The 57,671-nt window shown below is 70.5% G+C and carries 46 protein-coding genes, 3 tRNA genes and 1 pseudogene (1 of these 50 running past the window's edge); 23 read left to right on the top strand and 27 right to left on the bottom strand.

The genetic code is table 11. From position 1 onward, the window contains the following. Positions 1–1,231, bottom strand: partial view of a flavin-containing monooxygenase gene (locus AAD496_RS11400; protein ID WP_349828873.1) — the 5' portion only. The gene continues 371 nt to the left of window position 1, outside the view; the window shows 1,231 of its 1,602 coding nt (coding positions 1–1,231); its start codon is at positions 1,229–1,231; the stop codon falls past the left edge of the window. Continuing rightward, a complete protein-coding gene (locus AAD496_RS11395; RefSeq protein ID WP_349828872.1) occupies positions 1,228–1,977 on the bottom strand; it encodes an alpha/beta hydrolase in 750 nt (249 codons plus the stop codon). The genes AAD496_RS11400 and AAD496_RS11395 overlap by 4 nt, the downstream gene beginning before the upstream one ends. Positions 1,978–2,868: 891 nt before the next feature. Here AAD496_RS11395 and AAD496_RS11390 point away from each other — a divergent pair. Beyond that, complete coding sequence (locus tag AAD496_RS11390) at positions 2,869–3,336, top strand: MarR family winged helix-turn-helix transcriptional regulator (protein WP_349828871.1); 468 nt, start codon at positions 2,869–2,871, stop codon at positions 3,334–3,336. Positions 3,337–3,485: 149 nt separating this feature from the next. On the opposite strand, the gene AAD496_RS11385 is transcribed toward AAD496_RS11390, so the two are convergent. Continuing rightward, on the bottom strand, positions 3,486–4,790 hold the full coding sequence (locus AAD496_RS11385) for an MFS transporter (RefSeq protein ID WP_349828870.1): 1,305 nt from the start codon (positions 4,788–4,790) through the stop codon (positions 3,486–3,488). Positions 4,791–5,005: 215 nt separating this feature from the next. Here AAD496_RS11385 and sfnG point away from each other — a divergent pair, with 215 nt between their 5' ends. Next, positions 5,006–6,199, top strand: a complete 1,194-nt coding sequence (gene sfnG, locus AAD496_RS11380) for a dimethylsulfone monooxygenase SfnG (protein WP_349828869.1) — start codon at positions 5,006–5,008, stop codon at positions 6,197–6,199. 101 nt (positions 6,200–6,300) lie between these two features. Here the strand turns inward: sfnG and panC are convergent, their stop codons facing one another. The 3 genes from panC to AAD496_RS11365 form a co-directional block, all read right to left on the bottom strand. Next, a complete protein-coding gene (panC, locus tag AAD496_RS11375; RefSeq protein ID WP_349828868.1) occupies positions 6,301–7,182 on the bottom strand; it encodes a pantoate--beta-alanine ligase in 882 nt (293 codons plus the stop codon). A gap of 5 nt (positions 7,183–7,187) precedes the next feature. Continuing rightward, a complete protein-coding gene (locus AAD496_RS11370; RefSeq protein ID WP_349828866.1) occupies positions 7,188–7,661 on the bottom strand; it encodes an acyl-CoA thioesterase in 474 nt (157 codons plus the stop codon). A gap of 171 nt (positions 7,662–7,832) precedes the next feature. Next, entirely contained in the window at positions 7,833–9,488 is a 1,656-nt protein-coding gene (locus tag AAD496_RS11365; RefSeq protein WP_349828864.1) for a thiamine pyrophosphate-dependent enzyme, read from the bottom strand. A 258-nt stretch (positions 9,489–9,746) separates the two neighbouring features. On the opposite strand from AAD496_RS11365, the gene AAD496_RS11360 reads away from it, so the two are divergent. Then, positions 9,747–11,798 (top strand): penicillin-binding transpeptidase domain-containing protein, encoded by a 2,052-nt coding sequence (locus tag AAD496_RS11360; protein WP_349828862.1) that lies wholly within the window; start codon positions 9,747–9,749, stop codon positions 11,796–11,798. Between the two features lie 57 nt (positions 11,799–11,855). Next, on the top strand, positions 11,856–12,185 hold the full coding sequence (locus AAD496_RS11355) for a GNAT family N-acetyltransferase (protein ID WP_349828861.1): 330 nt from the start codon (positions 11,856–11,858) through the stop codon (positions 12,183–12,185). A gap of 94 nt (positions 12,186–12,279) precedes the next feature. Here AAD496_RS11355 and AAD496_RS11350 read toward each other — a convergent pair whose 3' ends face one another. Both AAD496_RS11350 and AAD496_RS11345 read right to left on the bottom strand, forming a co-directional pair. Next, positions 12,280–13,632 carry an NlpC/P60 family protein gene (locus tag AAD496_RS11350; protein WP_349828860.1) on the bottom strand — a complete coding sequence of 451 codons (1,353 nt, stop codon included), beginning with the start codon at positions 13,630–13,632 and terminating at the stop codon, positions 12,280–12,282. A 394-nt stretch (positions 13,633–14,026) separates the two neighbouring features. Further along, positions 14,027–14,099 (bottom strand) — tRNA-Asn (locus AAD496_RS11345). A 251-nt stretch (positions 14,100–14,350) separates the two neighbouring features. Between AAD496_RS11345 and AAD496_RS11340 the strand changes: the two genes are divergently transcribed. Both AAD496_RS11340 and AAD496_RS11335 read left to right on the top strand, forming a co-directional pair. Then, entirely contained in the window at positions 14,351–15,310 is a 960-nt protein-coding gene (locus AAD496_RS11340) for a DMT family transporter (protein WP_349828859.1), read from the top strand. Next, complete coding sequence (locus AAD496_RS11335; RefSeq protein ID WP_349828858.1) at positions 15,289–16,554, top strand: glycosyltransferase; 1,266 nt, start codon at positions 15,289–15,291, stop codon at positions 16,552–16,554. Before AAD496_RS11340 ends, AAD496_RS11335 begins: the two co-directional genes overlap by 22 nt. Position 16,555: 1 nt before the next feature. Here AAD496_RS11335 and gluQRS read toward each other — a convergent pair whose 3' ends face one another. Further along, complete coding sequence (gluQRS, locus tag AAD496_RS11330) at positions 16,556–17,548, bottom strand: tRNA glutamyl-Q(34) synthetase GluQRS (protein WP_349828856.1); 993 nt, start codon at positions 17,546–17,548, stop codon at positions 16,556–16,558. A gap of 88 nt (positions 17,549–17,636) precedes the next feature. Between gluQRS and AAD496_RS11325 the strand changes: the two genes are divergently transcribed. The 3 genes from AAD496_RS11325 to AAD496_RS11315 all read left to right on the top strand — a co-directional run bounded on the left by AAD496_RS11325 (position 17,637) and on the right by AAD496_RS11315 (position 24,127). Next, entirely contained in the window at positions 17,637–19,211 is a 1,575-nt protein-coding gene (locus AAD496_RS11325; RefSeq protein ID WP_349828854.1) for an MFS transporter, read from the top strand. Between the two features lie 197 nt (positions 19,212–19,408). Continuing rightward, positions 19,409–22,777, top strand: coding sequence for a beta-phosphoglucomutase family hydrolase (locus AAD496_RS11320; RefSeq protein WP_349828853.1), 3,369 nt, complete (start codon positions 19,409–19,411; stop codon positions 22,775–22,777). Positions 22,778–22,816: 39 nt separating this feature from the next. Then, on the top strand, positions 22,817–24,127 hold the full coding sequence (locus AAD496_RS11315) for an EAL domain-containing protein (RefSeq protein ID WP_349828851.1): 1,311 nt from the start codon (positions 22,817–22,819) through the stop codon (positions 24,125–24,127). A 232-nt stretch (positions 24,128–24,359) separates the two neighbouring features. Here the strand turns inward: AAD496_RS11315 and AAD496_RS11310 are convergent, their stop codons facing one another. Continuing rightward, positions 24,360–24,998: a 3-oxoacid CoA-transferase subunit B gene (locus AAD496_RS11310; RefSeq protein WP_349828849.1), complete on the bottom strand. Its 639-nt coding sequence runs from the start codon at positions 24,996–24,998 to the stop codon at positions 24,360–24,362. Then, positions 24,995–25,753: a 3-oxoacid CoA-transferase subunit A gene (locus tag AAD496_RS11305; protein WP_349828848.1), complete on the bottom strand. Its 759-nt coding sequence runs from the start codon at positions 25,751–25,753 to the stop codon at positions 24,995–24,997. Before AAD496_RS11305 ends, AAD496_RS11310 begins: the two co-directional genes overlap by 4 nt. Before the next feature lie 373 nt (positions 25,754–26,126). Between AAD496_RS11305 and AAD496_RS11300 the strand changes: the two genes are divergently transcribed. After that, positions 26,127–27,368: a DUF7507 domain-containing protein gene (locus AAD496_RS11300; RefSeq protein WP_349828847.1), complete on the top strand. Its 1,242-nt coding sequence runs from the start codon at positions 26,127–26,129 to the stop codon at positions 27,366–27,368. Between the two features lie 145 nt (positions 27,369–27,513). After that, positions 27,514–27,630, top strand: a pseudogene (locus AAD496_RS11295) (SipW-dependent-type signal peptide-containing protein); the annotation flags it as partial. Between the two features lie 137 nt (positions 27,631–27,767). Here AAD496_RS11295 and AAD496_RS11290 read toward each other — a convergent pair. The 12 genes from AAD496_RS11290 to aceE all read right to left on the bottom strand — a co-directional run bounded on the left by AAD496_RS11290 (position 27,768) and on the right by aceE (position 44,219). Then, positions 27,768–28,733, bottom strand: coding sequence for a hypothetical protein (locus AAD496_RS11290; protein WP_349828927.1), 966 nt, complete (start codon positions 28,731–28,733; stop codon positions 27,768–27,770). A gap of 530 nt (positions 28,734–29,263) precedes the next feature. Beyond that, positions 29,264–29,337 (bottom strand) — tRNA-Ile (locus AAD496_RS11285). An 81-nt stretch (positions 29,338–29,418) separates the two neighbouring features. After that, positions 29,419–32,898 (bottom strand): ATP-binding protein, encoded by a 3,480-nt coding sequence (locus AAD496_RS11280; protein ID WP_349828845.1) that lies wholly within the window; start codon positions 32,896–32,898, stop codon positions 29,419–29,421. Next, a complete protein-coding gene (locus AAD496_RS11275) occupies positions 32,895–33,710 on the bottom strand; it encodes a DUF4194 domain-containing protein (RefSeq protein WP_349828844.1) in 816 nt (271 codons plus the stop codon). The genes AAD496_RS11280 and AAD496_RS11275 overlap by 4 nt, the downstream gene beginning before the upstream one ends. Beyond that, on the bottom strand, positions 33,707–35,170 hold the full coding sequence (locus tag AAD496_RS11270; protein WP_349828842.1) for a DUF3375 family protein: 1,464 nt from the start codon (positions 35,168–35,170) through the stop codon (positions 33,707–33,709). The genes AAD496_RS11275 and AAD496_RS11270 overlap by 4 nt, the downstream gene beginning before the upstream one ends. 160 nt (positions 35,171–35,330) lie before the next feature. Next, complete coding sequence (locus AAD496_RS11265; protein ID WP_349828926.1) at positions 35,331–35,822, bottom strand: DUF3145 domain-containing protein; 492 nt, start codon at positions 35,820–35,822, stop codon at positions 35,331–35,333. Between the two features lie 256 nt (positions 35,823–36,078). Further along, positions 36,079–37,320 (bottom strand): beta-ketoacyl-[acyl-carrier-protein] synthase family protein, encoded by a 1,242-nt coding sequence (locus AAD496_RS11260; RefSeq protein WP_349828841.1) that lies wholly within the window; start codon positions 37,318–37,320, stop codon positions 36,079–36,081. A gap of 166 nt (positions 37,321–37,486) precedes the next feature. After that, positions 37,487–37,738 carry an acyl carrier protein gene (locus AAD496_RS11255; protein ID WP_349828840.1) on the bottom strand — a complete coding sequence of 84 codons (252 nt, stop codon included), beginning with the start codon at positions 37,736–37,738 and terminating at the stop codon, positions 37,487–37,489. A gap of 189 nt (positions 37,739–37,927) precedes the next feature. After that, on the bottom strand, positions 37,928–38,929 hold the full coding sequence (locus tag AAD496_RS11250) for a beta-ketoacyl-ACP synthase III (protein WP_349828839.1): 1,002 nt from the start codon (positions 38,927–38,929) through the stop codon (positions 37,928–37,930). Between the two features lie 13 nt (positions 38,930–38,942). Beyond that, on the bottom strand, positions 38,943–39,866 hold the full coding sequence (locus AAD496_RS11245) for an ACP S-malonyltransferase (RefSeq protein WP_349828837.1): 924 nt from the start codon (positions 39,864–39,866) through the stop codon (positions 38,943–38,945). A gap of 142 nt (positions 39,867–40,008) precedes the next feature. Then, positions 40,009–41,283 carry a PucR family transcriptional regulator gene (locus AAD496_RS11240; RefSeq protein ID WP_349828835.1) on the bottom strand — a complete coding sequence of 425 codons (1,275 nt, stop codon included), beginning with the start codon at positions 41,281–41,283 and terminating at the stop codon, positions 40,009–40,011. A 173-nt stretch (positions 41,284–41,456) separates the two neighbouring features. Continuing rightward, positions 41,457–44,219 carry a pyruvate dehydrogenase (acetyl-transferring), homodimeric type gene (gene aceE / locus AAD496_RS11235; protein WP_349828833.1) on the bottom strand — a complete coding sequence of 921 codons (2,763 nt, stop codon included), beginning with the start codon at positions 44,217–44,219 and terminating at the stop codon, positions 41,457–41,459. A 314-nt stretch (positions 44,220–44,533) separates the two neighbouring features. Here aceE and AAD496_RS11230 point away from each other — a divergent pair, with 314 nt between their 5' ends. The 7 genes from AAD496_RS11230 (at position 44,534) to AAD496_RS11200 (ending at position 49,533) form a co-directional block, all read left to right on the top strand. Further along, complete coding sequence (locus AAD496_RS11230) at positions 44,534–44,956, top strand: DUF3052 domain-containing protein (protein ID WP_349828831.1); 423 nt, start codon at positions 44,534–44,536, stop codon at positions 44,954–44,956. Beyond that, the gene (locus AAD496_RS11225; protein ID WP_349828830.1) at positions 44,956–45,474 is read left to right on the top strand and encodes a redoxin domain-containing protein; all 519 of its coding nucleotides are present in this window, start codon (positions 44,956–44,958) and stop codon (positions 45,472–45,474) included. The genes AAD496_RS11230 and AAD496_RS11225 overlap by 1 nt, the downstream gene beginning before the upstream one ends. Positions 45,475–45,501: 27 nt before the next feature. Next, complete coding sequence (locus tag AAD496_RS11220) at positions 45,502–45,909, top strand: HIT family protein (RefSeq protein WP_349828828.1); 408 nt, start codon at positions 45,502–45,504, stop codon at positions 45,907–45,909. Positions 45,910–46,088: 179 nt separating this feature from the next. Continuing rightward, the gene (locus AAD496_RS11215) at positions 46,089–46,754 is read left to right on the top strand and encodes a SipW-dependent-type signal peptide-containing protein (RefSeq protein ID WP_349828827.1); all 666 of its coding nucleotides are present in this window, start codon (positions 46,089–46,091) and stop codon (positions 46,752–46,754) included. Then, on the top strand, positions 46,738–47,364 hold the full coding sequence (locus tag AAD496_RS11210; RefSeq protein WP_349828825.1) for a SipW-dependent-type signal peptide-containing protein: 627 nt from the start codon (positions 46,738–46,740) through the stop codon (positions 47,362–47,364). Before AAD496_RS11215 ends, AAD496_RS11210 begins: the two co-directional genes overlap by 17 nt. Positions 47,365–47,401: 37 nt before the next feature. After that, positions 47,402–48,949, top strand: a complete 1,548-nt coding sequence (locus AAD496_RS11205; protein WP_349828824.1) for a signal peptidase I — start codon at positions 47,402–47,404, stop codon at positions 48,947–48,949. Further along, complete coding sequence (locus AAD496_RS11200) at positions 48,946–49,533, top strand: hypothetical protein (RefSeq protein WP_349828823.1); 588 nt, start codon at positions 48,946–48,948, stop codon at positions 49,531–49,533. Before AAD496_RS11205 ends, AAD496_RS11200 begins: the two co-directional genes overlap by 4 nt. Before the next feature lie 181 nt (positions 49,534–49,714). Here the strand turns inward: AAD496_RS11200 and AAD496_RS11195 are convergent. Continuing rightward, positions 49,715–49,791 (bottom strand) — tRNA-Pro (locus AAD496_RS11195). Positions 49,792–50,012: 221 nt separating this feature from the next. On the opposite strand from AAD496_RS11195, the gene AAD496_RS11190 reads away from it, so the two are divergent. From AAD496_RS11190 to AAD496_RS11175, 4 genes are all read left to right on the top strand, one after another. After that, a complete protein-coding gene (locus AAD496_RS11190; RefSeq protein ID WP_349828822.1) occupies positions 50,013–50,567 on the top strand; it encodes a TetR family transcriptional regulator in 555 nt (184 codons plus the stop codon). A gap of 230 nt (positions 50,568–50,797) precedes the next feature. Further along, positions 50,798–52,507, top strand: coding sequence for a carbon starvation CstA family protein (locus AAD496_RS11185; protein WP_349828821.1), 1,710 nt, complete (start codon positions 50,798–50,800; stop codon positions 52,505–52,507). A gap of 8 nt (positions 52,508–52,515) precedes the next feature. Beyond that, a complete protein-coding gene (locus AAD496_RS14890; protein WP_433913761.1) occupies positions 52,516–52,896 on the top strand; it encodes a cory-CC-star protein in 381 nt (126 codons plus the stop codon). Then, positions 52,896–53,960, top strand: coding sequence for an ArsA family ATPase (locus tag AAD496_RS11175; protein WP_349828820.1), 1,065 nt, complete (start codon positions 52,896–52,898; stop codon positions 53,958–53,960). The genes AAD496_RS14890 and AAD496_RS11175 overlap by 1 nt, the downstream gene beginning before the upstream one ends. A gap of 75 nt (positions 53,961–54,035) precedes the next feature. Here the strand turns inward: AAD496_RS11175 and AAD496_RS11170 are convergent, their stop codons facing one another. The 3 genes from AAD496_RS11170 to AAD496_RS11160 form a co-directional block, all read right to left on the bottom strand. Beyond that, positions 54,036–55,205 (bottom strand): GNAT family N-acetyltransferase, encoded by a 1,170-nt coding sequence (locus AAD496_RS11170; protein ID WP_349828818.1) that lies wholly within the window; start codon positions 55,203–55,205, stop codon positions 54,036–54,038. Positions 55,206–55,369: 164 nt separating this feature from the next. Next, positions 55,370–55,612 carry a hypothetical protein gene (locus tag AAD496_RS11165; RefSeq protein WP_349828816.1) on the bottom strand — a complete coding sequence of 81 codons (243 nt, stop codon included), beginning with the start codon at positions 55,610–55,612 and terminating at the stop codon, positions 55,370–55,372. Between the two features lie 86 nt (positions 55,613–55,698). Further along, positions 55,699–56,730 (bottom strand): GlxA family transcriptional regulator, encoded by a 1,032-nt coding sequence (locus tag AAD496_RS11160; RefSeq protein ID WP_349828815.1) that lies wholly within the window; start codon positions 56,728–56,730, stop codon positions 55,699–55,701. Between the two features lie 99 nt (positions 56,731–56,829). On the opposite strand from AAD496_RS11160, the gene AAD496_RS11155 reads away from it, so the two are divergent. Next, positions 56,830–57,531 carry an isochorismatase family protein gene (locus AAD496_RS11155; protein ID WP_349828814.1) on the top strand — a complete coding sequence of 234 codons (702 nt, stop codon included), beginning with the start codon at positions 56,830–56,832 and terminating at the stop codon, positions 57,529–57,531. Positions 57,532–57,671 lie beyond the last annotated feature (140 nt).

Here is a 57,671-nt window from a genome sequence, read left to right as displayed (position 1 = left end):
TCGTCTCCGGACCGTCGGCCCAGTCCTCGGCGAGCGTCCGGCCGGCCTCACCCCGGATGTCGATCCGCGCGAGCGTCCCCGTGAAGGCGTCGTACCCGGTGGCGTGGACGATCGTGTCGACCTCCAGGAGAGACCCGTCCGACAGACGCAGCCCCGCGGGCTCCACCCGTTCGATCGGGTTCGCCTTGATGTCGACGAGGTCCACGTGGTCGGAGTTGAAGATCTCGTAGTACCCGTTGTCGATGCAGCACCGGCGCGTGCCGATCGGGTACCCGCTGGGCACCAGTTTCTCCGCGGTCTCCGGATCGTCCACCCGTTCCCGGATCTTGTCGGCCCAGAACTCGTGGATCGTCGCGTTGGCCGCCTCGTCGACCAGTCCGTCCTCGAAGATCGCGAAGAACGCGAAGGGCGTCCCCGCCCGGTAGGCCTTCTCGTAGAGTTCCCGGCGTGCCTCGACGTCGACCTCGAAGGTGAGCTTGCCCGTCCTCTCGTGGCCGATCCCGGAGCTGGAGTTCCGCTCCTCCTCCCGGATCCGCGCGTAGTCCGCCTTCCACTCGGCCACCTCCTCGGGCGAGAGCCGCCGGTTGTGCGCCGGCATCGTGTAGCTGGCCGTACGCTGACACACCGACAGGTGCCCGACGCGGTCGGCGATCGCGGTCGCGGTCTGGATGCCGCTCGACCCCGTCCCGATGAGCGCCACGCGGTCACCGGAGAGATCCGGTTCCTCGGAGGGCCAGTCCGTCGTCGTGAGCGAGCGGCCGTTGAAGTCAGCGGCCCCGGGCAGGTCGATCGGCTTGGGTGTCGAGAGCGTGCCGATGGCGAGCACCACCCACCGGGCCACATGCGCCGAGCCGTCGGAGAACCGGGCCGTCCACGTGTCCGACTCCTCGTCGAACTCGAGTGCCGTGACGGCGGTCCCGAACCGGATGAGGGGCCGCAGGTCGTAGCGCTCGGCCACGTGCCGGGCGTACTCGTGGATCTCCGCCCCCGTCGCATAGCGGTTCGTCCACTCCCACTCGTCCTGCAGATCGGGGTCCCAGGCGTAGGAGTAGTGCATCGACTCTATGTCGCAGTGCAGACCGGGGTACCGGCTCCAGTACCACGTGCCACCCACGTCCTCACCGCGCTCGACACCGGCGACCGTGAAGCCACGGTCCCGCAGCCGCGCGAGCAGCGACATCCCGGCGAACCCGGCACCGACGACCAGGACGTGCGAATCGAGCGCGGTCATGCCTCACCGCCCTCCGCTCCCGAGGCGCCCTGCCCGGGTGCACCGTCCGTGGCCACGGCCGCCGCGTCGAGCCGGGCCCGGGCCCAGGTGCCGACCTCGGCGATCGCTTCGCGCCCTTCCGAGAGGGCGAAGGAGAAGGCGGGCCAGTCGTGGATCATGCCCGGCCAGGCGTGGAGGGTGACGTCGACGGCCGCCTCGGCCGCGTTCGCCGCGACGCGGGTCGAGTCGGAGAGCAGGATCTCGGCCTCGCCCACCTCGATGAGCAGGGGAGGCAGACCGGTGAGGTCGGCGAACACCGGGGAGATCCGGGGGCCGTTCGGCGGGGTGTCGCCGGCGTAGTGGGCGGCGGCCACGCGCAGCCCCTCCTCGGTGAGGGTCGGGTCGTCCTCGGCCTTCGTCCTCATGGAGGCACCGGTGAAGGTGAGGTCGGTCCAGGGGGAGAGCAGGACGGCCCCGGCCGGCATCGGCAGGCCCTCGTGGAGGAGAGTGAGCAGCAGGGCGAGGGTGAGGCCGCCGCCGGCGGAGTCACCACCGACGAGGATGGACTCCGGTGCGTGCTCGGCGAGCAGACCGCGGTAGGCCGCGACGGCGTCGTCGATGCCGGCGGGATAGGGCGCCTCGGGAGCGAGACGGTAGTCGACGGAGAAGCAGGCGGTCCCGGCGGACCGGGCGAGGCCCGCGGCCAACTGGGCGTAAGCGGTCGGGGACCCGAGGGTGTAGCCACCACCGTGGAGGTAGAGGAGCACGCCTCCGGTCGTGCCGCCTGCGGGGGAGTCCGACCACAGGCCCGGGACGCCACCGATCCGGGTGGGGGAGGAGGTGAGGTCCGGGTCCTGGGGAAGGCCCCGAACATCGTGTCGAACTTGACCCGCTCGCTGACCGGGTCGGCGCCGAAGTCGAGGGGGTCGGGGTTCTCGGCGAACATGGCTCGCAGGGCAGCGAGTTCGTCCTTCGTCATGTCAACACGTCCTTGTGTGATCGGATGCGGACGGCCCACCCGTCGTGCAGAGGGTCTGAACGGCCGTTCGGTCGCTTCACGTGTGGGTCACACCAGGCCGGGTGCGGCGTGATCACCAGTCAGGGCTGACGGTTCGTATCGGATGTCCGGGCCGGCTGCGCACGGGAGGTGCGGACGGCCGGGCGTGAGATGTGGGTCACGATCATCGGGTGTTTCCTGGGGTGACGATGGAAAGTGTTTTCGCCCCGAGGTTCCCGGAACCCGTGTGACGTCACCCCGGTGCGTTCCCGCCGCCCTCCCTGTGTGGCAGGGTTCCCTGTGTTCGGACCGTCGGCGCCGGGCGCGTGGCCCGTGTGCGGCATGTTCACGCGGCCGGAGGCCATGGGGCTCTCCGATCCGCCCTGTGATGCGGATCGTCCCCGCCTCGTCCGTTCCGGGGTGCACGTCGTGCGCTCGCGGTGCGAGGGTCGGTGATGTGGGTGGGGGCGGGGTGACCGCGCCACTGTCGAGTCCCGGGCGCGGGTTCGGCCGGATGGGTACTCTGTCGGGCGGTCGGCGCTGTGACCCGTCCGTTCCGTCGACTGTCGCGCGGCGCACGGGGTCCCCGATGAAGCGCAGGGTGACGACCTGTCACCCGCAGGTGGGCTTTCTCCCGGACACCATGTGCTTGACTGTGCGCATGAACGAGGACAACACGGTCTACGTCGACATCTCCCGGTCGTTCGACCTGCTGGTCGAGGAGTGGACGAAGAACTTCACGGACCGCCTGCGCGCCAGCATCGGCCCCGACCTGGGCGCCACCGACATACGCGTGCTCACCCGCCTGAGCCCCGACGACCCGTTGGGGCCCAGTGAGCTCTCCGCGCGGATCGGCGTGGGTCTCCCGGCGATCAGCAAGTCCCTGTCCCGACTGCGGGGCAAGGGCCTGGTCGTCACCGAGCGGGATCCCGCCGACGGTCGGGCACTCCTGGTCCTCCTCACCGAGGACGGGTCGGCCCAGGCGGACGCGCTACACCGGATCGGCAGCGGCATGACCCGGGGTGTCGTCCGCGACTGGTCGGACGAGGACGTCCGCACCCTCAGTGGACTCCTGGAGCGGTACCTCGATGACACCCGGCGGTTCATCGCCGAGACCTCCGAGGAGTAGATCCCGGCGACCTCCGGCGGTACGTCCCGTCCCGCCGGTTCCGACGGCGCGGGAGTGCCGTCACGGCAAGGCCGAGGAGCGAAGACGTACGTGGGGTTGGTACTTCGAGCGACGAGAACGCAGCCGTGGCGGTGCTCCCGTGCCGCCGGTCAGTCGGTGCTCTCGTCGTGGCGGGGGAGTACCCCGAGGGCGACGAGAGGCACAGCGGCGACACACGCGAAGGCCGCCGCGTACCCCGCGAGGGAGACGAGCGCACCGACCGCCGGCCCCACTCCCGCGGACACGAGGAACTGGCCGGTGTTCTGCATCCCGAGCGCGCGGCCCGACCAGCGGGGTCCCGCGGACTCCGCGATGGCGGTGAACTCCAGGCCGTTGTCCGCCGTGGAGGCCGTGACGGCTGCGACGAGCACGATCCCGGTGAGGACGACCGCCCCCAGCCACCCGGCCACGGCCAGGCACCCGAACACGATCGTCGTGGTGAGCGCCACCGCGCGGATCACCCGGACCCGGGATCCGGCCGCGTCACTCACCCCGCCGATGACGACCCTCCCCACGGCACCGCCCATCTGGGCCACGGCGACCATGACCCCGGCCGGCCCTGTCTCCCATCCCTGCCCGGACACGAGGAAGACGAACGCGAAGGTCGCCATCGTGTACTGAGGGATCACCAGCAGCGCGGACACGACATGGATCCGCACGAGGAACGACGACCGCCGGTAGGGGTTGGTCCCCACCCTGGAGGTTCCCACTGCGCCCGAGGTGCCCTCCTCGTCGGGTGCCCCCGTGCGGGGCGCCTCGGCGGCGGACGGTGAGACGCGGTTCGTTGCCGGGGTGGGTGGAGGGAGCACCGCGCGGGTGTCGGCGGGTTCCTCGGGAGGCCGGTCGCGGATGGCCAGCGCACACACGAGACCCAGCACCACGAGGACGGCGCCGATGAGGACGAAGGGGCCGGTGACGCCGGTGCGTTCGGCCAGGGGTGGGACGACGACGGCGGCCACGGCGAGTCCCAGGGGTACGGACATCTGTCGGATGCCCATGGCCAGACCGCGCCGTGCCTTGGGGAACCAGGCGACGACCAGGCGTCCGCTCGCGGAGTTCGTCCCACCGGCCGCGGCCCCGCAGGCGACGAGGACGACCGCGAACCCCGCGTGGGACCCGGCGAGCAGCACCGCGAAGGCACCGAGTGCGCAGGCGGTGACACAGGCGGAGATCGCCCAACGCTCACCGAACCGGTCGGCGACGGCACCCCAGGCCACGAGTGTGAGACACATACCGATGCTCGGCGCCGAGGCGAGTGCGCCGGCGGCGACCAGCGGGATCCCCTCCTGCACTTGGAGCAGGGGGATGAGGTAGGCGGGGACGGTGATGAGGAAGGTCGTGCCGGCGTGGGAGACCACACCGAGGGCGAGCATCGACCAGGCGCGGGTGAGCACGCGGGTGGACGAGGGGGTCATGGGCCCGAGCGTATCCGGCCTGTGCCTCCGGGGTCGGAGCCGTTCACGGTGCGATTTCTCCGGGAATATGACACCTCTGCATGACGTCATGTGACGTTCGGCGTCGGGAGTCCGGGCCCAGGGGAGGCCCGGGTCACGGAATCGATCCGGACAGTACGTCGGAAGCGACCACCGCGCAGGAAACCACAGGCGCGGGAGACCACACTGGAGGCCCCATGGGCACCGAGACGACACCCGTGAGCGAGGTCGCCGACCTCCGTACCCCGCTGAAGTTCGCCTACTGGGTCCCGAACGTGTCCGGCGGACTCGTCGTGTCGACCATCGAACAGCGCACCGACTGGCAGTTCGACTACAACGAGCAGTTGGCCCGCACGGCGGAGAAGGTGGGCTTCGAGTACGCCCTCACCCAGACCCGCTACATGTCCAGCTACAACGCCGCGCAACAGCACGAGGCGACGAGCTTCTCCCTGGCCCTCCTCGGAGCGACGGAGAAGCTGAAGATCATCTCGGCGGTCCACCCCGGCATGTGGCACCCCGGTGTGCTCGCGAAGTTCATCATCACCGCCGACCACATCTCCGGTGGGCGCGCCGCGGTGAACATCGTCTCCGGGTGGCTCAAGGACGAATTCACCAAGTTCGGTCTGCCCTGGCTGGAGCACGACGAACGGTACGTGCGCACCGAGGAGTTCATCGACGTGCTCCGCGGACTGTGGACCCAGGAGGGGTACTCGCAGTCCGGGAAGTACTACGACATCGACGACTTCACGCTGAGCCCCGCGCCGGTCGACGGCCCCGGACGCCCGCATCCGGAGATCTTCTTCGGCGGGAACTCGACGGCCGCGCAGGACACCGCAGGCCGCGTGGCCGACTGGTACTTCTCGAACGGCGAGACGCTGGACGGCTTCCGGGAGAACATCTCCGGCGTGGTCGCCTCGGCCGGGAAGGGTCCGCGTCGGGCGGCGGCGGCTCCGCGCTTCGGTCTCAACGGGTTCGTCATCGCCCGCGACTCGCAACAGGAGGCCCAGGACACCCTCCGGGAGATCGTCGCGAAGGCACACACCCCGGCCGTCGAGGGCTTCGCCGCCTCCGTCAAGGAGGCCGGCCAGGCGACGAAGGACGGCAAGGGCATGTGGGCCGACTCCTCCTTCGAGGACCTCGTGCAGTACAACGACGGGTTCAAGACCCGCCTCATCGGCACCGACGACCAGATCGCCGAGCGGATCGTCGAGTACAAGAAGATCGGTGTGAACCTGTTCCTCACCGGCTACCTGCACTTCCAGGAGGAGGTCGAACACTTCGGCCGCGAGATCATCCCGCGCGTCCGGGAGCTGGAGGCACAGCTGGCCCGCGACAACGGCACCGAACTCGCCGCCGAGCTACTGCCGGAGCAGGACCTCGCCGGGGTCTGACCCCACCGCCCACCCTCCTTGGCATGACACGTGCCGGGCGCCTCGGCATCGGTTGTGGGCCGGCCTCAGGGCTCGGTGGGGTCGGGGGCGGTGCAGCGGGTTCAGTCGTCCGTGGGGCCTTCCAGGGGCATGTTGTCGATGAGGCGCACCGAACCGACCCGGGCCGCGACGACGGCGACCGCCGGCAGGGTGTGCGTCGGTTCGAGCGTGCCGGGGTCGACGACCTCCAGGTAGTCCAGCCGGGTGTCCGGGGTCGAGTCGATGCGCACGCGCAGCTCCTCGACGTCGAGCGCGACACCCCGGGACGCCCGGTCCTGCAGTTCCAGCAGCGCCCGGGAGAGCACGGTCGCGTGGTCCCGGTCGGACTCCGAGAGCAGGAGATTGCGGCTGGAGAGCGCCAGCCCGCTCGCCTCGCGCTCGGTGGGGACCGCGTGGACGTCGACCTCGAGATCGAGGTCCGCGACCATCCGCCGGATGATCATGAGCTGTTGGACGTCCTTCTGCCCGAAGTATGCGTGCAACCGCGCCCCGTCGGTCCGGAAGACGTGGAAGAGCTTGGTGACGACCGTCGCGACGCCGTCGAAGTGGCCGGGCCGACTGGCGCCCTCGAGCACCTCGCCCATGCGCCCGGCGGAGACCCGGACCCGGGGCCCGTCGGGGTAACCGGGGTACATCTCCTCGACCGCGGGGGCGAAGACGAGATCGACCCCGGCGGCCTCGAACTCGGCCCGGTCGGCGGCGAGGTCACGTGGATAGCGCTCGTAGTCGACGGGGTCGTTGAACTGCAGCGGGTTGACGAACAGGGAGGCGACGACGACCGGGTGGGCCGCCCGGGCGGCCGCGGCGAGTGCCCGGTGCCCGGAGTGGATCGCCCCCATGGTCGGCACGAGGCCCACGGTCCCGGCACCGCGTTCGACGACCAGGTCGGCCATGGCCGTCCGGAGCTCCGCGATCGTCGTGACGAAGCGGGTCCGTGTCCGCACCTCGGTCACCGGTCGGCCCCGGGGGAGGCGTCCTCACCGTCGGCGGGCATGAGGGTGCGCAGGTAGGCGCGCATCCCGTCGTCGAAGGGGGCGGGCTTGCGGGTCGAGGTGTCGATCTGGACGATCACCGACTCCGCGCGGGACCGCAGGACGCCCTCGCAGAAGATGCACTGCTCGACGACGAGCGAGGTGTTGCCGATCCGCTTGACGCGCGAGCCGATCTCGACGGTGCCCGGCCAGTGCGTCTCCCGCAGGTACTCGACGGTGATCTTGGCGATGACGAACTCCGCGTTCGGGTTCGTCGAGGCCTCGTGGGCCTTCTCGATGAACTCGACCCGACCGGTCTCGTAGAAGGTCGAGTACACGGCGTTGTTCACGTGACCCTGCTTGTCGGTGTCCGCGTACCGCAGCTTGTCGTGTGTGAGCAGGGGGAAATCGGTGGGTTGCGGCTCCGTCGCCGTCTGCGTGCTCTGGCTCATGGGTCCCATTCTGCCATTCGGGTGGATCACGCCCACGGGCGGGGAACCTCCGCGGTGGAGGCGCCCCGCCCGTGGGTGGAGACGTCGGCCTCGGTCGATGGGGTGCCGGGGTCCGGGCGGCGTCGGACTCCGGCGGTGGGGTGCCGGGGTCCGGGCGGCATTGGACGCAGCTCAGTACGCCTTTACGCGCTGCTCGACGATGATGTGGATGAGGGCGAACTCACCGTTGCGTGTCGCCGCCACGGCGCGCTCGACGGCCGTGGGTACCTCGGAGTCCTGCTCGACCCGGATGCCCACGCCGCCGTAGGCCTCGGCGAGCTTGGCGAAGTCCGGGTTGACCAGCTGGGTACCGGAGATCCGGCCCGGGTAGTCCCGTTCCTGGTGCGTACGGATGGTGCCGTACTCCTGGTTGTCCATGACGATGACGAGCGGGGTCGCGCCGTACTGCTTGGCGGTCGCGAGCTCCTGACCGTTCATGAGGAACTCACCGTCACCGGCAATTGTGACGATCTGGCGACCGGGGAACCGCAGCGAGGCGGCGACGGCCGAGGGGACGGAGTAGCCCATCGATCCGTTGCGCGCGGAGATCATCGCGGCATAGGAGTTCGTCGGGAAGTAGCGGTGCGCCCAGTTCGTGTGCTCACCGGCACCGAGGGTGATCATCGCGTCGTGGTCGAGGTGCTGCACGAGATTGCCCATGAGGGTCGCCATCTTCGCCTGCCCGTCCGTGGGCTCCGGCGAGGGGGCGGTGGAGAACTCGACCTGGCGCTCGCGCAGGCTGTTGGTCCAGGACCGCCATTCGTCGCGGACCGGCAGCTCCATGCGGACGAGGTCGCGGATGAAGACGTCGGGCTTGGCGACGATCTGGTGGGAGACCGGGCCGGACCGGCCACGCAGGGCCGGGTCGATGGTGACGAGGAAGTTCTTCTTCTCCCAGTTCTGGCGGGTGGTGAAGCCGTCGGTGACGACGTCACCGGGCACCGTGCCGACGAAGACGAGGAGGTCCGACTTCTCGAGGATCTCGTGGGTCCAGGCCGGGCGGCCGTACCCGAGCGGGCCGACGTAGGAGGGCGACCCGAAGGGGACCGTGCCCTCACAGCGCCACTCGGCGGCGGCCGGGAGGTTGTGGGACTCCAACCAGGAGGTGAACGCCTCGGCGCCGGCCGAGGTCCAGTCGTTGCCGCCGAAGACGAAGAGCGGACGCTCGGCCTCGGACAGACCCTTCTTCAGTTCCTTCCAGTCGGTCACCGTCATGCCGCCGTTGGCGACGGGGATGACCGGGTGGAGTACCCCGTCGTTGGGCTCCTTGATGATGTCCTCGGGCACACCGACGACGACGGGTCCGGGGCGGCCGGAGACCGCGGCGAACATCGCCTCGGCGACGACCTCGCTGGCGCGTTCGGCGTGGTCGAGGACCATGACGCGCTTGGCGCCGTTCTCGAACCAGGCCTTCGGGTCGAACTCCTGGAAGGCCTCCTTCTCCCGGTGCTCGAAAGGGATGAGGCCGACGAAGAGGACGAGTGGCGTGGAGTCCTGCCAGGAGGTGTGGAGACCCACGTGGGCGTTCGCGGCGCCGGGGCCGCGGGTGACCATGGCGACGCCCGGGGTGGGCGTCATCTTGCCGTCGGCCTCCGCCATGTACACCGCGCCGCCCTCGTGGCGGCAGACGACCGTCTCGATGCTCGACTCGTGCAGGCCGTCGAGGATGTCCAGGTAGGACTCACCGGGGACCACGTAGGCGCGCTCGACACCGTGCTGTTCGAGCGACTTGACGATCATGTGCCCGGCCGAGGTCGGTGTGGGTGCGGTGGCGGCGGTGGTGGTCATCGGCTCACTTCCTCGTGTGGGGGCCCGGCGAACGATCGTTCGACGGGCATGGGTGCTGGTGCGTCATTCTCCGCCAGGACGGACCCGGCTGGCGCCCTGGTCCCAGGATTCAAGACATTCATCCGGGTCGATCCGGGTGGGTCCTGGTCAAGGGCGTCCGGCGCAGTGCACCACACTATGCTGTGAACTTCACCACGCGCACATCGGGCGTGAGCCGTTCGTCATCCCGCGGGGCGCCCGTGGGCCATGAGAGGAAACATGGAGCAGTCCCCGTCCCCCGATCCCATCACTCCTGAACCCGCGGGCGAGGCGCCCTTCACCCGGCGTGCCGCCCGCGCGGACCGTGCCCGGTCCGGGGCGCCTCGGCGGCGGAACCTGTGGATCCTCCTCGGCGCCGCCGGGCTCGTCCTCGTCCTCGCCGCGGTCGTGATCGCCCGGCTCGACCCGCGGCTGTGGACGACCCCCGAGTCGGTCGCGCGGGAGGCCGCCCGGTCCTTCGAGACCGGGGCCATCGGTGCGGGCCCGTGGACCGAGCCGGACGCGGTCGAGGCGGAGTACGCGGACCTCACCGGACCGCTCGCCACGGTCGGGATGGACACCCCTGCCTTCGTCGAGGTCGTGGGGGTCTCCGACCCGGTCGACGGGACGGCCACCGCGACGCTGCGGTGGAACTGGTTCGCGCCCACGAACACCGGCGCCTCGACCCCGGACTGGGTGTACGAGTCCGACCTCGACCTGCGCAAACAGGACCTCAAGTGGCAGGTCGACTTCACCCCGGCCGCCGTCCACCCGGACCTGGCCGAGGGCCGTTTCGCCGTCACCACCACCCCGGCTCCCCGCGGGGAGATCCGGGCCGGCGACGACCGTGTCATCACCCGTGACGAGACGGTGGTCGACGTCGGGATCGAACCTCAGCGGGTCGAGGACCTCGACGAGACGATCGCGGTCGTCGTCGAACACCTCGACGTCGACGGGGAGGCACTCAAGGGCCGGGTCGAGGCGGCCGAGCCCACACACTTCGTCCCCGTCATCACGTTGCGACAGTCGGACTACCTCGACGTGGCCGGTGACATCCGCCCGGTCCCGGGCACGGTCTTCCGGGAGCGGCAGCAGTCCCTGTCCTTCGAGCGGGAGTTCGCCCGGGCTCTCATCGGGACCGTCGGCGAGGCCACCGCCGAGGACATCTCGACCTCCTCCGGTGCGGTGCAGCCGGGTGACCTCGTGGGGCGCAGTGGGCTCCAGGAGGTCTTCGAGGACGAACTGGGCGGGGTCGACGGCCTCACCCTCACCGTCGTGCCGCTCGACGAGGAGGACGACTCCGGTGACTCCGGCGAGGGGGAGGCCGCCGACGACGGTCCCCTCCTGGAACTCGGGCCCCAGCAGGGCCCGGCGCTGCACACCACGCTCGACATCGACGTCCAGAAGGCCGCCGATGCCGCGGTGGACGCCTCGTCTGGACCCACCTCGCTCGTGGCGCTGCGGCCGAGCACCGGGGAGGTCCTCGCCGTCGCGAACGGGGGAGAGGGCGACACCGGTACCGAACGGGGCCTCGTGGGCGCCTATCCGCCGGGTTCCGTCTTCAAGATCGTCACGACGCTGGCGCTCCTGCGTGCCGGACACACGCCCGCGGACGTCCTGCCCTGTACGGAGACCGCGACGGTCGAGGGACGCGCCTTCACCAATGCCGAGGGGCACGCGACCGGCGACTTCACGCTCGCGGAGGACTTCGCCGAGTCGTGCAACACCTCCTTCGTCACGGCGGCGGTCGAGGACCTCACGGCCCAGGACCTCGCGGACGCGGCGGCGGACCTCGGCATGACGGAGCCGGCGATCGGCACCGCGGCCCGGGGTGTCGAGGTCGACACCGGTGCCACCGGGGTGGACCTCGCCGCCGCCTCGATCGGTCAGGGCACCGTCACGGCGAGTGCCCTGGCGATCGCGGCCGGCAGCGCCTCGGTCGCGGCGGGTACCACCGTCACCCCGGTCCTGCTGCCCGACCACGCGGGCGCCGGTGGGGGAGCGGAGGGTGCCACGGGTCTCACGGCGGACGAGGCGGAGATCCTCGGCGCCCTCATGCGCGAGGTCGTGACCGCGGGGACCGGTGAGGACCTCGCGGACGTCCCGGGGGAGCCGGTGCACGGCAAGACCGGCACCGCGGAGTACGGGACGGAGGTGCCGCCCCGCACGCACGGCTGGTTCACCGGCTATCAGGGGGACCTGGCCTTCGCGGTCGTCGTCGAGGACGGCGGATTCGGTTCGGATTCGGCAGTGCCGGTCGTCGAAGAGTTCCTGCGCGGCCTCGCCTCCTGACGAGGGGTGGAGGTCTAGGCTGGTGGTGACCCACCCGTGATGCCGAGGGAGACTTCCATGAGTGACACCACCGGACCCGCACCGCAGCTCGTCGACATGCCCGTGGAGATGGTCCGCAACCCCGAACACGACCGGTTCGAGCTGTGGCTCACGGAGCCGGACCGGACCTTCGTCGGGTTCGTCGGGTACTCCGTCACCGAGGACGGCACGGTCGACCTGCTGCACACCGTCATCGGGGAACAGTACGGCCGCCAGGGATACGCGCGGACGCTCGTGACCCTCGTGCTCGATTCCCTCGAGGAGTCGGGGAAGCGGATCCGCCCGACCTGCTCGTACGTCCAGGACTACCTGGAGCGCTTCCCGCAGTACCGGCCACTCGTCGCCTGAGCGAGAACAGATCGAAGTCGCCGCACCATGCGATCCGGCCGCGCTATTTCATCGAATAGCGCGGCCGGATCGCATGGTGCGGCGGTGGGCGGGGTCAGAGCACCCGGTAGAAGGTGGCGCCCTGGTCGGTCATCCAGGAGTAGGGCCGCTCGGAGGTGTTCGAGCGCGAGGACCCTGCGTCGACCATGTAGCCGGGCCTGTCGGAGACGATGCCGATGTGACCGGGCACGTAGACCAGGTCACCGGGGCGCGCCTCGGACTCGCTGATCTGCACGCCGGCGCTCGCCTGGGCCGCGGAGTTGCGGGGCAGGTCGACACCGTACTGGGCGTAGATGTACTGGACCATGCCGGAGCAGTCCCAGCCCGACGGGCTCGTGCCGCCCCAGACGTAGGGGGTGCCGATGTAGGAGCGGGCGGTGGCGAGGATGTCCGCCCGGATCGCGTCCTCGTCCTTCTCGCCAGCATACTTCAGGCCGTCCTCGAACCACTGCTTGACGCGGCCGTCCTCGGCCTCGGACTGGGCGGAGGTCGGGTAGCCCCACTCGCCGCGTTCCCAGCCGGCGGCGCGCCAGGCGTCACGCATGACGCCGGTCGTCGCGTGGGCACCGGTCTCCGGGGACCAGTGGATGGAGCCGTCCTCGAACTTCTGGAAGCAGCCGCCACGGGTGAGGCCGCACGTCTCGGCGCTGATCGGTGCGCCCAGCCCGTCCATGCTGCCGTTCCACTTCCAGGAACCGGCGATCTTCCCCATGAGACCGAACGACCCGTGGGAGGAGGCGACGACCAGGCCGCCCTCGAACTCCTGGACGGTCGCGCCGGCGGACGTCCAGGACTCGGAGGTCGGGTACCCGAGGTCCCCGTTCTCCCACCCCTCGGCGGACCAGCCCGTGCGGACCTTCCAGGACGTGGCGTGTGCGCCCGTGTCGGGGGACCAGTGGATCGATCCGCCCTCGAACTTCTGGTAGCAGCCGCCACCCGTGAGACCACAGGACTCGTCGGTGGTGGGATATCCCAGCCATCCGGTGACGCCACCGTTCTTCTCCCAGCGGTCGCCGATCCCACCGATGGTCGAGTACACGGACCCACCGGGGGTCACGTACACGTCGCCGCCGGCGAAGGACTGGGTGGAACCACCCTCGGGGAGGCTGCTGTCGAGGTCGCTCGTGGGGAGGCCGAGGGTGCCGTTCTTGCCACCGGCGGCCGTCCAATACTTCAGGACCGGGCCGGTGACCTCGTGGCCGTTCCAGGTGGTGCGGGGTTCCTGGGACTCCTGCGGTGCGGGTTCGTTGAGTTCCTTGGCATTGCCGGAGAGATCGGCCGCGTGGCCGCTCATGTCCGGGGTCGCGTGGACCGCGGTGCCCAGGCCGGTGCCTGCGACGACCGCGAGTGCGAGAGCTGCTGCGGTGCGCCGGGCGACCGCCGAGAAGGGCAGCGTTTTCGTCCTCATGGTTTCCCCTCCGCCCGCCGACACCTCCCACTGGTCTCCGTGTCCGGACGTCCGTTCCGTGGCCGACGGGAACGTCGGGAACACGGGCCGAACGGCCGTCTTCGGAGTCCCGGGGGAAGCACGGGAGCGTCGATGATCGGAATCGGGCCGCACGCGTGAGCCGCAGGGGAAGTCGCGTCACGTGTGCTGTTTCTGGGCAGGAGCCTAGGACAAGATCACGGTTTTGTCACACTCGTCGTGCAAACGTTACGGAAATTCCGGCGTGTCGGGAGCTGTCTCCCAGTGGGTTCTTGGTATCCGATCCGGGCGGGACGGGGTGAGCCGCACCCGGTCAGCCTACGACAAAAGATCCCGCCGGCCGCACAGCGTGCGATCGGCGGGATCCTCCCGTCTGCTCCCCCGACTGGGCTCGAACCAGTGACCCTTCGATTAACAGTCGAATGCTCTGCCAACTGAGCTACGGAGGAATATTGTGTTTTCGTCGGCGTTCGCGGGTGGCCTGCGTGGTCTCCCTGGAGGCCGTGCCGCGTCCTGCTGACGAAGAAATACTCTAGCAAGCCGCTTTCCCCGCCCACAAATCGAGGGCGCGAGATCTGTCTCACATCACACCCGCGGACCGAATCCGCAGGTGGGGAGATCCTCCGGACCCGGGGCCGGTGACCCCGACACCCGCGTCACTCCCGGTGGACGGTCATCCGCCCTGACTAGACTGCGATCCGTGATTCCAGCGATCCTCCTCGCGGTGGCCTCCGCCGTCGCGCTCGCGTACGGGGCCCTGCTCCAGCACGCCGGCGCACACTCGGCCCCGGCGCCACCCGACACGACCGGACGCTCCGGCCCGGCCCGTGCCAGGGCCCAGGTGCTCTCGATCCTCGGCTTCCTCCGTCGCCCGGTGTGGCTGGCCGGTCTCCTGGTCCTCGGTCTCGGGACGGTCGCCAACATCGCGGCCCTCTCACTGGCCCCGGTCATGGTCGTCCAGCCGGCCGGCGCTCTCTCGCTCGTCATCTCCGTGCTGCTCGGCATCTTCCACCGCGGGCTCGTCGCGGACCGCCGGATCGTCCTCGCGGTCCTCCTCTGCGTGGGTGGGGTGGCCTCCTTCGTCGCGATCGCCGCGACCATCGGGTCCTCCCGCCCGCACTTCGGCGCCGAGGCGCATCCGGCCGGATACATCGCCCTGGTCCTGGCCGCGGTCGCGGGACTGGTGTTCCTGGTCCTCCGCCGGGTCAACCAGTTCGCGCTCGTCGTCGGGGCCGGTGTCCTGTTCGCCTGTGTCGCGACGAACATGCACCTGGTGAGCACCCAGTTCTTCGCCCAGGGGCTCGGTGCCGTCACCTGGGTCAACGTGGCCGGCCTCGCCGCCGCGGGCGTTCTCGGCACGGTCTTCGTGCAGTTGGCCTACGCCTCCGGCCCACCGGAGACGGTCATCGCCGGTCTCACCGTCATCGATCCGATCGTCGCGGTCGTCCTCGGTTCCCTGCTCCTCGGGGAGGCCGCGGGTGCGCCCTGGGCGGCCGTCGGCGCGATGATTCTCACAGGAGTCGTTGCCGGAACCGGGGTCGTTGTACTGTCACGACATCACCCGGACGTCACCCGGTCCGTGGACTCCGAGGTCCCACCGGTCACCGGCCGCCCGGACGACCCGACCCAGGAAGGCACATGGCCCACACGGACCGTCTGAACCCCTCCTCGCCCGCGCACGGCGGCCCCCTGCGCATCTGCATCCCGGCGGAGACGTACCTGCCCGAGATGAACGGGGCGGCGACCTTCACCAACCGGCTGGCGACGGGTCTGGCCGCCCGTGGGCACGAGGTCCACGTCATCGCCCCCTCGGCCACCGGCTCCGACCGGCACGACGTCGAGGACGGCGTCCACGTCCACCGGATCCGCTCCCACCGCTGGATGCCGCACCCCACGTGGACCATCTGCATGCCCTGGGAGACGGCCCCGCGCGTCGCCGGCCTCCTCGACGACATCCGCCCCGACGTCGTCCACACCCAGGCCCACTTCGTCCTCGGGCGTTACGCCATCACCGAGGCGAAGAAGCGCGGGATCCCCGTCGTCGGCACCAACCACTTCATGCCGGACAACGTCCGTCCCTACGTGCGGGTGCCCCGCCTCGTCGAGGACGCCGGGGTCTCCGCCGCCTGGTGGGACCTGCGCCGCACCTTCGGCCGCGTCGACGTCCTCACGGTCCCCACCCAGCTCGCCGCCGACCTCCTCACCGTCAACCGGTGGGACCGGCCGGTCCGTGCCGTCTCCTGCGGCATCGACCTCTCCCGCTTCGCCGAGGCGCCCTCCGCTCCCGACACCACGGTTTCTTCCGACGTCACGGCCTCGTCCGACACCACGGCCGGGGGCACCGCGGACGGGGGCACAGTCGCCGAGGGCGACCCGACGGTGCTGTTCGTCGGGCGACTGTCGAAGGAGAAGAACGCCCACGAGATCGTCGACGCTATCGCTGCGACCGACCCCGACCTGGGCCTGCGCGCCGTGATCATCGGTGCCGGCGACCAGGACACCGTCATCCGTGACCGCGCCCGGGAACTCGGCGTCGAGGACCGGATCGACCTGCGCGGAAAGGTGAGCGACGCCGAGCTCGACGCGGCACTGCGGACCGCCACCCTGTTCTGCATGCCCGGGACCGCCGAACTCCAGAGCATCGCGACCCTCGAGGCCCTGGCCGCCGGCCGGCCGGTCGTCCTCGCCGACGCGGTGGCCCTGCCGCACCTGTGCGACGGGGAGAACGGCACGCTCTTCCGTCCCCACGACACCGACGACCTCGCGCGGGCGCTGTCCGAGGTGGCGGGCGCCTCGGCGGCGGAACGGGCGCGGATGGGCGAGGCGTCCCGCAGGGTGGCGGCCCGGCACGACATCGCCCACACCCTCGACACCTTCGAAGGCATCTACCGCTCACTCATCTGAATCAGGTCGATGACTCGGGGCGGAAGGTCGTCGGTTCGCGGGTCAGACGGTCCGGGTCGAAGGTCTCGCGCGCGTGGTCCATCCCGGTCCACGGGCCGCAGCCCAGGGACTCACCGAGCCAGCCCCACACGTCGAAGCCCCGGTCGCGGAGTTCGCGGAGGGTGACGGCACCGTCACGTTTGGCGAGCCTGGCCCCGGTCGGCCCGAGGACGAGGGGCACGTGGGCGTAGGTCGGGAGGGCGAACCCGAGGAGTTCCGCCAGGTGGGCCTGGCGGGGAGCGGAGGAGGCGAGGTCGTCGGCGCGGACCACCTGGTCGACGCCGGTGAGCCCGTCGTCGAGGACGGCCGCGAAGTTGTAGGCGTACACCCCGTCGCCCCGGCGCAGCACGAAGTCGTCCAGGTGCGCCCTGACGGGTCCGAGCAGGAGGTCGTCGACCGTCACCTCCCGGTGGTCGGTGCGCAGGCGCAGTGCCGGCGTCCGCCCCTGTGCGGCCAGGCGCTCCCGTGCGGACGCCCGGCGGGATTCCGGCAGGTCCCGGCACGTCCCGGGATAGGCACCCGGCGGCATGTGCGGGGCACTGGCCGCCTGCTGGATGTCCTTGCGGGAGCAGTAGCACTCGAACACGTGGCCACCCGCCTCGAGCCCGGCGAGGTGGGCCGCGTAGATCTCGGTCCGCGTGGACTGGACGAGGACCGGAGGATCGGTCACGACGCCGAGGGACTCCAGATCGGCCCGCTGTGCCTCGGCGGCCCCGGCCTGCACCCGGTCGAGGTCCTCGACCCGCCACAGGAACCGCCGTCCGGTGGTGATCGCGAACAGGTACGCGAGAACTCCGGTGCGGACGTTGCCGAGATGGAGATCACCGCTCGGGCTCGGGGCGTAGCGTCCGGCACCCGGAGTGTGATGGTGATCCGGAGTGCCGTCTGCACGGGGGTCCGGAGCGACGGGTGCGCGGGGGTCCGATGAGGCGGTGACGTGGGGCGACGCGGACATGGGGACCAGGGTATCGGGCCGGGACACCGGGGGCGGGGGCCGCGGTCGGCCGTTGCCCGGGGCAGGTATCCGGGTGTAGACCAGGACCGTGAAGAGTGAACCCGCGGCCCCCGGACCCGGCCCCCACGACATCCCCGATCCCGATCGCTCACCCACCGGTTCCGCGCCGGGCCCGGGCCGCACGACACCGAAGGAGCCGCTCACCGACACCCAGCGGCGGATCCTCGTCGTCGTCCTCGTCCCGCTCTTCATGGCGTTGCTCAGCATCTCCATCGTCAACGTCGTGCTCCCGACCCTGCAGACCTCGCTCGACGCGAGCACCACGGCGCTCCAGTGGGTGCTCTCCGGGTACACCCTGGCCTTCGGGATCGTCCTCGTCGCCGCGGGCCGCGCCGGTGACCTGTTCGGGCCGGGGCGCGTCTTCGTCGTCGGACTCGTCCTGTTCGGCCTCGGCGCCCTGCTGTCGGGCCTCGCCCCGAACGCGGGAGTCCTCAACGTCGCCCGGGTCGTCATGGGGATCGGCTCCGGGTTCATCAACCCGACGTCCGTCGGTCTCATCCAGCAGTACTTCCGCGGACAGGCCCGGGCCAAGGCCTTCGGCATGTTCGGTGCGGTCGTCGGGGTGTCCGTGGCGGTCGGACCGGTGCTCGGCGGGGTGTTCGTCGCCTGGTTCGGCGCGGACCTGGGGTGGCGGGCGGCCTTCCTCGTCAACGTGCCGATCGCGCTGGCTGCGCTCGTGACCGCCTTCGTGTGGTTCCCCCGGTCGGCCTGGTTCCCCTACGTCGAGGACGGGACGGCGGGTGTCGGTACCCCGGAGCAGGGCGCCTCGGCCGCGGGGAAGGGCGACGAGAAGGCGGACTTCGACCCGGTCGGGACCGTGCTGCTGGCACTGGCCACCCTCGCCGTCATGTTCCCCTTCCTCGAACGTTCGCTCGGCGCCTGGGTGTTCGGGTTCCTCCCGGTGGGTCTCGGGCTGCTGCTCGTGTGGGTGGCCTGGGAGAAGCGGTACCGGTCGCGCGGGCGGACCCCGATGGTCGACATGGACCTCTTCGCGGTCCGGTCCTACTCGAACGGGGCGTTGCTCGTCGGGATCTATTTCATGGGGGCGACGAGCATCTGGGCGGTGCTCGCCATGTACATGCAGAACGGGCACGGGTACTCGGCGCTCGCCGCCGGGATGATCGGGCTGCCCTCGGCCGCGGTGTCCTCGGTGTCCGCGCTCGTCGCCGGCCGTCACGTCATGCGGCTGGGCCGCCCCCTCGTGATCGCCGGGATCGTCACCGCGCTCGCCGGGATGCTGGGCAGCATCCTCGTGATCGTCCTGTTCGAACGCGGGGTGGCGAGCCTGTGGTGGTTGCTCCTCAGCCTCGCGTTCATCGGCGCGGCCCAGGGCATGGTCATCAGTCCCAACCAGACTCTCACGCTCGCCCGCGTCCCGATCCGCTACGCCGGGAGTGCCGGGGGAGTCATGCAGACCGGGCAACGGGTGGGCACCGCGATCGGACTCGCGATCCTCACGGCGCTGTTCTTCGCCGTCCAGGGTTCGGTCGGCTGGGGCGCGGGGATCATCGCGGCCTTCGCCGGGGTGAGCGTCCTCATGGTGTGCGCCGGGATCGTCGGCGTGGCCGACTGGCGCCGCGGGGTCGCGGACGAGGCGGTCTGACCCGCCCCATCCCCGGCACCACGCCGCCCCGGCTGTGCCCGACGCCGCCCCATCCCCGGCACCCCACCGCTTCCACGGCCCTCGATATGTCAGCACATATCGGGGGTCGTCGACGATATCGGGGCGGTGTCGGGCGCCTCGGGGGCGGTAGGTTGTGAGTGCATCACCTCCCGACCGCTCGACGACAGGAGGCCCCGATGACCGACCGCCCCGTACCCACCTCCCCGGACGACTCCACCGCCGCACACGACTCCACCACTCCACGCGACCCCGCACCGGGTTCGGCCACCGCCCGGCCCGGGTCCACCGCCCGTTCGCCCTGGGACGCCGTCGTGTTCGACATGGACGGCGTCGTCACGGACACCGCCTCCCTCCACGCCCGGGCGTGGAAGGCCCTGTTCGACGATCTGCTCTCCGACCCGGAGATCCACGTCCTCGCCGGGGACGCCCCGGACTTCTCACCCTTCGACCCGGTCACCGACTACCGCCGCCACGTCGACGGTCTGCCCCGGGAGGACGGGGTCCGTACCTTCCTGGCCTCCCGCCGGATCTTCCTCCCGGAGGGTGAGGAGGGCGACACCTCGGAGACCCTCACCGTGGCCGGCGTGGCGCTGCGCAAGAACGACCACTTCGCCGCACTCGTCGCGGCCGAGGGTGTCCGGGTGTTCCCCGGGACGCTCGGCCTGCTCCACCGCCTGCGGGCCGGCGGTGTGCACACCGGCCTCGTGACGTCGAGTCGGAACGCCCGGGACCTGCTGGAGTCCGCCGGGATCACCGACCTGCTCGACGTCCTCGTCGACGGTTCCTACGCCCGGGACCACGGCCTGCCGGGCAAACCGGATCCCGCGACCTTCCTCGAGGCGGCCCGCCTGCTCGGCGTCGACCCGGCCCACACGGCCGTCCTCGAGGACGCCACGTCCGGGGTCCGGGCCGCCCGGGACGGCGGGTTCGGCCTCGTCGTCGGGATCGCCCCGGCCGGGAACCGGACGGATCTCGAAGCCGCCGGGGCGCACCTCGTCGTGGGCGACGCGACGGAGCTCGACCTCGGCGACGTCCGGGACGACCCCTGGCAGTTGACCTTCGCGGGCTTCGACCCGCAGCACGAGGGCCGTCGTGAGGCCCTCACGACGCTCGCGAACGGGTATCTCTCCGTCCGGGGTTCCGCACCCGAGGCGCCCGGGCCCGATCCCCGACGCAGGCCGTTCCTCGAGTGCCCGGACCTCGCTCCCGAGGCGCCTGCCGGTCCCGACCACTACCCGGGCTCCTACGTGGCGGGGGTCTTCGACCGCCTCGTGAGCGAGGTCGAGGACCGACGGGTCGAACACGAGTCGATGGTGAATCTGCCCCGCTGGGCCCTGTGCGATCTGCGCGTCGAGGGCGGTGACTGGTGGTCGGAGGGAGGATTCCGGATCCTCCACGAGGACCGCACGCTCGATCTGCGGACCGGGGTGCTCACCCGGTCCGTCGAGATCGCCCCGGTGGGCACCACCCCGGTGGACGGGGACGGCCCCTGCCTGCGGATCCGGCAGCGGCGTCTCGTGTCGATGGACAAGCACCACCTCGCCGCGATGCTCACCGAGATCACTCCGCTCGGGTGGTCCGGGACCCTCCGGGTACGCACCGGGATCGACACCCGGGTCGTCAACGACAACGTCGCGGAGTACGACCAGTTGGCGAAGAGGCACCTGGACCCCCGGTCGACGACCGTCCGGCCCGACGGCACGGTCACCGCCGAGGTCGAGACCCGGCAGAGCCACGTGCGGATCGGCATCGCCCAGCACACGACCCTCACACAGGAACCCACGCATTCCGCCCGTCACCACGGCTACGACGCGAACCGGGCGTACACCGTGTCCACGGTGGAGGACGAGGCCGGGATCCACCGCCTGTTCACCGTGCCGGTCGAGAGCGGGTACGCGGTGACGGTGGACTCGACGACGGCGGTCGTCACGAGCCGCGACCCGGCGCTCACCTCGGTCGCCGAGGGCGTCCTGCGCCAGCTCGAATGGCTGCCGGACCGCGGCTTCGAGGCGCTCCTGCCGGGACACACTGCGGCCGTCTCCCGTCTGTGGGACCGGTTCGACGTGTCACTCGACGCGGATGTGCAGACCCGGCTCGTCGTCCACCTGCACACCTTCCATCTGTGGCAGACCCTGTCCCCGCACACCGTCTTCCTCGACGCCGGCACCCCGGCCCGTGGCCTGCACGGCGAGGGCTACCGAGGGCACATCTTCTGGGACGAGATCTTCATCCTCCCGTTGCTCAACATGCGCCTGCCGGAGATCTCCAAGTCCCTGCTCCTCTACCGGTGGCGACGGCTCGATGCGGCCCGCCACATCGCACGCAGCACCGGACTCACCGGGGCGATGTTCCCCTGGCAGTCCGGGTCGGACGGACGGGAGGAGACCCCGACCGAGCTGTACAACCCGCGTTCCCGCCGGTGGATGCCGGACAACTCCCGACGGCAGTACCACGTGGGTCTGGCGATCGCGTACAACGCCTGGCAGCACTACCGGGCGACGGCCGACACCGGGTGGCTGGCCAACCAGGGCGGTGACCTGCTCATCGAGGTCGCCCGGCTGTTCGCCGCTCTCTCGGAGTACGACGCGGCCACCGACCGGTTCCACCTGCGCGGGGTCATGGGGCCCGACGAGTTCCACGACGGCTACCCCGAGCGGCCCGGGGAGGGGATCGACGACAACGCGTACACGAACGTCCTGGCCGCCTGGGTGTGCCGCCACGCCGTCGAGATCTTCCGGGTCCTGTCCTCCCACGAGGCCGAGGACCTCATCTTCCGTCTCGACGTCCGGCCGGTGGAGGTCACCCATTGGGGCCGGCTGGCCGCGCGCCTGTTCGTGCCCTTCGACGACGACGGCCTCCTGTTGCAGTTCTCCGGCTACGACCGGCTGCGTGAACTCGACTGGGACTCCTATCGGCGGACCTACGGGAACATCGGCCGGATGGACCTCATCATGGAGTCCGAGGGGGACTCGACGAACGGGTACAAGCTGTCCAAACAGGGCGACGTCACCATGCTCTTCCACCTGCTCGGGCCCGAGGGTGTGGTGAAAGAACTGGGCCGGCTGGGGTACGCGTTCACCGACGAGCAGGTGGAACGGACGATCGAGTACTACGTGGCCCGGTCGACGAATGGGTCGACCCTGTCGAACGTCGTCAACGCCGGGGTGCTCGCGGCGATCGGGCGGGACTCCTCCTGGGACGCCTGGCAGGAGGCCCTGGTCGCGGACATCAACGACACCCAGTGGGGGACGACCCGGGAGGGGATCCATCTCGGGGCGATGGCCGGGACGCTCGACGTCGTCGTCCGGGCCTGGGCCGGGGTGCTGCTGCGCTTCGACCGCATCGAGTTCCGGCCCCGCCTGCCCGAACGGCTGGGCTCCGTGCGTTTCCGGCTGCTGTTCCAGGAGCACCTGCTCGACGTCACCGTCGACCACTCCGAGATCGTCCTGCGCTCGCGCTCCCACGAGACCCACCGGGTCCGGGTCCAGGTCTTCGACCACCAGGATCACCTGGAGGGCGGGGCCACGCTCCGGTTCCCCCTGTGAGACACTGGCACGGACCGTGTGTGACCTCTCACGCGGGCCGTGACCGACCGGACCGACATCGACGAGGAGGCCGATGGGATGACGACGGATACTTCCGTGACCGCGGCGACGACCGCTGCGACCGGCGACGAGGACGACCTCGAACGTCTGGTGCGCAACGGCCTGGTCGAGACGCTCTTCTCCCCGGTCGTCGACCTGTTCACCGATGAGGTGGCCGGTTTCCGTGTCGACCACGTCAACCGGGAGGTCCCCTTCTCCGGCCCCGAGGCCGTCCGTGGCTTCCGGCGTGCACTTCGGGCCTCGGCGACCGTCGGTGACCTCGACGCCTCTCTGCGCGACCTCGCGCTGCGCAGTGCCGAGGCGCTCGGCCTCGACGAGGCGAAGGCCCGTCTGTTCCTCACCACGGAACCGCAGTCGCTGGTCGCCCTGGAGGACCGGACCGACGAACCCGACCGGTCGATCATCCTCCAGCTCGACCCTGCGGCCGTCGCACAGGCGCCCGCGACGGTGTTGCGCACCGTCCGCCAGGCCCGAGCCCTCGGGTGGGGGATCGGCATGAAGTCGATCGGCAAGGACGTGTCGACGACGGCGTTCCTCCCGCTCATCAACCCCTCGGTCGTGGCCCTGCACTCGGCGGTCATGGACCAGCACGACCCGGACACACTGGCGGAGCTCGTTCGTGTCCTCCACGCCCACGTCGAACGCACCGGTGCCGTCGTCCTCGCCGAGGGCGTGCGGGACGAGGACGACCTCGCCCGCGCGCAGGCCCTCGGCGCCCGCCTGGCGACCGGACCCCTGTTCGGGTACGCGGACCCGCACCCGGGGGCGCCGGAACTGCCCCGGGAGGACGTTCTCGTCGACCACCACACCCGGAACCTCGCCGTCCAGGGGACCCCGTACACGATCTCCAAGGGTCTCAAGCGTGACCCGCTCGTCATGGACCTCGACCTCATGCGCGCCTCGCTGCGGGACCTGTTGGCCCGGGCCGAGGACACCGGCGAGTCGATCATCACGATCGGAGTCTTCGGCGAGGAGGAGACCCTCCCGCCGGGGATTGTCGACCGGTTCCGTCGCCTGCGGGACCGCATCGGCTTCACCGCGGTGTTCTCCGGTGCCTGGGAGTCCAGTCCCGTCGAGGGGGTGCGTTCCGGTGCGCTCGACGCCTCCGACCCCCTGCGCGAGGAGTACGGCGTCATCGTCGTCGGCCCCGACTGGTCCGGGATGGTCTCGGCGGCCCGCCGGGTCGACCTCGGGCCCGACGGGCGCACCGAGTACGACGTCTACGTGACGACCGAGCGCTACACCGTGGTCGACGCCGCCCGCGCCGTCCTCACCCGCATCAGCAACTGACCGCCCACACGCCCTCATCACGGCATCCGGTGCACTTCACGGCGGACGAACCCCGTCATCCGAGCCAAAGCCCGTGATCTCACCTCACAACGGCCGCACCCGCCACCCGAGCCGAACCGCGTCACCTGAGCCGCACCCCAGGATCTCACCACGCCTGGGCCCCACCCGCTCCCGCCGCGCCGCCCGGCACATGAAATGCCGAGGACAGGGCGCCTCGGCAGCGGGTGAGTGATCAGCCGCGGAGATCCGCGCCTGTCGCCTCGCGCAATTCTTCGAGCGTGTTGTCCCCGAACAGCTGCCGGACGTGGAAGGCCCCGTCGTGGATGTCGAACACGCCGTGGTCGGTGTAGACGCGGTTCACACACCCGACGCCGGTGAGCGGGAAGTCGCAGGTGGCGACGAGCTTGCTGTCACCCTTCTTGGTGAACAGGTCCGTCATGACGAACACCTGTTTGGCGCCGATCGCGAGGTCCATGGCACCGCCGACGGCCGGGATTGCGCCGGGGGCGCCGGTCGACCAGTTGGCGAGGTCGCCGGTGGCGGAGACCTGGAAGGCCCCGAGGACGCAGACGTCCAGGTGCCCACCGCGCATCATCGCGAAGGAGTCCGCGTGGTGGAAGTAGGCGGCACCGGGCGGGGCGGTGACCGGCTGCTTGCCGGCGTTGATGAGGTCGGGGTCGACGCGGTTCGGGGACTCCGGTGCACCGCCCATGCCGAGCATGCCGTTCTCGGTGTGGAGGACGATCTCCTTGTCGCCGATGTGGTCGGCGACGAGGGTGGGGGCACCGATGCCGAGGTTGACGTAGGACCCCTCGGCGATGTCCTCGGCGATGATGGCCGCGAGTTCCGGGCGGCCGATACGGGTGGTCATCGTGCGGTCTCCTTCGCATCGGTGGCGTCCAGCGGCTGCCCGTCGACGGTGACCCCGCCGACGAACGTACCGTCCTCGTCGAGCCAGGCGCGGGTCCCGACGGCGACGACGCGGTCGGTGAAGATGCCGGGGGTGACGACCACCTCGGGGTCGAGGTCACCGAGTTCGACGAGTTCGTCGACCTGGACGACGGTGGTCGTCGCGGCGGTCGCCATGATGGGGCCGAAGTTGCGGGCGGTCTCGCGGTAGACGACGTTGCCCCACCGGTCGGCCTTGAGCCCGCTCACGAGCGCGAAGTCGGCCCTGATGGGGTACTCCAGCGCGTAGTCCTTGCCGTCGATCGTGCGGATCTCCTTGCCCGCGGCGAGTTCGGTGCCCACGCCGGTGGGGGAGAAGAACGCACCGATACCGGCACCGGCCGCGCGGATGCGCTCGGCCAGGTTGCCCTGCGGGGTGAGTTCGAGCTCGATCTCACCGGCGCGGTAGAGCTCGTCGAAGACCCACGAGTCCGCCTGGCGGGGGAACGAGCAGATGATCTTCCGCACCCGCTTCTGGGCCAGCAGCGCTGCGAGCCCGACGTCGCCGTTGCCGGCGTTGTTGTTCACGATGGTGAGATCCTTCGCTCCCTGCGCGATGAGGGCGTCGATGAGTTCCACCGGCTGCCCGGACGGACCGAACCCACCGATCATGACGGTGTCGCCGTCCTGGATCCCGGCGACGGCGTCCTCGACGCTCCCGACCGTCTTGTCGATCATGCCTGTACGGCCTCCTCGATTCGGGGAATGACTTCCATCACCATATCGCTGGGCCGTGTCCGGGCCCCTGTCGTGTCGGTCCGTGTTCGGGCCGATCCCGCGCCCGCCCCACGCGGTGCCGCGCGTCTCCCGCGCTTTCCTCACGCCCGTCCCGCGCTTTCCTCACGCCCGTCCCGCGCTTTCCTCACGCCCGTCCCGCGCACATCCCACCCTCCGCCCGTGCGGTCGGCCGCGCCGGATCCCGTCCTCCGGGCCCGTCCGTCCGGCGGGGGTGACCTGGGGAATCGCTCCATAGCGTGATCCACGGCACTCGACCACGAGGACCGACCCACACGGGGCCGGCCCGGACATGCAGGGAAGGAGCGGATGTCACATGGACGCAGGAACGACAACGACGCGACCGGTGTTCCTCCGCCGGGGACTCGCACTGGCCTCGGCCGTCACGCTCGTCGCGACCCTCTCCGGTGCCGGGCAGCCCGGCGCAGGACAGTCCGGCGCGGGGCAGCCGACACCGGCCCCCTCTCCGACGCCCACGGCCACCGCGACTCCCGTATCGACCCCCACCCCTGCGGTGGGCTCGGCGGGTGCCGCCGCCACCGCGGCCGAGGTGCCCTCCCCGGCCCCGACCACGCCGACTCCCGTCACCCCGAGCACTCCCGCCCCGGCACCCACCACGACGCCGGATCAGGAGGACAGCGGGTCGCCCGAGGATGCACAGGAGACCACGAGCCCGGCCCCCTCGGCCGCCCCGGAGGCGCCGGGCCAGGGACCGACTCCCACGCCGACATCGGCCCCGACCGAGAAGGACGGATCCGTCACCGTGCCCCGTGTCTGGTGGGACGGCAAGGACCCGGTCGTCCACCCCTGTGCGGTGCCCCCGCGTGTCGGTCTGGTCCTCGATCTCACGGGGAAGGGCCCCGAGGACTCCGCGGTCCGTGCCGGCGCCCGCGCCGCGGTCACCGCTCTCGAACCTGTCCCGTCCGCCCGGCTCGGGCTGTACACCGCCGCAGGTGCGACCGGCGCGGTGGACGGCCCCACCACCTCGGCGGTCCCCGTCGCGGGGAACGCCGAACAGCTTCGGACCCGGATCACGGAACTCGCGCCCGACGCGGGCACCGGTGGTCCGCTCGGCCCGGAGGCCGCGCTCGACCTCGTGCTCGTGGTGACGCCGGCGGGCGCCTCGGCCGCGCACGGTCGGCCGGAACTGCCGGACGAGGCGGCACTGGAGACCGCCGGTACCCCCGTCGTGGGCCTCGCCGTCGGGACCGACGGGGCGATCCGGCCGAGCGGACACCTCACGGAGATCGTCGAGGCGTTCGGTTGTACTCCGGACATCTCGATCGACAGGACGGCGAGGGTGGTCGCGACCGATGCAGCGGGCCCCGATCCCGTACCGCTGGGTGACGTCCTGCCGGACGGTGCCGAGGTCCCCGCCGGGACGACGGTCCGGTGGACCTACACCGTGACGAACACCGGGACCGCGCGGCTGTCCGACATCCGGCTCACCGACGAGACGGGCACCGAGCTCGATTGCCCGTCCACCCGCCTCGCCCCCGAGGCCTCGATGACCTGCACCGACACCGGTGAGGTCGTCCCCACGAACCCCGGACCCTGAGTCCGGCCCGCTCCGTACCGTCCGTCCCATCGACGGACCGCGCGGAGTACCCGTCCACCGACCGCCCCCGACCCAGTCACCCCCGCCACGTCCGTGGCAGCACACACCCACCGCGTCACGCGGAGGAACTCCCAAGGAGACGATCATGAACAACAAGCTCACCGGTCTCGTCGCCGGCGCCGCAGGTGCCGCACTCCTGCTCGGCGGCACCACCTACGCCCTCTGGTCCGACAGCGCCTACGTCGACGGTGGTGTCATCACCGCCGGTAACCTCGACGTCGAGGTCCTCGGATCCGGCTGGTTCGACACCTCGGCGGACCGGACCGACAACCCGCACCCCATCATTCTCGACGAGGTCGCATCGGGTGCCACGCCGATGACCGCCCGGACCGGCGGCGGTCACGAGGACAGCGGCGGCACCGGCCACGACGAGCACGGGAACGGCTGGGGTTGGGGCCACTGCTGGGGCGGCTGGAACTGGGGACACTGCGACGACGAGGACCCCGGCGACGACAACCCGACCGATCCGGATCCCGAGCGGCCGTGGACGAGTCCGTCGACGACGTCGAGGACGGTGAGGGAGAGGGCACGGAACACTCGGCGCAGGGGCGCCTCGCCCGCGTCCCATCCGGCCGGCAGCAGAGGTGCGCCGGGGAACAGGATCATCCGGGTGAGGGCGAGGTGGCCGGAGACCCACTGGATGCCGAGGGTGGGGATCCGCGCGGCCGACGTGGAGGAGACGACCGCGTCGTGGAGTGATCGGGCGCGTTCCCTGTCGCAGGCCAGGGCCGCGTGGAGGAGAGCGGCCACCGGACCGATCACCCCGGCCAGAGCGTCGAGGAGGTCGCCGACGACCGCCCGGAACCCCGTCTCGCCCGTGCGGACCGGGAGGGACTCCATCTCGGTCGCGGCGAGCAGGTCCGGGCGGGAGAGAGGCGGGGGCGGGGCGAGGTGGACCGGGGCCGGTCCGGGGCGTGGTCCGCCGGTGGAGCTCGGGTGGCCCTCCGGGGCGCGTCCGTCGTCCGTGTCCGTGGGCGATGTGAGGGTCGCCGGTGCGTTCGTGCGGGCGACGGCGCGGACGCAGTCGCGCAGACGAGCCTCCTGACGGGTGAGGAGACGGTCGTCGGTGACGGTGAGGACCGCCTCGACCGGGGCGGCCCAGCGGAGGTGGACGGTACGGACGTAGTCGACGAGGAGGTCGACGATCGGTGGACGGTCCCCGGGGACCGCCGCGAGGAGCTCCCGCACCGCCGTGCGGGGGCGGCCACGGAGGACGTCGAGGAGGGCGGCGACGACGCGGGCGCGCGGATCGTCCCCGGCGTCCCGGACGAGGATCGCCGCGTGGTCCGTGCGGCCCTGCTCCATCAGGTGGAGGGCGCCGAGGAGGTGGTCGTCGGTGGAGAGCGGGACACCGCGACTGTGGGCGGCGAAGGAGGTCCGGGCCCGACCGCAGGGTCCGATGCCGGCACGGAGGGATCGGAAGTCCGGTTCCTCGACGCCTGCGGACTCCAGCGCGATCGCGACGTCGGGACGGACCCGGACGAGGCGGACAGGGCCGGGGGAACGGGTGATGTCGGGGGAGTCGTCCGTAACCAGCCCTCCTGGAGCCCCAGCCGGGTGAGCGTCCGCAGCGCCGAGGGGGACCCGTCGGTCATCGAGCGCAGGAATTCGAGGGTCTCCGGCGTGGGTCGGAGACCGGTGACGCTGGTGAGAGGTGCCACCGGATCAGGCTAGACGGCCAACGGTCCCCATCCTTACCCGCGGGTAGGATCGTGAGCATTTCGTGATCTGCACCATGCCCGAGGGTCCCTGAGCAGGAACGACTACGGCCCCGTCCTTCCGGCCGGAGGGCACACGAGGTGCCTGCGGCGGGACGGACGGGGCCGAGAGGTCGGTGCCCCCACCGGGGCTTGAACCCGGGACCAAAGGATTATGAGTCCTCTGCTCTGACCAGCTGAGCTACAGGGGCCCACCCGGTAGATTACCAGTTCCGGAAACCGGTCCGCGTCGGGCGCAGCGGTGGGGTGCCGGGGTTCGTGCGGCATCGAACTCAGTTGAGCCCGTCCTCGAACTCCTGCGCGGTCATCACCTGGACGGCGGAGCCGTTCTCGAACACACCCCCGGCGTGGTTGACGTAGACGATCGACCCGACGAACCGGTCGAAGGCGCCGGCCTTCTCGCGCGGGGCGGCGATGACGAGCTGGAACCCGAGCGCCTTGAAGGCCCCGAGGGCACGGGCGGTGAAATCGCTGTCGGCCTTGACGAAGCCCTCGTCGAGGACGATCGGTGCGTACACCGGCGGTGCGTCGGTGCCCTCGGACAGACGCATGCGCAGGGCGGCCCCGAGGACGAAGGCGATGAGCTCCTGGCCCTCACCGCCGGACATGCCGCCCACGCCCTCCAGCGGCACGCGGTCGCCGGTCGGGCGGGTCTGGACGGCCTTGAAGGACATGTTCTCGCGGGCGTCGAACACCCGGTGACGCCAGGTCTCGCCGACCTTCGTCGGATCGATCATGCCCTCGAGCTTCGTCCGCAGGCGGAGGAACGACTCCTCGACCGCCTCAGCGTCCTGCGGAGCGTCCTCGGCCCCGCGTTCGCGGCTGTAGGCGTCGATGACCTCCCGGAACTCGGTGCGCTCCCGGGTGGCCCGACGCTCAACCTCGATCGAGAGCACCGAGTCGCCCCGGAAACTGATGTTCCGCAGCACGCTGTTGATGGGGTCGAGTGACTTGGCGATCGTGCGTTCGTCGGAGTCGATCTGCATGAGGAGACCGCCGAACCCGGTGACCAGGTCCTTGCTCGCGCCCTGCAGCCACTTCTCCTTGGCCCGCGGCAGGTCGTCGCGGACCAGCCGGTCGTACACCGCGAGCACGGCGTCGAGGCTGTCGACACTGCCGTCGGTCTCCCGGGCGGCGACCGGGCCGAGCGACCGGTACCCGGCGAGCAGGCCCTCGATCTTCATCCGGCCGGCCTCGACACCCTGGGCGTGCACCGCGATCTGCGCCCGTACCGAATCCTCGGCCACGCGGCGGCTGGCGGCCACCGCCCGCGAGGAGGCGTCCGAGGGCGGCCGGAACTCCGCACCGGCGAGCATCTCCTCCTGGACCTCGGTGAGGGCCGCCCCGTCCACGAGGTCGTGGACGGAGTCCTGCAGGTCGGCGAGTGCCGCCCACTCCCTCTCGGCGTCCTCGGCGTCCTTCTCCAGCACGCCGATCCGCTTGGTGAGCGCGGCCCGGCGAACCTCCAGATCGGCGCGTTCCTTCTCCAGGTCGACCGACTCCGGGGACCGCGTGGCCTCGAAACGTGCTTCGAGGTCGGTCGCGTCCTTCTCCAGCTCGGCGAGGTCGACGACCTCCGGGGTCAGACGGTCGGGGAGTTCGTGGAGGGTCGTGACGGCCCGCTGCACCCGCACGGTCTCCCGCTCGGTCTCCCGGGCCGCCGTCTCCGCGGCGTCGAGGCGCTCGCGGGCGCCGTCGAGTTCCGCCTGCACCCCGGACACGAGCGACCGGTTGTCCCACCCGATCCACGGATAGCGTTGCGGACGGTCGTCCTTCGTGAAGCGTCCCCGCGTGCCCGTCCGCAGACCGGCCGGCGTGATGGCCCCGAGTGCCCAGTCGGGCAGTGGGGAGTCGAGGTCCTGCGGAGTCTCGACGCACAGGACGTTCGCCGTGGCGGTGAGCTCCTGGGAGACCCATCCGGCGAACTCGTGGTCGGCGAGTTCGAGACGGGACGGCACGCTGTCGGGACGGGCGGGTGCCTCGGCGAGCCCGGACCGGGCCGCGGTGAAGGTGAGCGACCCACGCATGTCGTGGGAGTCGACGTGGGCGCGCAGTCTCTCGAAGTGCTCCTGCGGCACGAGCAGCGTGCGGGCCAGGGGCATGACGACGCTCGTGACGGCCTTCTCCCAGCGCTGCTCGCCCTCGGCCAGGCGCATGAGCTCACCGGCGTAGACGAGGGTACCGTGGGAGAGCCCGAGGGCGTTCTCCAGGGCGTGACGCCGGGCGTCGGCGTCCTCGGGGACGGCGGACCGGCGGCCCTTGAGCCCCCGCAGCTCCGCCTCGGCCTTCTCGACCGCGCCACGCAACTCCCACAGGCGGCCCGACTCGGTGGCCGCGGCGTCCCGCAGCTCCTGCAGCTTCTGCTTCTTCTCCGGCAGGCGCGCGGCGATCTCTGCCCGCACCTGCTCGGCCGTGTCGGCGTCGGTGGGCATCCGCAGACCGAACTCGGCGAGGTCCGCGGCGATCTCCTCGGCGCGTTCGCGGACGGCCTGCAGGTCGCCACGCGCGGCCTCCATGCGCAGGCGCAGGTTCTCCGCGGCCAGGCCACCGCCGGCGTCCTCGATCCGCACCCGCACGGACTCCAGACCGGTCTCGACCTCACGCAACTGACGGTCGAGCGCCTTGCGGTCCTCGCCCAGGGTCGTCGCGCGTTCGCGGACCCGCTGCACCTCCTTGTCCGCCCAGTCGAGCACCCGGCGGCCGTGCCACAGGGTGACGGGGGAGGTGGTGCCCTCCTCGACGGCGTCGACGAGCAGCCGCTTCTCGTGCTCGTTGCGCAGCGATGCGCGGTACTCGGCGGCGAGATCCGGCAGGGGCGCGAGCGTCTCGGTCCGGGTCCGGGCGGACTCGAACTCGTCGTAGAACCGCGAGGCGTTGAGGAAGCTCCCCGCGGTGTCGTCCCAGATGCCCAGCGCCTCCGGCTCGGTGAGCACGAAGGTCTTGAAGAACTCGTCGATCGGTTCGAGGTCCTTCGAGGACTGCGCCCGGCGCAGCAACTGGAAGGCGTGCCGCTGCGAGTCCTCGTTCGCTCCCATGCCGAGCACCGAACGCATCTTCACGTGGATGCGCGACTGCGAGGTGTCGACGACGTCGCCGCGGTCCTCGTCGACGAGCCGGGCCAGCGAGGACCGGGACAGTGGGGAGGATCCCCGCACCGTGTCGAGGCCGCGGATCCGTTCGAGGTCGAAGTCCTCGTGCACGAACCCGTAGACGGTGTTCGCCGCCAGCGACTCACGGTCCTGCACGTGCGGGGCGACCCACATGAGGCGGAAGACCGTGACGTCCGTCTGCCCGCTGCGGAAGGTGATCGCGGTGCCGGACGGGAAGGCACCCCCGGACGGCGGGCGCACCCAGGCCGTCGTCGTGCCGCGCCCGCCGGAGCGTTCCCGCCGTTCGGTGTAGCCGCGGGCGTAGGAGTACACGGTGCGCTCGGAGCGCTTCTTCCCGTCGTCGCGCGCGGCGACGTTGAACTGTTGCGGGTTGGGGAACAGCACCGAGGACATGGCGTCGACGAGCGTCGACTTGCCCCGCCCCGAGGGGCCGGCGATCGCCAGTCCGTCCCGGGTGAAGGGGATGTCGTGGAGGTCCCGGTAGTTGCCCCAGTTGAGCACCTGCACGCGGGTGATCCGGAACTGCTCGGCGGAGCCGCCGTCGGTCACCTGCATGGGCAACACGTCCTGGTCGGCGGCCACCTCGGTGGCCTCGTCGCCCACGGCGTCCGTGTCCACGTCCTGCGTCTCCTGCACGCTCATGCGCCCTCCTCCTCACTGCCCGTCGTCTCGGTGGCCGTCGTGTCGTCCTCCGCGTCGGAGGCGCCCTGCCCGGGCACCTCGGCCGTGCCCTCCGCGACCGCGTCGTCCCGGGTCGCGTCCGCTGCGTCCGAGTCCTCACCGGATGCAGAGGACACAGTCGCGTCCTCCCGGGCCGCGGCGGCCGCGGACTCGAAGTACTCGGTGATCCGTCGCAGCTCCTCGGACCCCACGAGCGGCACGACGACGGGGGAGACGGTGTAGAGCCTCTCCTCCTCGTCCTCCTCACTCAGCAGTCCGAGGTTCTCCAAAGCGTGGATCGCGGCGTCCACCCGGGCCTCGAAGCGCCGGTCGTCACCGTCCTCCGGGTGGCGGCCCGGGCGTAGGAGCTCGAGGACCTGGGCGCGGGAGATCCGCACGACACCGTCCACCGAGTCCGGCCCGTCGTACACCTGGCGCAGGTGGACGAGGAGCACGGTCGCCTCGCGGGTGAGAGCCCGGTCCCGGCGGAGCATGCGCGGCGCCGTCTCGTCGGGGAACTGCCGCTTGAACGCGACCTCGAACTCCTCGTCGATCACGAGTTCGAGGAACATGTCCGCCAGACTCTCCTCGATCTCCGCCCGGAAGACGACGAGGGCGTCCCAGACCTGCTTGTGCGTGCGGCGGGAGACGAACCGGGACCGCAGGAGCGTGGCGAGAGCCCGCCGGGCGCGCATGTCCATCCGCGAGGTGTCGCGGACCTCCGAGGAGAAGCCGGAGTCCTCTGTCTGCGCGGCGGGCGCCTCGGCGTCGACCGGTGACGGTTCCGTCGTCATTCCTCGTCCTCCTCGGGGATCGGTGCGTCGAATGTCATGGTGGGGATCGCCCAGGCGCGCTCGGTGCCGGTCTCGTCGCGCAGCTGCACGACCTGGGGGTCGTCCCCGGTGACCTCGCCATGCTCGGTCGCGAGGTCGATGAGGGAGATCGCGGTGCCCAGGCGCCGGAACTCCGGGTCGGTCGCCTCCAGGACGTCCGCGCCCGAGGCGCCCGCGCGGTGGACGAGCAGGTCCCGCAGGGTGGCGCTCACCGCGGCATGGCCCATGCCGTGGGCGCCGCGCAGGACGTTCCGGTCCTCCTCGGACAGGCCCGTCCGCCGGGCACTCACCGTCACCGCCACCTTCGCCGGTCCGGGGTCCTCCCACAGGGTGGTCTGCGAGACGTCGACGAGGTCGAGCGGACCGACGCCGAGGAGGTCGCTGGGCACGGTGCGGTGCCCGGGGTCCTCTGCCATCCACGTCGTGCCCGCCGCCACGGCGCGCTGGACGAGCTGGTCGATGTGCTTGTTGCGACTCACCGAGGAGCGGGTGACGACCCGGCGCAGGAACTCGCGCCAGCGCATGCGTTCCCGGTCGACCTCGTGGCGGGAGTGGTTGAGCACCGAGACGAGGTCACGGAGCTCCTCGCGTTCGGAAGCCGACATGTGGTCGTGCGCGAAGTCCTGGTCGAGGATGTGGTCGATGCTCGCGTTGAGCGCCCGCGCGCGGTCGGGGGTGAGGAAGGCGACGAAGCCGTCGTAGGCCGCGCCCTCACGGGTGTGGGAGAACGCCTCGTTCTTCTCCAGGTAGTCCTCCAGCATGTCCGCCTTGGGCGGTTCCTCCTGCCACACGCGGCGGGCTGCGTCCTTGTGGCTCTCGGCCACGGCCGCCTGGAGGGCCCGGAAGTCCGCGGGCAGGGCCCGGAGCATGATCTGGATCTCGCGCAGCTGGGCGCGCATGCGCGTGGGGTCCGCGTCCTTGGTCCGGCCGGCGGCCACCCGTTCGCGTTCGGCCTGCAGGGCGGCGATCTGGGCGTCGATCCGGGCGATGCGGACCTCGGACGCGGGATCGGCCATCGCCTCGAGGTCCGTGACGGCGTGTTCGATCGAGCCGACACGGGCGCCACCGACTGCGGTCTCGCCGGCGGCGAGCTCGCGGAGGAACCCGAGCGCCTTGAGGGAGTGGGAGGACAGTCGGTAGTAGGTCCGGTCCTCGTGGACGACCGACTCCAGCCAGTGGTCACCCAGCCACTTGCGGCAGTGGGCGGCGGGGGTGCGGCCGGAGAAGTTCTCGGGGTCGTCGCCGATGACCGTGTATATGGCCTCGTGGAACTCCTCCTCGCTCACCTCGCCGTAGGGCTCCAGTGCCCGGGCGAAGAGCGGGATGACCCAGTCGCGCGAATGGGCGCTCAGCAGGTCGAGGGTCGGGTTGGCGGTCTCCCGCGACAGCAGTCGTTCGAGCGGTTCGGCCGCTTCCGCCATCGGTCACTCTCCTGTCGCTGCCCGGCGTGTGTCGTGGGCCCCGCGCACATCGGCGGGACCGACGCATCAGTCTAGTGGAAAGCACACGAGCGGTCGGACACCCCGGAGGCTGGGGTGTCCGACCGCTCACGCGTGAAGGACCTGTGGGCAGGAGAAGTACTCAGACCGCCTGGCTGAGCCAGCGGACGGGCGCGCCCTCACCGGCGTGCCGGAAGGGTTCGAGCTCGTCGTCCCAGGCCGTGCCGAGGGCACGGTCGAGTTCGGATCGGAGGTCGTCCTCCGCTCCGTGGGAGCGTTCCATGACTGCACGGATGACGTCCTCGGACACGACGATGTTGCCGTGCACGTCGGTCACGGCATGGTAGATGCCGAGGCCTGGCGTGTGGCTCCAACGACCTCCGTCGAAACCCTCGGAGGGCTCCTCGGTCACCTCGTAGCGGACACCGTCCCACCCGCGCAGAGCACTGGCGATGCGCGCACCCGAACCGGGCGCGGCCTGCCAGCAGATCTCCGCCCGGACGAGTCCGGGCGCAGCGGGCTGGGGCGTCCAGTCGAACTTCGCCTGCGCACCGATCGCGCCACCGGCCGCCCACTCGATGTGGGGGCAGAGGGCACGGGGTGCGGAGTGCACGAAGAGCACGCCACGGGTCATATTCATGTTTGCCTCCTTGTGTGTCCGGATCCGTCTTCCCCTACGTTCCGAACAGGAGTACTGGGGTCATTATTGCACAGCACACAGGCCTTCGTGCAGGTGAGAGCACAAGGCGACACGCCGGACGACGACGAGGCGCCCCGACTGTGCTCGACTCCGCCCCGGCCCCGGAACCCCACCGCCCCGATATCGTTCACGACCCTCGATATGTCACGACATATCGGGGGTCGTCGAAGATATCGGGGCGATTCCGCTGTCAGACGCTCTTGACGGCGACGACCGCGTTGTGGCCACCGAACCCGAAGGAGTTGGTGATCGCCGCGATGTCGCCGGCCGGGAGCTCGCGCGGGGTGTCCCGGACGACGTCGAGCTCGATCTTCGGATCGAGGTTCTCGATGTTGATCGTCGGGGGAGCGGTGCGCTCGGCCACGGCCTTGACGGTGAGGACCGCCTCGACGGCACCGGCGCCGCCGAGGAGGTGACCGGTCATCGACTTGGTGGCCGAGACTGCCGCCTCGGAGGTGTGCGAACCGAGCAGGGCGTTGATCGCCACGGACTCCGGGACGTCGCCGACCGGGGTGGAGGTCGCGTGGGCGTTGATGTGCTTGATGTCGGCCTCGACGAGTCCGGCGGACTCGAGGGCCTCCTTCATCGCACGGATCGACCCCTTGCCCTCGGGCTCTCCTGCGGTGATGTGGTAGGCGTCGTTGCTCAGGCCCCAGCCGCCGATCTCGGCGTAGATCGTGGCGCCGCGAGCCTCGGCGTGCTCCTTCGTCTCGAGGACGAGGGCTCCGGCGCCCTCACCCATGACGAAGCCGTCACGATCGACGTCGTAGGGACGGGAGGCCGTCTCCGGGGAGTCGTTGCGGCGGGAGAGCGCCTGGAGGGAGGAGAAGGCCGAGAGCGTGATCGGGTGGACGGCGGACTCGGCGCCGCCGGCGATCACCACGTCCGCCTTGCCGGCGCGAATCGCGTCGACGGCGTGACCGAGGGACTCGGTGGACGAGGCGCAGGCCGACACGAGGGTCTGGACCGAGGCGCGCGCCTGGAACTCCATGCCGATGGCTGCGGCCGGGGCGTTGGGCATGAGCATGGGCACGGTGAGCGGCATGACCCGCCGCGAGCCCTCCTCACGCAGGGTGTCCCAGGCGTCGAGCAGGGTCCACACGCCACCGATGCCGGTCGCCCACGAGACGGCCAGGCGCTCGGACTCGATCTCCGGGGCACCGGCGTCCTGCCAGGCCTCCCGGGACGAGATGATGGCCAACTGGCTGGCCGGGTCCAGGCGCTTGGCCTGGGGACGCTTGAGGTTGTTCTCGACGACGGTGGGGTCCACGGTCGCCGCGAACTCGACCGGGATGCCGTAGGTCTCGGCCCAGTCGTTCTGGAGAGTGTGGGCGCCCGGGGTGCCCGCCAGGGCTGCCTGCCAGGTCTCCTCGGCGGTGTTGCCGATGGGGGTGACGGCACCGATTCCGGTGACGACAACGGTGGAACTCATGGTGGTGAACCTCGTCGAATCGTGGAACGTGGAGGGCGGGGCCGGGGCCGACCGCGTGGGGCCGGCCCCGGGGAGCGCCGGACCGGTGCCGCGGGTGGACCCACGGCCGGTGTCGGCGTCCGACTCGGGCCGCGGTGGGATGCCGGGGCCCTGAGCGGCGTTCTACTCAGGCCGCGTCGGCCTTGACGATGTAGTCGACCGCGTCCTGGACGGTGACGAGGTCCTTGACGTCGTCGTCCGGGATCTTCACGCCGAACTTCTTCTCGGCGTTGACGACGATGGTCATCATCGAGATCGAGTCGATGTCGAGGTCGTCGGTGAAGGACTTGCCGGCCTCCACGGCCTCGACGGCCAGTCCGGTCTCCTCGTTGACGATCTCGGCGAGTCCGGCGAGGACGTCGGCTTCGGTGTGTGCCATGTCTTTCCTTCTTTCGTGTCCGTCACGGGGCCCGGTGGCCCCGCGTCGACGCCCGCGGTGGGCGTCGGTGAAGTGGTGGAACGTGATTCGACGGGTGTCCCGCGAACGATCCTATTGCACGCGGTTCCCGAGGTCCTGCCCCGGGACCCGCACGGTTGTCGGCGGTGTCCGCACCGGACACCGGGGTCCTCAGGGGAGGACGACGACCTGCGCGCCGTACACCAGTCCGGCACCGAACCCGATCTGCAGGGAGAGCTTGCCGTGCAGTTCCGGGTTCTCGCGCAGGACGCGTTCGGTCGCCAGCGGGATCGAGGCGGCCGAGGTGTTGCCGTTGTCGGCGATGTCCCGGGCGACGACGACGTGCTCGGGCAGACCCAGCTGCTTGGCGAGCTCGTCGATGATGCGCATGTTCGCCTGGTGGGGGACGAAGGCACCGAGGTCCTCGGCCGTGATGCCGGCGGCCTCGAGAGCCTGCTTGGCGACCTCGGCCATCTCCCACACGGCCCAGCGGAAGACACTCGGGCCGTCCTGGCGCAGGGTCGGGAACGGCGTGTCCTTGTCCGTCTTGAACTCCAGGAAGGACGAGGTCATCCGGATGGTCTCCCAGTTCTCCCCTTTCGACCCCCAGATGCTCGTCCCGATCCCGGGGGTGTCCGAGGCGGAGACGACCACGGCGCCCGCGCCGTCACCGAGGAGGAAGGAGATCGACCGGTCGGTCGGGTCGACGAAGTCACTGAGCTTCTCGGCGCCGATGACGAGGACGTTGTCCATCGAGCCGGCCCGGACGAAGGCGTCGGCCTGGGCCACGGCGTAGCAGTAGCCGGCGCAGGCGGCGGAGATGTCCCAGGCCGGGACGGGGCCGGTGCCCAGACGATCGGTGAGCGCCGAGGCGGCGGACGGGGTGGGGATCCCCGTCGTCACGGTGGCGATGACGATGCCGCCGATGTCCGCCGGGGTGAGCCCGGCGTTGGCGATCGCCTCGTTGGCGGCCTCCTCGGACATGTCGAGGACGCTCACGTCCGCACCGGCGCGGTTGCGGGTGATGATCCCGGTGCGCTGGCGGATCCACTCGTCGGAGGAGTCGATGGGGCCGACGAGGTCCTCGTTCGGCACGGCGTGTTCGGACCGGTAGGCACCGATCCCGGTGATCCGGGAGAACTTCTGGGCCTGGGGAGTGGCGAGTGTGGTCATGGTGGCCTCCTGGTCAGTTCCGGGTGTGTGCCGTGACGAATTCGCGCGCGGCGTCGAGGTCGTCGGCGGACTTGAGGGCAAAGGTCTCCACGCCCTTGAGGCCGCGCCGGGCGAGTCCGGTGAGGGTGCCACCGGGCACGAGTTCGAGGAGTCCGGTGACGCCCGCGGAGATCAGCTGCTCCTGGCACAGGTCCCAGCGGACGGGGTTCGTCACCTGGGACACGAGCGCATCGACGTACTCGCGGCCGCTTGCCACGGACTTCCCGTCGCGGTTCGACAGGAGCGTGACGGTGGGATCCGACACCTCCAGGCCCGCGGCGAGTGCGGCCAGCGGGGCCTGGGCCGACTCCATGTACGGGGTGTGGAAGGCACCGGCGACGGCCAGCGGGATCACCCGGGCGCGCTCGGGCGCGTTCTCCTTCAGCACCTCGATCGCGTCGAGGGAACCGGCGGCGACGGTCTGCCCGCCACCGTTGACGTTGGCAGGGCGCAGGCCCGCGGCCTCGATCTTCGCGCGGACCTCCTCCGGATCACCGCCGACGACGGCGGCCATGCCGGTGGGGGTCGCGGCGGAGGCCTCTGCCATCCCGTTCGCGCGGACGCGGACGAACTCCATGGCGTCGGCGGCGGAGAACACTCCGGCCAGGTGGGCGGCGCCGATCTCACCGACGGAGTGACCGGCGAGGACGTCCGGAGTGGCGTCGAGACCGCGGAACAGTTCGCCGTAGGTGGCGATCGCGGCGGCGACGAGGAGCGGCTGGGCGACGGCGGTGTCCTTGATCGTCTCGTCGTCGGACTCGGTGCCGTGCAGGCGCAGATCGAGGTCCGCGGCCTGGGAGAGTGCATCGAGGGAGGAGGCGAAGTCGGGCAGTTCGAGCCAGGAGGAGAGGAATCCGGACTTCTGGGCGCCCTGGCCGGGACATGCGATGACGAGCACGTGTGACTCTTTCCGATCGGGTCTGTGAGTGGTACGGCCACGGGATGGCGGGGGACGTGTCGGTGAGCGGTGTCTTCGAGAACTCCTCGTGCGTGCGCCCGTGGACCCGTACGCAGTGAGAAACCTACGACAGAAGCGCGCCTCAGGGGGAGGATTTGTGCGACACGGACAACTGCCCTGCCTCGGACAGTCGTCCGTACACCAAGGCGATCCGGACCTCGAAGCCACTGCGTGCCCGGGTCGGGTCGGCCCCGACGAGCTCGGTGATCTTCTTGAGCCGGTAGCGCACGGTGTTCGGGTGGACCTCCAGGGACTTGGCGGTCGACTCCAGGGACCCCCCGAACTCCAGGTAGGCGGAGACGGTGTCGAGCAACTGGCCGGACCCGGCCGACAGCGGCTCGTAGTACCGGGCGACGAGGGTGCGGACCGCCTCGGTGTCACCGGCGATCGCACGTTCGGGCAACAGGCTGTCGGCGTGGACGGGGCGCGGGGTCACCGGCCGGGCGATCGAGGTACGCAGCGCCCAGATCGCCGCGCGGGCGGACCCGGCGGCCTCGGCCAGCGAGGACACCGGCGGACCGATGACGACCTCGGACGGGCCGAAGTGGTGGGACAAGGAGTTCGCGGCGGCGTCGATGTCCTCGGTGCCGCCGAGGACGACGAGCAGGCGGTCCTCGTGGATCCCGACGAGGGCGTCCTCCGCCCACTTGCGGGCCGAGCGACGGATCTCCTCGGTGCTGCGGTTCGCATTGCGCCGGGGGGCGCTGCCGACGAGCACGTGCACCTCGCGGTCGGAGCGCCAGCCGATCGCCGCGGCCCGCCCGGCGAGGTCCTCGACGGAGTCCCCGCGGACGAGGGCGTCGACGACCATGGCCTCCAGGCGGGCGTCCCAGGAACCGCGGGCCTCGGCGGCCTTGGCGTAGACGTCGGCGGCGGCGAAGGCGATCTCGCGGGAGAAGACGAGCACGGCCTCCCGCAGTTCCGCCTGGTCGTCCGGGCGGGAGAGATCGGTGACGCGTTCCTCGACGACCTGCACGACGACGCGCAGGAGCTGCAGGGTCTGCTGGAGGGAGACGGAGCGGACGAGCTCCCGCGGTGCGGTGTTGAAGATCTCCGTGACGACCCGCAGGGGCGTCTTCGGGTCCTTGTACCAGTCGATGAACGACGAGATGCCGGAGTTCGCCAACAGTGCCACCCAGCCGCGGTCCCCTGAGTTCATCTGCCGGAACCACGGCAGCTGGGCCTCCAGGCGCTGCAGGGTGAGCTTCGAGAGCATCGCCTGCCCGGCCTTCAGGCGGCGGCCCGTCTCCGCCCGGGCCTGGGGGCCGTGGGCGCCACCGGAGCCGGCGCCGGGGGTGGGGCCCGTTCCGGTGGAGCGGGTGCCCTTTGTCGCAGAGGGGGTGCTCGATGTCGGCATGGTGCCAACCCTAGTGGTCGTGACCGCCGATGTTTGTGAGTTGCGGACAATGCGTGTCGTGGAACCGCACACATGCCCGGACGACCGCGCCCGAGGTGCTCTGGACTCCCCATCGGGAGTGCAGAGCACCTCGGGCGCGGACCGGTGATCTCGTCACCGCACGGGGAACGGCCTCAGGCGGCGCCGCCCTCCAGGGAGCCCGAGGTACCCGCACGTGGGTCGTCGAGCTGGTACTTCTTCGCGGCCTGCTCGGCGAGCGCAGGGTCGACGACGCCCAGGTCGCCCAGCGAGATGAGCGTCTGGACGACGACCGAGGCCGCGTCGACGAGGAAGTACCGGCGGGCGGCCGGACGGGTGTCCGAGATCGCGTAGCCGTCGGCACCGAGCGAGGTGAAGTGGCCGGGCACGTACTGACGGATCGAGTCCGGCACGGTCCGGGTCCAGTCGCTCGTGGCGATGACCGGGCCCTGCGTGTCCGCGAGCTTCTGCGTGATGAAGGGCACGCGCGCCGGGGTCGCCGGGTCGAGCAGGCGGTCGTCGTCGCACTTGAGGCCCTCGCGGCGGAGTTCTTCCCAGCTGGTGACCGACCACACGTCGGCGCTCACGCCCCAGTCCTCGGCGAGCATCTGCTGGGCGTCGAGGATCCACGGGACACCGACACCGGAGGCCAGCAGCTGCGCCTTGGGCGCGCTCTCGCCGAGTGCCGGTCCGTCCTGCAGCTTGTAGATGCCCTTGAGGACACCCTCGACGTCGAGACCCTCGGGCTCCGGCGGCTGGACCATCGGCTCGTTGTACATCGTGATGTAGTAGCTGACGTCCGGATCGCGCGGATCCTCCGGGTCGTACATCCGGTGCAGGCCGTCGCGCACGATGTGCGCGATCTCGTAGGCGTAGGCCGGGTCGTAGCTCACGATCGACGGGTAGGTCGAGGCGAGCACGTGGGAGTGGCCGTCGCCGTGCTGCAGGCCCTCGGCGATGAGCGTCGTGCGGCCGGCGGTCGCACCGAGGATGAACCCGCGGGCCATCTGGTCACCGGCGGCCCAGAAGGCGTCGCCGGTCCGCTGGAACCCGAACATCGAGTAGAAGATGTAGAACGGGATCATGGGCTCGCCGTGGGTGGCGTAGGAGGTCGCGGCGGCCGTCCAGGCGGCGGTGGAGCCCGCCTCGTTGATGCCCATGTGGAGGAGCTGGCCGTCCGTCGCCTCCTTGTAGGCGAGGAACAGGTCGCGGTCGACGGAGATGTAGTTCTGCCCGTGCGGGTTGTAGATCTTGGCCGTCGGGAAGAACGAGTCCATGCCGAAGGTGCGCGCCTCGTCCGGGATGATCGGCACGATCCGCTTGCCGAACTCCTTGTCGCGCATCATGTCCTTGAGGATGCGGACGAAGGCCATCGTCGTGGCGATCTTCTGCTTGCCCGAACCCTTCTTCCCGATCTGGAAGTCCTTGTCGTCGGGCAGCTTCAAGTCGACGTACGTGGAGCGACGCTCGGGGCTGTACCCGCCGAGAGCGGCGCGGCGCTCCTGCAGGTACTTGATCTCCGGGGCGTCGACGCCGGGGTGGTAGTAGGGCGGCGTCTTGGGGTTGGCCTCGAGCTCCTCGTCGGAGATCGGGATCTGGAAGTGGTCGCGGGCCAGCTTGAGGTCCTCGACGCCCAGCTTCTTCATCTGGTGGGTGGCGTTGCGGGCCTCGAAGGTGGGGCCGAGCGAGTAGCCCTTGACCGTCTTCACGAGGATCGCGGTCGGCTGGCCGTTGTGCTCCATGGCCTTCTTGTAGGCCGCGTACACCTTGCGGTAGTCGTGGCCACCGCGCTTGAGCTGCCAGATCTGCTCGTCGGAGTAGTCCTCGACGAGGGCCTTGGTCCGCGGGTCGCGGCCGAAGAAGTTGTCGCGGACGAAGCCGCCGTCCTCGCCCTTGTAGGTCTGGTAGTCGCCGTCGGGCGTCTCGTTCATGAGGTTGACGAGCGCGCCATCGCGGTCCTTCTGCAGCAGGGCGTCCCACTCGCGGCCCCACACGACCTTGATGACGTTCCAGCCGGCACCGCGGAAGAAGGCCTCGAGCTCCTGGATGATCTTGCCGTTGCCGCGGACCGGTCCGTCCAGACGCTGCAGGTTGCAGTTGATGACGAAAGTGAGGTTGTCGAGCTCCTCGTTCGCCGCGTACTGGAGCATGCCGCGGCTCTCCGGCTCGTCCATCTCGCCGTCACCGAGGAAGGCCCAGGTGTGCTGCTGCGAGGTGTCCTTGATGCCGCGGTTGTGCAGGTACTTGTCGAATTGCGCCTGCGCGATCGCGTTCATGGGGCCCAGGCCCATGGAGACCGTGGGGTGCTCCCAGAAGTCGGGCTGGTGGCGCGGGTGCGGGTAGGAGGGTAGGCCGAAGGGCTTGCCGTCCACGTGGTGCGACTGCATCTGGCGGAAGCCGTCGAGCTGCTGCTCGGACAGGCGACCCTCCAGGTAGGCGCGGGCGTACATGCCGGGGGAGGCATGGCCCTGGTAGAACACGTGGTCACCGCCGCCGGGGTGGTCCTTGCCGCGGAAGAAGTGGTTGAGGCCGACCTCGTAGAGGGTCGCGGCCGAGGCGTAGGTGGAGATGTGTCCGCCCACCTCGACGCCGGGGCGCTGGGCGCGGTGCACCATGACGGCGGCATTCCAGCGCAGCCACCGGCGGTACCGGCGCTCGGTCTCCTCGTCACCGGGGAACCACGGCTCGTCCTCCGGGGAGATCGTGTTGACGTAGTCCGTGGTGGTGAGGGACGGGACGCCGACGTTCTGCTGTCTGGCACGTTCGAGCAGGCGGAGCATGACGTAACGCGCACGGTGACGGCCGCCGCCGTCGACGAGCTGGTCGAGGGAGTCGATCCATTCCTGGGTCTCCTCCGGGTCGATGTCCGGGACCTGGGCGGGGAGGCCGTTGAGAATCGGTCCGCGTGAGTTGTCCACTGTTTCGGTCCTCTCGATGCGACGACGCTGCATCCGTCGTCTGGGACAGGGGGCACCCAGGCGTCCGCCCACGTGAGTCCGCGGGTGGGGATGGGTGCCCGATCGGGGGTCCGTCTCAGCCTAGGACACCGCGCGCGTTCCGGGACACTTCGTTCGTGTGGTTCATGTCGTTCGTGTGGCTCATGTCTCCGTGTGCCGGTCGACGGCACACGGGTGGGGTCGGGCATGTGAGATGCGCCGTGATCCGCGCGGACACGCCCGAGACGGTGGGTGTGCATTTGCCCGTAGTGCCGTGTGACGTGAACAATAGGACCATGAGCACAACTCCTTCGGAAAGGACTCTGCACGCCACGAACTCCCTGGGGATCGAACCCGGGGCGTACGTACAGGAGATCGGATACGACGACGACGTCGATTTCGCGCTCCGTGACGCGATCGCCGAGTCGACCGGTGAGGAGATGGCCGACGAGGACGAGGACGACGTCTTCGACGTGGTCGTCATGTGGTGGCGCAGCGACGACCCGGACCTCACGGATGCCCTCGTCGACGCGCAGACCACCCTCAAGCAGGGCGGCGAGGTGTGGCTGCTCACCCCGAAGGCCGGCCGTGACGGCCACATCAGCCCGGCCGACATCTCACAGTCCGCACCGACCGCCGGCATGCACGTGACCCGCACCGTGCCCGCCGCCGAGGACTGGGCCGGGTTCCGGCTCGTCGGCAAGAAGAACTTCTCCTGATGACGGCGGCCGAGGCGCCCCGCCCGGGCGGCTCCCCGCCGGGGGTGGGTGACCCCGCCCCCGGGTTCGATCTCGTCTCCCGCCACGGTGAGCAGCTGGACCTGTCCGAGGTCGTCGCCCGCGCCGTCGAGGCGCACGGGCCCACCGCGCGGGTGCTGATCGTCTTCTACCCCTACGCCTTCTCGCCGGTCTGCTCCGCTGAGATGGACGCACTCACGGCCCTCGCCCCGCGGTTCCGGGCCGCCGGGATCCTCCCGGTGGGGATCTCGACGGATCCCTCCTATGCGCTCGACGCCTGGGCCGCGCAGGCCGGGATCGGGATCGACCTCCTCTCGGACTTCTGGCCGCACGGCGCGGCCGCCCGCGCATACGGGGTGTTCGACCCCTCCCGGGGCACCGCGATCCGGGGTACGTTCCTGGTGGACGCTGATTCCCGCGTGGTCGACGTCCTCATGGCCGGGGCCGGTTCGGCCCGGGATTTCACCCGCTTCCTCCCGCCCGGCACCGACCTCCCCTGACCCACCTCGCATGACGGAGCAGACACCGTGACCACTCTCTTCACCAAGATCATCGACGGCGAGATCCCCGGCACCTTCGTGTACGAGGACGAGCGCGTCGTCGCCTTCCTCGACGTCCTGCCGCTCACCGACGGCCACGTGATGGTCGTGCCCCGCGAGGAGATCTCGCACTGGATCGACATGCCCGAGGACCTCACCGACCACGTGATGGCGGTGGCCCAGAAGATCGGGAAGGCGCAGAAGGCGAGCTTCGACTGCGACCGGATCGGCGTGATGATCCAGGGCTACGAGGTGCCCCACGTCCACGTGCACGTGTGGCCGACGAACAGCATCAAGGACTTCTCGAACTCCGCCCGGCCGGCCGAGATGGTGCCCGGTGAGGAACTCGAGGTCCACGCCGCGAAGATCCGGGAGGCTCTCGCCGCTTTCGGATGAGGGCGCGCGATGGAGACAGGTCGCGCGGAGAGCCCGTCAAGTACCACCAGGGTGAGGGCCGGGGTGAAGAACCTCGAGATTGTCGTTCCGTGGATTTTTCATGTGAAGTGCTTTACCACTGGTGTCGGATGTGTAGTCACGGCCCACACCGGGCCACCGTCCGAACCCGGTGGATTCCCATGTCCGCTTCGCCCCGTACCGGCCTGAAGTCCCGTCGTGTCCGCGCACTGTTGGCCGGGGGTCTCGTCCTCGGCGTCGGTGGCACCGTCGTCCTCGCCGCCTGGACCGACTCCGAATTCGCCGAGGCGACCTTCACCGCAGGCTCCTTCAACCTCGAGGGTTCCGATGACGGGACGACCTACGCGGATCAGGACACCGTCGACAACGCTCTCGGTCTCACCTTCACCGACGACCTCGGCGGGGCGGACCTGGTCGGCAACATGGCCCCGGACGACGTCGTGTATGCCTCCTACTTCCTCCGGTTGGCCGCCTACTTCCTCCGGTTGGCCGCCGGTACCACTGTCGACGCCGAGGTCACTCCGGTCGGTATCACCGGGACGGACCCGCTGACCACGAACTCCGATGCGATCTCCTGGTCGCTGATCGAGGTCACCGCCGGTTCCTGTGAAGCGGGGACGGCAACCGGGAATCCCGTTGCCTCGGGTACCGACCTCACGGCAGCGACCTTCACCGCCGAAGGTGTCCTGAGCCTCACCGCAGGAGCGGACGGGGCTGCCGGTGCCCCGGTCGAGCTCTGCTTCACGGCGACCGCCGGGCCCGAGGGAACCTTCGAACAGGGACTGGCGACCGACGCCACCTGGCAGTTCGATGCGGTCTCCCTCTGATCGTAGCCACCGGTCACTCCGTTCCCTCCGTCTGCGCGCACTGCTGGCCGGTGGTCTCGTCCTCGGCCTCGGCGGCACGCTGACCCTCGCCTCCTGGACCGACGAGGAGTACTCCGGCGCGGAGTTCACCGCATCGACATTCGCCCTCGTGAGTCGGGCACTGGATGACACCACGTCCCCGGAGTTCGTCCCGCACGACAGCGTGGGAGGTGCCGCCGTCATGCGATTCGACCAGAGCCCCCACACCATGTCTCCGGGAAGTCAACACATGGGGCGGGTCGAAATCGCGTTGAGTGCTGATTCGACCGTGGGCGGCACGGTCGACCTCACCGGCATCGACAACACGAACCCGGAAATGGCGGGGTACATGGAGTACCGCGCCGTCTCCGTCGGGCCGGGAGTGTCGTGCGCGAGCGCGACGTATCCCTCCACCTGGACGTCCGCGACGAGTGACCAGGCCCCGTTCACACCTTTTGCGGTGACCGTCGGGGACCCGCTGGCGACCTATACCCGTGTCTGCACCCAGGTGCGACTGGTGACGGGTGCGCCCTCGTCTCTCCAGGGACAGTCGAACACCCTCACGTGGATCTTCACCGGGACCTCGGACTGACCTGGGGTGGACCGATACTGACCGAGGAGGTGGAGGAATGATCCGGAAGATCGGGGATGCGGCGCTCACCCTGCTCGCGGGCGGGGGAGTGCTGTGCATCGTGCTGCTCATCGCCTCGGTGTTCCTCGACGTCACCCTCCTCATGTTCCGCACCGGGTCGATGGAACCGACGATCTCCACCGGCGACGTCGCTATCGCCCGGCAGGTGCCGGCGAGCGAGGTGTCCGTCGGCGACGTCGTGTCCGTCGAACGTCCCGGCGCTCTACCGGTGACCCACCGTGTCATCGAGGTCGATGGGGCACCTGACGGCTCCCCGGCCGGTGCCGTCGAGATCGTCATGCAGGGCGATGCGAACCAGAGTCCTGATCCCTACCCCTATGTCGTCACCGAGGTGGACCGGGTGCTGTTCTCGGTGCCCTGGGTGGCGCGCCTGGTCGCCGCCTTCGGCAACCCCTGGGTGCTCGGTGGCATCACGCTCGCCATGGCGGCTCTCGTCACCTGGGCCTTCTGGCCGAAGGACCCGGACCACCCGGAACGGCGCGCCGAGGACGGCGAGTCCGAGAGCGAGAACGCGGAGAACTCGGACGGCGAGAACGCTGACGAGGAGGCCACGGAGGAAGCGGGTAGCGGGCCGGGGCAGGGCACCTCGGCAGCGGTGAACGCGGTGGTGGTCCCGGCGGTGGCACTGCCGGTGGTCACTGCACTCCTGGTGCTCGGTCCGGGAGCGGTGACGCCCGCAGCGGCCTTCGCGCCGGAGCGATTCTCGGACCTTCCGCCTGAACACGTGACTTTCGTGTCCGGTGATCATCTGGAAATCGTGTCGATCGGGGACCCCGAGGCGCGGGACGGTCTCGTCGCCGCGGCACCGGTCGCCTGGCAGGTCGGAGTCACGACCGATGTCGGATCGGTGGGCGGCAGCGGTGAGGTCGGAGGAGAACTCGACACGCGCCTCGCGCTCGACGCTCCGTCGAACGGGACGCGCGCCATGTCGCTGCGCGTCTCCGTCGACGTGTGCGACGAGCGTTGGGTGGACGGCATTTGCCTCGGCGGTGGCCGTCCGGTGACCGACGGGACCGTTCTGGAGCCGGGGACCGACAAGGCACTGGAGGCCGGGCTCGATCCCTTCGCCGAGCACTGGTATCGCGTCGAGGTGACCTTGCCGGCAGCTCACGGCCCACAGGCCGGAGGAGAGGCGAGATTGCGTCTGCACGCCTCGGCGCTCGGGGAGGAGGTCGGGACGGGCACGCCACCGGAACCGACGGAGGAACCGAGTACGCCCGGGGACGAGCCGAGTGAGGATCCCTCTCCATCCGGGCCCGGAACGCCCTCGGACGACGACACGAGGGGCACCGGGGACGCGACGGACGATGCGACCGGTGACAGTACGGGCGACGGATCCGCGGACGACGGCGGTGCCGACGACGGCGACGCGTCGGATGGCGACCCGACCGACACCCGTGCGGACGACCGGCTGCCGATGACGGGTGGGGACGTGTTCACCGTCCTCGGTCCGGGAATCGGTGCCGTACTCCTCGGGTTGGTGCTGGCCGGCGGCGCCCGCTGGTGGACGAGCGGGACCCGATGAAACGCCTCACCCGTTCCGTCCTCGCCGGGGTCTGCGCCCTCGGTGTCGTCGCCGGCGCCACCGGCCTGTCCGCCGCCCGCGTCACGGACGCCACCTGGGCCGACGAGGAGTACAGCGCCGGTGGCTTCCACGTCGGCGTGGTCCCGGCTCCGACACTCGTGTGCGAAGAGGTGGACGGAGGGGTCGCACAGTACGACGACGTCGAGATCTCATGGGCGGATCCACCTGTGATCCCGGGGTCCACCACCCGGGCCGGGACGTTGACGCCCCAGGTGTACACCTATCTGGAAACCGAACCGATGCGACTCGTCACCCTCGTCGAACTCCTCCGCAACGGGGGCCAGCCGCCGATCGAGGAACAAGGGGAGATGTCGTACTCGACCCCTGACGGGGATCAGATGGTGCATGTCGAACGTGGTCTGTTTGGCGGAGGCGCGACCAGTCGGACCGGCTACGTCGAGGTGATCGCGCGGTACACAGCACCGGACGGGACGGTCTGGACGTCGGAGCCCGCCGCCTACACCTTCAGGATCAATCGCGGTGAATCGGCGCGGTGCGTGGGTGAGGGCTATCCCGAGTCCTGAGGAGTTGCGGTCGTGAGTCGCCCAACCGGCTCCGGTGACCGGTGATGGTGGCCGCCCGGTCGTGTGCGCGGTCGGTGGCTGATCGGTCGGCTCGATGTGCCGCTGCGCTCGCACTCGATCATTACGGCTCCGGGGGATGCGAGAAGCCCCGGCATCGTGTCGATGCCGGGGCTTCTGGAGTTGGTCGGGATAGCGGGATTTGAACCCACGACCTCCTCGTCCCGAACGAGGCGCGCTACCAACCTGCGCCATATCCCGTGATTCTGTTGTCGTCGTCGCGCTGACCTTCCGTCTCCGTCCGGCCGCTCGCGGCGACAGGAAATATACAACCACGTTCGCGGGTGGGGGTGCAAACCGAGAACCCCCGAAACCGTGGTTTCGTGAGCGGTATCACGGAAATAGGACGATGACCTGCGGAAACGTTCCGATGTGTGTTCCCGTGCCCGTTCCCGACCGGCCTGCGTCCTATGCTGTGCCACATGCCTCCTGCCACCCGAGCTCCGCTCGACGTCGCCGTCATCACCGACGCCGCCGTTCGTATCCTCGGGGAGTTCGGGCTCGGCGACCTGTCCATGCGCAGGCTCGCACGCGAGCTCGACGTGCGCCCCTCGGCCCTCTACTGGCACGTGGCGAGCAAGCAGGAACTCCTGGGTCTCGTCGGCGACCGCCTCATCGCCGAGGTCGACGCCCGTTGTCCGGCGGTAGCCGGCACCCACGGGCACAATCCGGCGGCAGCCGGCACCGATCCCCGCGTCGTCTGTCTCGCCCTGCGCGACGTGCTCCTCGGCCACCGCGACGGGGCGGAGATCCTGCTGCTCGCCCGTGCCCTCCACGGTTCCCGGGTCCGGCCGGCCGCACTCGGTCACCTGCCGGAGGACGTCGCGGCCAACCTCATGTCCTTTGTGCTCGGTCACGTCCAGATCGAGCAGACCCGCGCGGCGCTCGGTGCGGAAAGCGGTGTGGAAGGCGATGCCGCGGGAGATGTGCCCGGCGACTTCCTCGCCGGCATCACCGCTCTCCTCGGGCACGACTGAACCCGTTCCGTGACCTGATCGTGCCCGGCCGAATGTGTCCAGGGGAACATTCCGGGAGTACACTGTGAGTCCTCGCACAGAATCCCCGGGGGATCGTGGGTCGGGAACCCGGTTTCTCGTCCCGCGTGTGCCGACACGGACGTCGGCCCCGGCACCGTGGCCGGACGATCGCCACCGGGGGAGAGTGCCCCTCGTACTCGACCGGCACCTTGTCGAAAGGACGACCCGGGATGAATTCTCTCCTTCTCCTCATCATCGGACTGGCCATCTTGGCCTTCGGGTACCTGGTGTACTCGAAGTTCCTGTCCGGCCGTGTCTTCCGGCTGGACCCGGCCCATCGGACCCCGGCGCACGAATTCGAGGACGGCGTGGACTACATGCCGACCAACAAGTTCGTCCTCTGGGGTCACCACTTCACCTCCGTCGCCGGAGCCGCCCCGATCGTCGGTCCCGCCGTGGCCGTCATCTGGGGCTGGGTGCCGGCCTTCTTGTGGGTCACGCTCGGCACCGTCTTCTTCGCCGGCATGCACGATTTCGGCGCCCTCTGGGCCTCGCAGCGCAACAAGGGCAAGTCGATGGGGTCGCTCGCCGAGCGCTACATCGGCAAGCGGGGGTCGTACCTGTTCCTCGTCGTCATGTTCGTGCTCCTCGTCATGGTGATCGGCGCCTTCGCCGTCGTCATCAAGAACCTGCTCATCGGCACGCCCACGGCGGTCATCCCGGCCTGGGGTGCGATCCCGGTCGCGGTCCTCGTCGGCCTGGCGGTGTACAAGCTCAAGTGGAACCTCGGCCTCGTCACCGTGCTCGGCGTCGTGGCCCTCTACGCCCTCATCCTCATCGGTGACGCGAACCCGATCGTGATCCCGGAGTCGGGGATTCTGGGCATGGCCCCGGGCACCTTCTGGATCGTCACCCTGCTCGTCTACAGCACGATCGCCTCGCTGCTGCCGGTGTGGGTGCTGCTGCAGCCGCGTGACTACATCAACGGTGTGCAGCTCTTCGTCGGTCTCATCATCCTCTTCGTGTCGATCGCGATCGCCCACCCGCAGATCGTGGCCCCGGCATGGAACTCCACGCCTCCGGAGGCGACGCCCTCGCTCGTGCCGCTGCTGTTCGTCACGATCGCCTGTGGTGCGATCTCCGGCTTCCACGGCATGGTGTCCTCGGGTACGACCTCCAAGCAGCTCGACAAGGAACCGGACGCCCGGTTCGTCGGTTACTTCGGCTCCGTCGGCGAGGGTCTCCTGGCACTCGGCACCATCATCTCCGTGACCGCCGGTTTCCGGACGCTCGCCGAGTGGGAGTCCGTTTACCAGGCCTTCAACGACGGTGGCGTGAACGCCTTCATCGAGGGCGGTGGCGCACTCGTCAACTCCGGCCTGGGTCTGCCCGTCGGGCTGGCCTCGACGGTGCTCGCGACCATGGCCGTGTTGTTCGCCGCGACGACCCTCGACACCGCCTTCCGCCTGTTCCGCTTCGTCATCCAGGAGGTCGGCGAGACCGTCAACGTCCGGGTCAACAAGTGGGTGGCGACCGTCATCGTCGTCGTCCTGTCCTGCGCCCTCATCTTCAGCCAGGGCGTGGACGGCTCCGGTGGTCTGGCGATCTGGCCGCTGTTCGGTACCTCGAACCAGCTGCTCGCCTCGCTCACACTCGGCATCCTCGCGGTCATGCTCATCCGACTCAAGCGGAACCCGTGGCCGGCCCTGGTGCCGCTGGCACTCGTGTTCACCATGTCGTTCTGGGCGGCGATCGACCAGCTCGGATCGCTCGCCACGGCCGGTGACTGGACGTTGCTCATCATCGACATCGTCATCATCGTCGCGAGCGTCTGGGTGGCCATCGAGGCCTTCGTCGCCATGGCGCGTGCCCGCAACGACGACTCCGGCGACGAGAACTTCCCGGAGTCCCTGCCGCGCCGGGACGACGCGAAGGTCTGACGCCCACGGTGACGCACGATTCCTCCGACCCGCGCGCGGTTCCCGATCCCGGGGACCGCGCGCGGTCGTCCGCCCATCCGTCGGGTCCGGCGGGCAGCCAGGGGCAGGGCGCCTCGGCGGCGCTGACGCGGTTCGTCGAGGGACTGCGCGCCTTCGGCGCCGGCCTCGACGAGTTCTACCGGGCACCCTATCGCCGGACCTTCGCGCGGGCCGTGCGCGAGGAGGACGACGAGTTCCTCCTCGTCGTCCTCGGCGAGGCGCTCGGCGTCCCCGACCCTGCCGCCTACTGGTCCGTCGAACTCCTGCCCTTCGTCTACGAGGACTTCCACGCCTGGCACACCCGCATGGGCATGGACCGTTCGCCCCTGAGCCACATGGGATGTTGCTGATGCCCGACCCCGGAACCACGCTCGCCGACCGCCGCCTCGTCTTCTTCGGGGGCAAGGGCGGCGTCGGCAAGACGACGCTCGCCTCGGCCTTCGCGCTCGGGCGGGCCCGCACGGGTGCCCGTGTCCTCGTCGTGTCGACGGACCCGGCGCACAATCTGGGCCACCTCTGGGACCGCCGGGTCGGCGACACCCCGGTCCGGCTGGCCACCCGCCCCGCTCCCGAGGCGCCCCGCACTCCGGAGACCACCGAACCGGAGACCACTTCACCGGAGACCACTGAACCGGTGACCGTTCCGGGATCGGTCGACGGGGTCGAACTCGATCCCCGGAGCACGGTGGACCGTCACCTGGCCGGGGTCGAGGCGACGATGTACCGGGTCCTGCCCGAACGTCTGCGGGACAAGGCCCGGGCCCATCTGGAGACCGCCCGGGACGCACCGGGTACCCACGAGGCCGCCGTGCTCGAACGGATGGCCGAGGTGGCCGGCTGGTCGGCCGGGCCGGACCCCGCCTACGATCTCGTCGTCTTCGACACCGCACCGACCGGGCACACGGTCCGCCTGCTGTCCCTGCCGACGACGATGACGCGGTGGACGGATGACCTCATCGACAACCGGGAACGGGCCGACCGGTTCGCCCAGGCCCTCCAGGGTGTCGCGGGGGAGAGCGGGACGGACCGGGCACGGGCCCGGCGCGCCGACGAACTCACCTCGATCCTCCGGGCCCGGCGGGAGCGGTTCGCCGTCCTCCGGGATGCGCTCACGGACCCGGCGCGTGCCGGATTCGTCGTCGTGACGACGCCCGAGAGGATGCCGGTGACGGAGTCGCTCGACCTCGCTCGGGACCTCCGGGGCCTGGACGTCGACCTCGCCGGGGTGGTCGTCAATCGACTGTCACCCCAGGACGCCGGACCCGTGCTGGCCGCCCGTCGCAGCCGAGAGGACACACAGGTCGAACGCCTGCGGGCAGGCCTGGACGGCACGCCCGTGTGGACCGTCGGTCTCGACGAGTCCGAGGTGGTCAGCGAGGCGGGACTGGCCCGCCTCGCCGACCACCTCGACTGAGCGGGGCCCCGGGCCCGGGAGTGCCGGGTCCTCGGACTCAGCCGGTGGGGTGCCGGGGATGGGGCGGCGTGGAACTCAGCCGAGTGCGGTGATCAGGGCCGGTTCGTCGGCCAGTGCCGCCTCCCCGGCCGCGGTGAGCACGACCGTGGAGCCCTCGACGGCCAGGAGGCCCGCCTCCTGGAGCCGCACCCGGGTGTCACGGACGCCGGGCGTCGTGTTCTCGCGGTTGTTCTTGCCGCCGGCGGCGATGTCGGTGGGGATGTGGGCGGCGATGTCCTGCACGTGTGCGGGCTTGAGCCACCCGGCAGCGGTGAGCGCGAGAGGCTCCCGTGCGGCCCGGAGGAAGTACCGGATCCCGGCGAGTTCGTCCGGGTCGATGGTGGTGTCGATCGCGGTGTCGGACCCGGCAGGCGTCGACTCGGTGTCAGTGGCCGTGGGGGAGGGCGCCTCGGCGGCATCTTCGGTCGGGGCGAGGGTCCGTTCGATCTGGGCGAAGAGGCTCTCGCGTTCCTCGCCGGTGAGGAGGACGTCGTAGAAGAGGCACGGCGCCTCGGTGTCGTGGGCGGACCCTGTGTCGTGGGCGGACCGGGTGCCCGCGCCCTCGGTGTCCATCCAGCGGAAACCGGTGGCCCGGGCGAAGTCGCCGTTCGCGGCCGTACCGGTGGCGAGCACCGTGGCGTACCCGGCGGCGATCCCGAGAGTGCGGGCCGTGGCGACGAGCGCGGACCCGATGCCGCGGCGGCGCGCCTCCGGGACGACGGTGAGGGCGTCGATGCCGAGATGGGTGACCATGCGGTCGATCTCGTCGGACATGGCGTCGGGGGTGACGATGAGGTCCTCGGCGGACTGGAGGCCGGGGGAGATCTGCATGGCCGCGACCGGGGTCTTCCCGTCGACGGCGAGGAGGACCGTCGTGAGGGCGCGGTCGACGCAGTCGAGGAGTTCCATGGGCGGACGGCCCGCCTCGGCGACGAGGACGGACTCGACGGCGTCGCTCACCACTCCGCGGCGGTTGCGGGTGAGCGCGGCGCGGAACCCGGCCTGATGGTGTCGGAAGGACAGGATGCCGAGCCAGTCCGCCTGGGTGAGCACTTCGCCGGTGCCGTCGTCGGGCAGGAGTTCGGCGAGCACCGCGGCGTCGGCGGGGGTGGCCAGCCGGATGCGGACACCGGGGACCTCGGTCCGCACGGTGCGGGTGAGCAGCTTGGCGATCTGGGCATGTGTCTTGTCGGGTAGTGAACGCACGAGGGGTGATTCTCACATCCCGGAACGTGCCGGACGCACGGATCCCCGGCGCGCCGCGCGAATCGTGATGCATCTCGCGCAGGTGCCGGGGACCGGGAAGAGGTGCCGGGGGTCGTGGGTCCTGAGACGGCGTCCCGTGGTCGGGGCCCGGGCGCCCGATGGGATCAGGCGGCCGCGGTGCCCGGTGTCACCGGGGTGGTCGGGCGGACCATCCGGGCCGTGCCGGAGAGCTTGGGGATCTCGTCGGCGGCCATCCGGATCGCGCCGACGACGGCGATGAGGAAGGCGAACGCCTCGATGATGAGGGCGAGTTCGACGAACCCGATCCCCGTCGCCCCGAGGAACAGGACGAGGAAGGCCGCGAACGTAAGCGCGCCCGAGATTGCGAAGATCCGTGAACCGGTCATCGTCGACCACCTCCGTGTGATGTGTGCCACTTTCCGTTGGGGAACCACGGTACGCCCGTTCACGTCGAATTCACCTGGGAATCGGGTCACGTCTCGATAACGCGAGGGTCGGGGGTGCCGTGCGAGAAACGCGCCCGGTACGCGGAGGGGGAGAGACCGACCGCGGTCCGGAACCGGGTCCGGAACGTCGGGGTGGAGCCGAACCCGACCGTGCGGGCGATCCGTTCGACCGGTTCCGCAGTGGTCTCCAGGAGTTCCCGGGCGCGGGCGATGCGTGCGTGGGTGATCCACCGGTGGAGTGTCGTGCCGGACTCCTGACCGAAGCGTCGGACCAGGGTCCGTTCGGCCATGTGGAGCATCCGCGCGAGTTCCGCCGCGGTCCACGGGTGTGCCAGGTCGTCCTCGACGATCCCGGCCACGGGACCGACCACCCCGGTCTCCGGTGCGGGGGCGACGGGACGGTCGATGAACTGGGCCTGGCCGCCGTCCCGGTGCGGGCCTGCGACGACGGCCCGGGCGACGTGGGTGGCGGTCCCGCCACCGTGGAGCTCACGCACGAGCGCCAGACACAGGTCGATCCCGGCAGCCACACCGGCGGCGGTCCACACCCGTCCGTCCTGGACGAAGAGGGGTTCCGGGTCGACCTCGGTGTCCGGGTGTCGACGTGCGAGTTCGCCGCACAGGTCCCAGTGCGTCGTCGCCCGCCTGCCCCGCAACAGTCCGGCCCTGCCGAGGACGAACGCGCCGCCGCACAGGGAGGCGATGTGGGCCCCGGCCGCATGGGCCGCGCGGAGAGCGGCGAGCACGGACGCGGGAACGGACTCCCCGCGATCGTGGGTACCGGGGACGAGGACGAGATCCGCGGTGGCGGCCCGGGCGGTGGGTGCGGCGGGGCGGAGGACGGTGTCGGTGTCTATGTCGGTGTCGGCGGAGGAGCCCGGCGTGGTCGAGGCGCCCGTGGAGAGGTGCACCGGACCGTCACCGCAGACGACGAGCGGGGCAACGAGCGCGCCCGGAGACGAGGCGTGGTCCTGCCAGACCTCCCGGGCGACCGCCACGTCGAACTGACGTGCCCCGTCGAAGACGAGGAGAGCCACGTCCACGGTTCCGTCCGTCATGTGCACTCGTCCTTCATGGAACCAGTATGGCGGGAATCGATCGCTCGGTGTCGTTCCGGCCACTGTCGGTCCGTGGGCATCCGACGGAGCATGGAGGACATGACCACTCCACCGAATCCTCCCTCCCGTCCCTCGCATCCACACGCAGTGCTCACCGGCACGCGCCCCGACGGCCATCCCGTTCTCGCACCCGAGGCGGTCCTCGTCCTCATCGACGTCCAGGACGGCTTCGACTCCCCGCACTGGGGCCACCGTGTCCGTCCGGAGGCCGAGGAACGGATGGCGGAACTCGCCCGGGCCTGGGTCGCACACGGCCGGCGGATCGTCGTCGTCCGGCACGACTCCGAGGAGCCGGACTCGCCCCTGAGACCCGGGACCCCGGGCAACGCGCTGCGCGGGTTCCTCCGGGACGTCGATCCCGCGCTCCTCGTCTCGAAATCGGTGAACTCCTCCTTCCACGGCACCCCCGACCTCGATGCCTGGCTGCGGGAGCAGGGGTCGCCCCAGATCGTCCTCGCCGGGCTGTCGACGAACCACTGTGTCGAGACGACCGCACGGGTGGGTGGGAACCTCGGACACGACGTCCTCGTCGCTCTCGACGCGACGGCCTCCTTCGGGGTCACCCCGGCGGTGCCCGCGGGCCTGGAGGACCACTTCGCCGGTGGGATGAGGGGCGAGGACCTCATGCGGGCCACGGCCGTGAACCTCGTGTCGGCCGGTTTCGCCCGGGTCACGTCGACCGCGGCGCTGCTCGCACAGTTGCTCGGCGCTGCTCGCCCGGATGACGGGGTGAGGAAGTAGCAGGGCAGCACACGGGTCCGCCCCGGTCGCACGGAATGTGCGACCGGGGCGGACCCGTGTGGTGCTGCGTTGTGGAGCGCTCGGGCGCCGGAAGGATCAGACGCTCGACGCCTCGGACATTCGTGCCGATCAGGCGCCGG

It is taken from the genome of Brevibacterium litoralis (assembly GCF_040212315.1).
Taxonomy (GTDB): Bacteria; Actinomycetota; Actinomycetes; order Actinomycetales; family Brevibacteriaceae; genus Brevibacterium; species Brevibacterium litoralis.
Note: the sequence above shows the minus strand (reverse complement) of the source record. Positions and strands in the feature narration are given on the sequence as shown.

Coding starts and splice junctions, on each gene's coding strand:
- AAD496_RS11310 (WP_349828849.1), bottom strand. CDS start 24,998: ATGACCACCCGTATCGGCCGCCCGGAACTCGCGGCCATCATCGCCGAG.
- AAD496_RS11390 (WP_349828871.1), top strand. CDS start 2,869: ATGAACGAGGACAACACGGTCTACGTCGACATCTCCCGGTCGTTCGAC.
- AAD496_RS11265 (WP_349828926.1), bottom strand. CDS start 35,822: ATGACCCGTGGCGTGCTCTTCGTGCACTCCGCACCCCGTGCCCTCTGC.
- AAD496_RS11160 (WP_349828815.1), bottom strand. CDS start 56,730: ATGACGGACGGAACCGTGGACGTGGCTCTCCTCGTCTTCGACGGGGCA.
- AAD496_RS11270 (WP_349828842.1), bottom strand. CDS start 35,170: ATGGCGGAAGCGGCCGAACCGCTCGAACGACTGCTGTCGCGGGAGACC.
- AAD496_RS11360 (WP_349828862.1), top strand. CDS start 9,747: ATGGAGCAGTCCCCGTCCCCCGATCCCATCACTCCTGAACCCGCGGGC.
- AAD496_RS11365 (WP_349828864.1), bottom strand. CDS start 9,488: ATGACCACCACCGCCGCCACCGCACCCACACCGACCTCGGCCGGGCAC.
- AAD496_RS11240 (WP_349828835.1), bottom strand. CDS start 41,283: ATGCCGACATCGAGCACCCCCTCTGCGACAAAGGGCACCCGCTCCACC.
- AAD496_RS11155 (WP_349828814.1), top strand. CDS start 56,830: ATGACCACTCCACCGAATCCTCCCTCCCGTCCCTCGCATCCACACGCA.
- gluQRS (WP_349828856.1), bottom strand. CDS start 17,548: ATGTCCGCGTCGCCCCACGTCACCGCCTCATCGGACCCCCGCGCACCC.
- AAD496_RS11385 (WP_349828870.1), bottom strand. CDS start 4,790: ATGACCCCCTCGTCCACCCGCGTGCTCACCCGCGCCTGGTCGATGCTC.
- AAD496_RS11205 (WP_349828824.1), top strand. CDS start 47,402: ATGATCCGGAAGATCGGGGATGCGGCGCTCACCCTGCTCGCGGGCGGG.
- AAD496_RS11165 (WP_349828816.1), bottom strand. CDS start 55,612: ATGACCGGTTCACGGATCTTCGCAATCTCGGGCGCGCTTACGTTCGCG.
- AAD496_RS11290 (WP_349828927.1), bottom strand. CDS start 28,733: ATGGAGCAGGGCCGCACGGACCACGCGGCGATCCTCGTCCGGGACGCC.
- AAD496_RS11355 (WP_349828861.1), top strand. CDS start 11,856: ATGAGTGACACCACCGGACCCGCACCGCAGCTCGTCGACATGCCCGTG.
- AAD496_RS11185 (WP_349828821.1), top strand. CDS start 50,798: ATGAATTCTCTCCTTCTCCTCATCATCGGACTGGCCATCTTGGCCTTC.
- AAD496_RS11320 (WP_349828853.1), top strand. CDS start 19,409: ATGACCGACCGCCCCGTACCCACCTCCCCGGACGACTCCACCGCCGCA.
- AAD496_RS11370 (WP_349828866.1), bottom strand. CDS start 7,661: ATGAGCCAGAGCACGCAGACGGCGACGGAGCCGCAACCCACCGATTTC.
- AAD496_RS11260 (WP_349828841.1), bottom strand. CDS start 37,320: ATGAGTTCCACCGTTGTCGTCACCGGAATCGGTGCCGTCACCCCCATC.
- AAD496_RS11300 (WP_349828847.1), top strand. CDS start 26,127: ATGGACGCAGGAACGACAACGACGCGACCGGTGTTCCTCCGCCGGGGA.
- AAD496_RS11230 (WP_349828831.1), top strand. CDS start 44,534: ATGAGCACAACTCCTTCGGAAAGGACTCTGCACGCCACGAACTCCCTG.
- AAD496_RS11190 (WP_349828822.1), top strand. CDS start 50,013: ATGCCTCCTGCCACCCGAGCTCCGCTCGACGTCGCCGTCATCACCGAC.
- AAD496_RS11255 (WP_349828840.1), bottom strand. CDS start 37,738: ATGGCACACACCGAAGCCGACGTCCTCGCCGGACTCGCCGAGATCGTC.
- AAD496_RS11280 (WP_349828845.1), bottom strand. CDS start 32,898: ATGAGCGTGCAGGAGACGCAGGACGTGGACACGGACGCCGTGGGCGAC.
- AAD496_RS11275 (WP_349828844.1), bottom strand. CDS start 33,710: ATGACGACGGAACCGTCACCGGTCGACGCCGAGGCGCCCGCCGCGCAG.
- AAD496_RS11250 (WP_349828839.1), bottom strand. CDS start 38,929: ATGACCACACTCGCCACTCCCCAGGCCCAGAAGTTCTCCCGGATCACC.
- AAD496_RS11200 (WP_349828823.1), top strand. CDS start 48,946: ATGAAACGCCTCACCCGTTCCGTCCTCGCCGGGGTCTGCGCCCTCGGT.
- AAD496_RS11215 (WP_349828827.1), top strand. CDS start 46,089: ATGTCCGCTTCGCCCCGTACCGGCCTGAAGTCCCGTCGTGTCCGCGCA.
- AAD496_RS11305 (WP_349828848.1), bottom strand. CDS start 25,753: ATGATCGACAAGACGGTCGGGAGCGTCGAGGACGCCGTCGCCGGGATC.
- AAD496_RS11335 (WP_349828858.1), top strand. CDS start 15,289: ATGGCCCACACGGACCGTCTGAACCCCTCCTCGCCCGCGCACGGCGGC.
- AAD496_RS11350 (WP_349828860.1), bottom strand. CDS start 13,632: ATGAGGACGAAAACGCTGCCCTTCTCGGCGGTCGCCCGGCGCACCGCA.
- AAD496_RS11225 (WP_349828830.1), top strand. CDS start 44,956: ATGACGGCGGCCGAGGCGCCCCGCCCGGGCGGCTCCCCGCCGGGGGTG.
- AAD496_RS11175 (WP_349828820.1), top strand. CDS start 52,896: ATGCCCGACCCCGGAACCACGCTCGCCGACCGCCGCCTCGTCTTCTTC.
- sfnG (WP_349828869.1), top strand. CDS start 5,006: ATGGGCACCGAGACGACACCCGTGAGCGAGGTCGCCGACCTCCGTACC.
- AAD496_RS11210 (WP_349828825.1), top strand. CDS start 46,738: ATGCGGTCTCCCTCTGATCGTAGCCACCGGTCACTCCGTTCCCTCCGT.